This window comes from Vibrio sp. Isolate24 (genome assembly GCF_022398215.1).
Lineage (GTDB): Bacteria > Pseudomonadota > Gammaproteobacteria > Enterobacterales > Vibrionaceae > Vibrio > Vibrio coralliilyticus_A.
The window spans coordinates 55,608-113,278 of the sequence record NZ_JAKEUU010000007.1 but is presented as its reverse complement, the minus strand read 5'-3'; the positions used below and the strand labels follow the sequence as shown (position 1 = coordinate 113,278).

The 57,671-nt window shown below is 46.2% G+C and carries 57 protein-coding genes and 1 pseudogene (2 of these 58 cut by a window edge); 25 read left to right on the top strand and 33 right to left on the bottom strand.

The annotated features are described in order from the left end of the window. Positions 1-817: the 3' portion of a DNA-binding transcriptional regulator OxyR gene (gene oxyR / locus L1D23_RS19260; RefSeq protein WP_239870706.1), read on the top strand. It extends 74 nt beyond the left edge of the window; only the last 817 of its 891 coding nucleotides appear in the window; its start codon lies beyond the left edge, outside the window; the stop codon is at positions 815-817. 54 nt (positions 818-871) lie between these two features. Here oxyR and L1D23_RS19255 read toward each other — a convergent pair whose 3' ends face one another. Then, complete coding sequence (locus L1D23_RS19255) at positions 872-3,385, bottom strand: PBP1A family penicillin-binding protein (RefSeq protein ID WP_239870703.1); 2,514 nt, start codon at positions 3,383-3,385, stop codon at positions 872-874. 139 nt (positions 3,386-3,524) lie between these two features. Here L1D23_RS19255 and pilM point away from each other — a divergent pair, with 139 nt between their 5' ends. The 12 genes from pilM to trpS all read left to right on the top strand — a co-directional run bounded on the left by pilM (position 3,525) and on the right by trpS (position 14,286). Continuing rightward, positions 3,525-4,442: a type IV pilus assembly protein PilM gene (gene pilM / locus L1D23_RS19250; protein WP_239870700.1), complete on the top strand. Its 918-nt coding sequence runs from the start codon at positions 3,525-3,527 to the stop codon at positions 4,440-4,442. Further along, entirely contained in the window at positions 4,432-4,989 is a 558-nt protein-coding gene (locus L1D23_RS19245) for a PilN domain-containing protein (protein WP_239870697.1), read from the top strand. The genes pilM and L1D23_RS19245 overlap by 11 nt, the downstream gene beginning before the upstream one ends. Then, positions 4,982-5,563, top strand: coding sequence for a type 4a pilus biogenesis protein PilO (pilO, locus tag L1D23_RS19240; protein ID WP_239870694.1), 582 nt, complete (start codon positions 4,982-4,984; stop codon positions 5,561-5,563). Before L1D23_RS19245 ends, pilO begins: the two co-directional genes overlap by 8 nt. Then, a complete protein-coding gene (locus L1D23_RS22310; protein WP_239870691.1) occupies positions 5,553-6,047 on the top strand; it encodes a pilus assembly protein PilP in 495 nt (164 codons plus the stop codon). Before pilO ends, L1D23_RS22310 begins: the two co-directional genes overlap by 11 nt. Before the next feature lie 6 nt (positions 6,048-6,053). Next, positions 6,054-7,430 carry a type IV pilus secretin PilQ family protein gene (locus L1D23_RS19230; RefSeq protein ID WP_239870688.1) on the top strand — a complete coding sequence of 459 codons (1,377 nt, stop codon included), beginning with the start codon at positions 6,054-6,056 and terminating at the stop codon, positions 7,428-7,430. A gap of 161 nt (positions 7,431-7,591) precedes the next feature. Further along, positions 7,592-8,110, top strand: coding sequence for a shikimate kinase AroK (gene aroK, locus L1D23_RS19225; RefSeq protein ID WP_239838680.1), 519 nt, complete (start codon positions 7,592-7,594; stop codon positions 8,108-8,110). A gap of 31 nt (positions 8,111-8,141) precedes the next feature. Further along, entirely contained in the window at positions 8,142-9,230 is a 1,089-nt protein-coding gene (gene aroB / locus L1D23_RS19220; protein WP_239870685.1) for a 3-dehydroquinate synthase, read from the top strand. Positions 9,231-9,271: 41 nt separating this feature from the next. Beyond that, a complete protein-coding gene (locus L1D23_RS19215; protein WP_239870682.1) occupies positions 9,272-10,777 on the top strand; it encodes an AAA family ATPase in 1,506 nt (501 codons plus the stop codon). Between the two features lie 69 nt (positions 10,778-10,846). Continuing rightward, a complete protein-coding gene (gene dam, locus L1D23_RS19210; protein WP_239870679.1) occupies positions 10,847-11,674 on the top strand; it encodes an adenine-specific DNA-methyltransferase in 828 nt (275 codons plus the stop codon). A 102-nt stretch (positions 11,675-11,776) separates the two neighbouring features. Further along, positions 11,777-12,448 carry a ribulose-phosphate 3-epimerase gene (gene rpe, locus L1D23_RS19205; protein WP_239870676.1) on the top strand — a complete coding sequence of 224 codons (672 nt, stop codon included), beginning with the start codon at positions 11,777-11,779 and terminating at the stop codon, positions 12,446-12,448. A gap of 4 nt (positions 12,449-12,452) precedes the next feature. Then, a complete protein-coding gene (locus L1D23_RS19200; protein WP_239870673.1) occupies positions 12,453-13,133 on the top strand; it encodes a phosphoglycolate phosphatase in 681 nt (226 codons plus the stop codon). 115 nt (positions 13,134-13,248) lie between these two features. Beyond that, positions 13,249-14,286 (top strand): tryptophan--tRNA ligase, encoded by a 1,038-nt coding sequence (trpS, locus tag L1D23_RS19195; RefSeq protein WP_239870670.1) that lies wholly within the window; start codon positions 13,249-13,251, stop codon positions 14,284-14,286. A 71-nt stretch (positions 14,287-14,357) separates the two neighbouring features. On the opposite strand, the gene trmL is transcribed toward trpS, so the two are convergent. The 4 genes from trmL to L1D23_RS19175 all read right to left on the bottom strand — a co-directional run bounded on the left by trmL (position 14,358) and on the right by L1D23_RS19175 (position 17,682). Further along, entirely contained in the window at positions 14,358-14,834 is a 477-nt protein-coding gene (gene trmL, locus L1D23_RS19190; protein WP_239870668.1) for a tRNA (uridine(34)/cytosine(34)/5-carboxymethylaminomethyluridine(34)-2'-O)-methyltransferase TrmL, read from the bottom strand. Between the two features lie 85 nt (positions 14,835-14,919). Then, positions 14,920-15,537, bottom strand: coding sequence for a superoxide dismutase (locus L1D23_RS19185; RefSeq protein ID WP_239870665.1), 618 nt, complete (start codon positions 15,535-15,537; stop codon positions 14,920-14,922). Between the two features lie 73 nt (positions 15,538-15,610). Then, positions 15,611-16,996: an envelope stress sensor histidine kinase CpxA gene (gene cpxA, locus L1D23_RS19180; RefSeq protein WP_239870662.1), complete on the bottom strand. Its 1,386-nt coding sequence runs from the start codon at positions 16,994-16,996 to the stop codon at positions 15,611-15,613. Next, the gene (locus tag L1D23_RS19175) at positions 16,996-17,682 is read right to left on the bottom strand and encodes a response regulator (protein ID WP_239838613.1); all 687 of its coding nucleotides are present in this window, start codon (positions 17,680-17,682) and stop codon (positions 16,996-16,998) included. Before L1D23_RS19175 ends, cpxA begins: the two co-directional genes overlap by 1 nt. Positions 17,683-17,871: 189 nt before the next feature. Between L1D23_RS19175 and L1D23_RS19170 the strand changes: the two genes are divergently transcribed. From L1D23_RS19170 to pfkA, 3 genes are all read left to right on the top strand, one after another. Beyond that, positions 17,872-18,369, top strand: a complete 498-nt coding sequence (locus L1D23_RS19170; protein WP_239870659.1) for a CpxP family protein — start codon at positions 17,872-17,874, stop codon at positions 18,367-18,369. 107 nt (positions 18,370-18,476) lie between these two features. Then, positions 18,477-19,385 carry a CDF family cation-efflux transporter FieF gene (gene fieF, locus L1D23_RS19165; RefSeq protein ID WP_239838615.1) on the top strand — a complete coding sequence of 303 codons (909 nt, stop codon included), beginning with the start codon at positions 18,477-18,479 and terminating at the stop codon, positions 19,383-19,385. A gap of 288 nt (positions 19,386-19,673) precedes the next feature. Beyond that, positions 19,674-20,636 carry a 6-phosphofructokinase gene (gene pfkA / locus L1D23_RS19160; RefSeq protein ID WP_239838616.1) on the top strand — a complete coding sequence of 321 codons (963 nt, stop codon included), beginning with the start codon at positions 19,674-19,676 and terminating at the stop codon, positions 20,634-20,636. Positions 20,637-20,680: 44 nt separating this feature from the next. Here pfkA and L1D23_RS19155 read toward each other — a convergent pair whose 3' ends face one another. From L1D23_RS19155 to epmB, 3 genes and pseudogenes are all read right to left on the bottom strand, one after another. Beyond that, positions 20,681-21,196 carry an MgtC/SapB family protein gene (locus L1D23_RS19155; RefSeq protein WP_239838617.1) on the bottom strand — a complete coding sequence of 172 codons (516 nt, stop codon included), beginning with the start codon at positions 21,194-21,196 and terminating at the stop codon, positions 20,681-20,683. A 156-nt stretch (positions 21,197-21,352) separates the two neighbouring features. Further along, positions 21,353-21,469, bottom strand: a pseudogene (locus L1D23_RS19150) (prepilin-type N-terminal cleavage/methylation domain-containing protein); the annotation flags it as partial. Between the two features lie 8 nt (positions 21,470-21,477). Then, complete coding sequence (gene epmB / locus L1D23_RS19145; protein ID WP_239870656.1) at positions 21,478-22,500, bottom strand: EF-P beta-lysylation protein EpmB; 1,023 nt, start codon at positions 22,498-22,500, stop codon at positions 21,478-21,480. 33 nt (positions 22,501-22,533) lie between these two features. Between epmB and efp the strand changes: the two genes are divergently transcribed. The 3 genes from efp to rraA all read left to right on the top strand — a co-directional run bounded on the left by efp (position 22,534) and on the right by rraA (position 24,729). Then, the gene (efp, locus tag L1D23_RS19140; protein WP_239838620.1) at positions 22,534-23,100 is read left to right on the top strand and encodes an elongation factor P; all 567 of its coding nucleotides are present in this window, start codon (positions 22,534-22,536) and stop codon (positions 23,098-23,100) included. 113 nt (positions 23,101-23,213) lie between these two features. Continuing rightward, positions 23,214-24,131, top strand: a complete 918-nt coding sequence (locus L1D23_RS19135; RefSeq protein ID WP_239870653.1) for a 1,4-dihydroxy-2-naphthoate polyprenyltransferase — start codon at positions 23,214-23,216, stop codon at positions 24,129-24,131. Between the two features lie 76 nt (positions 24,132-24,207). Next, on the top strand, positions 24,208-24,729 hold the full coding sequence (rraA, locus tag L1D23_RS19130; RefSeq protein ID WP_239870650.1) for a ribonuclease E activity regulator RraA: 522 nt from the start codon (positions 24,208-24,210) through the stop codon (positions 24,727-24,729). A gap of 38 nt (positions 24,730-24,767) precedes the next feature. On the opposite strand, the gene L1D23_RS19125 is transcribed toward rraA, so the two are convergent. After that, complete coding sequence (locus L1D23_RS19125) at positions 24,768-26,111, bottom strand: MATE family efflux transporter (protein ID WP_239870647.1); 1,344 nt, start codon at positions 26,109-26,111, stop codon at positions 24,768-24,770. Between the two features lie 109 nt (positions 26,112-26,220). Continuing rightward, the gene (tpiA, locus tag L1D23_RS19120; RefSeq protein ID WP_239838624.1) at positions 26,221-26,991 is read right to left on the bottom strand and encodes a triose-phosphate isomerase; all 771 of its coding nucleotides are present in this window, start codon (positions 26,989-26,991) and stop codon (positions 26,221-26,223) included. 283 nt (positions 26,992-27,274) lie between these two features. On the opposite strand from tpiA, the gene L1D23_RS19115 reads away from it, so the two are divergent. Together L1D23_RS19115 and L1D23_RS19110 are read left to right on the top strand one after the other, a co-directional pair. Next, positions 27,275-27,622 (top strand): 5-carboxymethyl-2-hydroxymuconate isomerase, encoded by a 348-nt coding sequence (locus L1D23_RS19115; protein ID WP_239870644.1) that lies wholly within the window; start codon positions 27,275-27,277, stop codon positions 27,620-27,622. A 27-nt stretch (positions 27,623-27,649) separates the two neighbouring features. Continuing rightward, a complete protein-coding gene (locus L1D23_RS19110) occupies positions 27,650-28,075 on the top strand; it encodes a DUF805 domain-containing protein (protein WP_239870641.1) in 426 nt (141 codons plus the stop codon). 74 nt (positions 28,076-28,149) lie between these two features. Here the strand turns inward: L1D23_RS19110 and L1D23_RS19105 are convergent, their stop codons facing one another. The 14 genes from L1D23_RS19105 to rsd form a co-directional block, all read right to left on the bottom strand. Continuing rightward, a complete protein-coding gene (locus L1D23_RS19105; RefSeq protein WP_239870639.1) occupies positions 28,150-28,632 on the bottom strand; it encodes a hypothetical protein in 483 nt (160 codons plus the stop codon). A 107-nt stretch (positions 28,633-28,739) separates the two neighbouring features. Continuing rightward, the gene (locus tag L1D23_RS19100; RefSeq protein ID WP_239870636.1) at positions 28,740-30,467 is read right to left on the bottom strand and encodes a sodium:solute symporter family protein; all 1,728 of its coding nucleotides are present in this window, start codon (positions 30,465-30,467) and stop codon (positions 28,740-28,742) included. Positions 30,468-30,479: 12 nt separating this feature from the next. Next, positions 30,480-30,743, bottom strand: coding sequence for a DUF4212 domain-containing protein (locus tag L1D23_RS19095; protein WP_239870633.1), 264 nt, complete (start codon positions 30,741-30,743; stop codon positions 30,480-30,482). A 217-nt stretch (positions 30,744-30,960) separates the two neighbouring features. Continuing rightward, the gene (locus L1D23_RS19090; RefSeq protein WP_239870629.1) at positions 30,961-31,587 is read right to left on the bottom strand and encodes a MarC family protein; all 627 of its coding nucleotides are present in this window, start codon (positions 31,585-31,587) and stop codon (positions 30,961-30,963) included. Positions 31,588-31,687: 100 nt separating this feature from the next. After that, positions 31,688-32,323, bottom strand: a complete 636-nt coding sequence (locus tag L1D23_RS19085) for a response regulator transcription factor (protein WP_239870626.1) — start codon at positions 32,321-32,323, stop codon at positions 31,688-31,690. Positions 32,324-32,500: 177 nt separating this feature from the next. Beyond that, positions 32,501-34,291: a protein-disulfide reductase DsbD gene (locus L1D23_RS19080; protein ID WP_239870624.1), complete on the bottom strand. Its 1,791-nt coding sequence runs from the start codon at positions 34,289-34,291 to the stop codon at positions 32,501-32,503. A gap of 149 nt (positions 34,292-34,440) precedes the next feature. Beyond that, positions 34,441-34,929 (bottom strand): arginine repressor, encoded by a 489-nt coding sequence (locus L1D23_RS19075; RefSeq protein WP_239870621.1) that lies wholly within the window; start codon positions 34,927-34,929, stop codon positions 34,441-34,443. A gap of 288 nt (positions 34,930-35,217) precedes the next feature. Continuing rightward, positions 35,218-35,682 (bottom strand): aspartate carbamoyltransferase regulatory subunit, encoded by a 465-nt coding sequence (gene pyrI / locus L1D23_RS19070; protein WP_239870618.1) that lies wholly within the window; start codon positions 35,680-35,682, stop codon positions 35,218-35,220. 16 nt (positions 35,683-35,698) lie between these two features. Next, positions 35,699-36,628, bottom strand: a complete 930-nt coding sequence (pyrB, locus tag L1D23_RS19065) for an aspartate carbamoyltransferase (protein WP_239870615.1) — start codon at positions 36,626-36,628, stop codon at positions 35,699-35,701. A 487-nt stretch (positions 36,629-37,115) separates the two neighbouring features. Continuing rightward, positions 37,116-38,126 (bottom strand): ornithine carbamoyltransferase, encoded by a 1,011-nt coding sequence (locus L1D23_RS19060; protein ID WP_239870612.1) that lies wholly within the window; start codon positions 38,124-38,126, stop codon positions 37,116-37,118. A gap of 131 nt (positions 38,127-38,257) precedes the next feature. Then, on the bottom strand, positions 38,258-39,169 hold the full coding sequence (arcC, locus tag L1D23_RS19055; protein WP_239870609.1) for a carbamate kinase: 912 nt from the start codon (positions 39,167-39,169) through the stop codon (positions 38,258-38,260). A 59-nt stretch (positions 39,170-39,228) separates the two neighbouring features. Beyond that, positions 39,229-40,449 carry an arginine deiminase gene (gene arcA / locus L1D23_RS19050; RefSeq protein WP_239870586.1) on the bottom strand — a complete coding sequence of 407 codons (1,221 nt, stop codon included), beginning with the start codon at positions 40,447-40,449 and terminating at the stop codon, positions 39,229-39,231. Positions 40,450-41,056: 607 nt separating this feature from the next. Beyond that, positions 41,057-42,505, bottom strand: coding sequence for a YfcC family protein (locus tag L1D23_RS19045; RefSeq protein WP_239870569.1), 1,449 nt, complete (start codon positions 42,503-42,505; stop codon positions 41,057-41,059). Between the two features lie 540 nt (positions 42,506-43,045). Continuing rightward, a complete protein-coding gene (rsd, locus tag L1D23_RS19040; RefSeq protein WP_239870566.1) occupies positions 43,046-43,540 on the bottom strand; it encodes a sigma D regulator in 495 nt (164 codons plus the stop codon). A gap of 178 nt (positions 43,541-43,718) precedes the next feature. Here rsd and nudC point away from each other — a divergent pair, with 178 nt between their 5' ends. The 4 genes from nudC (at position 43,719) to L1D23_RS19020 (ending at position 47,607) form a co-directional block, all read left to right on the top strand. Next, the gene (nudC, locus tag L1D23_RS19035; protein WP_239870547.1) at positions 43,719-44,495 is read left to right on the top strand and encodes an NAD(+) diphosphatase; all 777 of its coding nucleotides are present in this window, start codon (positions 43,719-43,721) and stop codon (positions 44,493-44,495) included. A 272-nt stretch (positions 44,496-44,767) separates the two neighbouring features. Then, positions 44,768-45,835 carry a uroporphyrinogen decarboxylase gene (gene hemE, locus L1D23_RS19030; protein ID WP_239870544.1) on the top strand — a complete coding sequence of 356 codons (1,068 nt, stop codon included), beginning with the start codon at positions 44,768-44,770 and terminating at the stop codon, positions 45,833-45,835. A 105-nt stretch (positions 45,836-45,940) separates the two neighbouring features. After that, entirely contained in the window at positions 45,941-46,576 is a 636-nt protein-coding gene (locus L1D23_RS19025) for a TetR/AcrR family transcriptional regulator (RefSeq protein ID WP_239870510.1), read from the top strand. Positions 46,577-46,650: 74 nt separating this feature from the next. Continuing rightward, complete coding sequence (locus L1D23_RS19020) at positions 46,651-47,607, top strand: DHH family phosphoesterase (protein ID WP_239870507.1); 957 nt, start codon at positions 46,651-46,653, stop codon at positions 47,605-47,607. 28 nt (positions 47,608-47,635) lie between these two features. Here L1D23_RS19020 and L1D23_RS19015 read toward each other — a convergent pair whose 3' ends face one another. The 9 genes from L1D23_RS19015 to L1D23_RS18975 all read right to left on the bottom strand — a co-directional run. Further along, a complete protein-coding gene (locus tag L1D23_RS19015; protein WP_239838642.1) occupies positions 47,636-48,781 on the bottom strand; it encodes a peptidoglycan DD-metalloendopeptidase family protein in 1,146 nt (381 codons plus the stop codon). A 155-nt stretch (positions 48,782-48,936) separates the two neighbouring features. Further along, the gene (gene gpmM, locus L1D23_RS19010; RefSeq protein WP_239870488.1) at positions 48,937-50,469 is read right to left on the bottom strand and encodes a 2,3-bisphosphoglycerate-independent phosphoglycerate mutase; all 1,533 of its coding nucleotides are present in this window, start codon (positions 50,467-50,469) and stop codon (positions 48,937-48,939) included. Positions 50,470-50,706: 237 nt separating this feature from the next. Then, entirely contained in the window at positions 50,707-51,594 is an 888-nt protein-coding gene (locus tag L1D23_RS19005) for a DMT family transporter (protein WP_239870470.1), read from the bottom strand. A gap of 71 nt (positions 51,595-51,665) precedes the next feature. Further along, the gene (locus L1D23_RS19000; RefSeq protein WP_239870468.1) at positions 51,666-53,546 is read right to left on the bottom strand and encodes a methyl-accepting chemotaxis protein; all 1,881 of its coding nucleotides are present in this window, start codon (positions 53,544-53,546) and stop codon (positions 51,666-51,668) included. A gap of 267 nt (positions 53,547-53,813) precedes the next feature. Continuing rightward, a complete protein-coding gene (locus L1D23_RS18995) occupies positions 53,814-55,229 on the bottom strand; it encodes an SLC13 family permease (protein ID WP_239870465.1) in 1,416 nt (471 codons plus the stop codon). A 180-nt stretch (positions 55,230-55,409) separates the two neighbouring features. Next, a complete protein-coding gene (gene crp / locus L1D23_RS18990; protein WP_004410522.1) occupies positions 55,410-56,042 on the bottom strand; it encodes a cAMP-activated global transcriptional regulator CRP in 633 nt (210 codons plus the stop codon). Between the two features lie 242 nt (positions 56,043-56,284). Next, positions 56,285-57,154 carry a phosphoribulokinase gene (locus tag L1D23_RS18985; RefSeq protein WP_019276788.1) on the bottom strand — a complete coding sequence of 290 codons (870 nt, stop codon included), beginning with the start codon at positions 57,152-57,154 and terminating at the stop codon, positions 56,285-56,287. 82 nt (positions 57,155-57,236) lie between these two features. Continuing rightward, entirely contained in the window at positions 57,237-57,455 is a 219-nt protein-coding gene (locus tag L1D23_RS18980; protein ID WP_239870462.1) for a YheU family protein, read from the bottom strand. A gap of 39 nt (positions 57,456-57,494) precedes the next feature. Beyond that, positions 57,495-57,671: the final stretch of a hydrolase gene (locus L1D23_RS18975; protein WP_239870459.1), read on the bottom strand. It continues 801 nt past the right edge of the window; only the last 177 of its 978 coding nucleotides appear in the window; the start codon falls outside the window, past its right edge; its stop codon occupies positions 57,495-57,497.

Here is a 57,671-nt window from a genome sequence, read left to right as displayed (position 1 = left end):
TTTTGTTAGTCAGCCAACCTTGAGTGGTCAGATTCGTAAATTGGAAGATGAGCTGGGAACGGCCTTGCTGGAGCGTAGCAGCCGACGTGTCCTTTTTACGGATGCGGGGCTACAGCTGGTGGATCAGGCCAAACGTATCTTGTCTGAAGTAAAAACATTCCGCGATATGGCCAGCGGTCAGGGTGAAGCAATGACAGGGCCAATGCATATTGGCTTTATTCCCACCCTTGGTCCTTACCTTTTACCCAAAATCGTGCCAGCTTTGAAAGAGCAATTTCCCGATTTGGAACTCTATCTCCATGAAGCTCAGACCAATCAATTGGTACGCCAGTTGGAAGACGGAAAGTTGGATTGTTTGGTATTAGCTTCGGTGGCGGAAACTGCACCTTTTAAAGAAATTGCCGTGTACGAGGAGCCTTTGAGTATTGCTGTTCCGTGTAAACATGAGTGGTCAGATCTGGACGAAATTGACATGTTAGAGCTCAATGGTAAAACCGTGTTAGCACTTGGTGATGGGCATTGCTTGCGTGATCAGGCTTTAGGTTTTTGCTTTGCGGCGGGCGCGAAAGATGACGAACGCTTTAAAGCGACCAGCTTAGAAACATTACGTAATATGGTGGCAGCAGGGGCGGGGATTACTCTTTTGCCTGAACTGTCTTTACCAAAAGAAAAACAGAAAGATGGTGTGTGTTACGTCAAAGCGACCAATCCGGTGCCTTCTCGAAGTATTGTGCTCGCTTATCGCCCGGGCTCGCCGCTGCGGTCTCGCTTTGAGCAACTCGCGTTGGCTATTAAGCACCAGCTTGAATCTCAGTAGTTCGGCAAAGTTAGAAAGGGCGGAGACCATGGTCTCCGCCCTTATAGTTACGATTTAGAACAGCTCTTCACTCTCGGCAGTGGTATATATGCTGTCAGTGATTTCATCAGTGGCATATTCCGTTGGCTCTGTCCCTTGAAGAAAGTATTCAAACATCGAGCTGGAGTCGAATTTGTTGGTTAACAGACCCGAGTTGCGGTCAATGCGGACACGAACAATATTCGCAGGTATTTCCTTTTGCTGAACTGGGATATCGGCTAGGGCGGTATGCATGAAATCGACCCAAGCTGGCTGTGCGGTTTTCGCCCCTGACTCTGCTCCAGTGATAGGGTTGTTACTTAAGTTTGGATTTGACTTTGTTCTCCCTAACATCCTAGTGTGATCATCGAAGCCAACCCAGACTGTAGCCACTATACCCGGCGCATAGCCGCTGTACCAAGTGTCTTTAGAGTCGTTAGTAGTACCAGTTTTACCACCGATATCGCGGCGTTTTAGTTCTTGTGCGCGCCATCCCGTACCATTCCAGCCTGTACCTTCACGCCAGTTACCGCCGCCCCAAGTATTGCTGTACATCATTTCACGTACCAAGAAAGCCGTTTGTTCTGATATCACTTGTGGAGCATATTGTGGCTGTTGATCCTCAGGCTCCACATCCTGCTCTTGGTATTCATTGGTTACGGTTTCTGTCTTTTCACAATCTTGGCGACAGATAGTTTTAGGTGTTGCCGTAAACTCAAGATCACCAAAGGGTCCTTCTACCTTACTGATGTAATAAGGCTCGACATAGTAGCCGCCATTGGCAAAAACAGAGTATCCCTGAGCGACTTTTACTGGCGTTAAACTGCCAGCACCTAATGCAATGGTCTCTGACCGAGGAACTTGATTAATATCGAATCCAAATCGAGACAGATATTGACGTGTCTCATCTAAACCCACTTCACGCAGAACACGTATTGCCATCACGTTTTTAGACTGGGCTAAACCTATGCGTAAGCGGGTCGGGCCAATGTAGGTCGGCGGCGAATTTTTTGGCCGCCACGCAGTACCTTGGCTTTTATCCCAGTGGTTAATCGGCGCATCATTGATCAGTGTGGCTAGCGTTAGCCCTTTATCAATCGCTGCTGAATAAATAAAGGGTTTGATGCTTGAGCCTACTTGACGAATGGACTGAGTCGCACGGTTAAACTTGCTATGTACGAAGTTAAAGCCGCCTACTAGGGACATCACGGCGCCGTTTTCTGGGTTCATTGCGACGAAGGCTGTATTCGCATTGGGAACCTGACTTAGATGCCAGCTTATTTGAGGCTCACCTTCTTCGACGGGTGTTTCTACCTGGCGTACCCAGATTTGCTCACCCTCAGCGAGAACTTCGGTTGCTGCCTTCGGAGCTGGGCCTTGGCGATCATCGGTCAGAAACTTACGCGCCCATTTGATACCGTCCCAGTTAATGGTTTGTTCACCTCGGTTTTTCACCCACACAGTTGCTTGTTGAGCGCTCACTTTTGTTACTACAGCTGGCAGTAAAGAGCCGTAGGTCGGGACATTGTCTAGAGTGTCGTCAATCTGCTCTTCATCCAATGCTGTCTGTCCGGTTTTCCACAGCACTTTTTCTGCGCCGCGGTATCCATGGCGTTGGTCATAAGCGAGCAAATTGTTGATAGCAGCTTCGTTTGCTGCGACTTGCAGTTTTGAATCTATGGTTGTGTAGATATTCATCCCTGAGGTGTAAGCCTCTTCACCATAACGTGACACCATCCATGCGCGCGCCAGCTCAGCTACGTAGGGAGCACTAAGCTCGATTTCTGCGCCGTGGTAACGTGAGATGATCTCTTCAGCGCGAGCTTGATCGTATTCATCTTGGGTAATGTACTTTTCATCCAACATACGTGCGAGTACAACATTACGTCGATTAGTGGCACGATCGATGGAGTAGATAGGGTTCATGGTTGATGGCGCTTTTGGCATACCGGCCAAGGTCGCAAGCTCACTCAGTGTCAGATCTTTAAGATCTTTACCAAAGTAAGTCTGAGCGGCGGCACCAAAGCCGTAAGAGCGATAACCCAAGAAGATCTTGTTGACGTACAGCTCCATGATCTCTTCTTTGCTCAGCAGTTGCTCAATGTGGATCGCGATAAAGATCTCTTTGATTTTACGCATGATTTTCTTCTCATTAGATAAGAAGAAGTTACGCGCAAGCTGCTGAGTGATCGTACTCGCGCCCTGCTTTGCGGAACCAGAAAGAGCTACGACAACGGCTGCACGAGTAATGCCAATAGGATCGATGCCTGGATGATCGTAAAAACGGCTGTCTTCTGTCGCGATCAAGGCTTCAATTAGGTGTTGAGGGATCTCATCGTAAGTGACAGGAATGCGGCGCTTTTCACCAAACTGAGAGATCAGCTTACCGTCTTGACTGAATATCTGCATTGGTGTCTGCAGCTTGACATCTTTTAAAGTTGCTACATCTGGCAACTCTGGTTTTACGTAGAGGTAAAAACCAAAAATGGTTCCGACCCCAAGTACCGTGCAAACCAATACGAAAATAAACAATCGCTTTATGAACTTCACCGGAGAATCCCTGATTAATTAAGCTTACGTTATGCAAACCTAGGTAGTTTAAGCTAAAAGTAGCTCAAATCTGTTTATGTGCTTACTAAATCAACGATTTAAGCCGAGGCGCTAGGCAAACTTTACGGAGCTGAGCTCAATGGTCAAATCATTAATTACAGGCATAGATATCAGCCACCAGAGTATCAAAGCGGTGGTCTTAAAGCCTGGAAAAGACACTTTCACACTTGTTAGTTATCACCAAATGCCAATTGAAGCGAACATTTTCACTGATAACTACAGGTTAAATTATCAGAAAATTGTAAAGAAACTCAAAGAACTAAGAAAGGCTTTGCCACTATTTAGTCGCAAAGTGTGCCTGAGTGTCCCTGACAGTTCAGTAATAAGTAAGCGATTACAAATAGATAGCGATCTGAGCGATGAAGAGTGCCAGTTTGTTATTACTCGGGATTTTGCTCAGCAGTCTCCGGTTGAGGTTGAAGCGCTTTATCTCGATTTTATTGCTCTTTCTCATGAAAAGACGCAGGCGAAAATGGATTATCAGGTGTATGCGATTAGAAAGGAGTGTATCGATACGCGGCGTAAGCCGTTACTGAAGTCGGGTTTTACCCCTATTTTGATCAACCCCCATTCACACAACCTTATTCAGTTGTGGCGACGAGCGTCTAGGCGGTGTGGAAACACAAACTGGCTATTGATGGATGTCCACTCAGATTGTGTAGCTTTGTGCTTTGAACGTGAACATCTGGGAGTGGTCTATAAAGAATTTCCTTTCGAGGAAGAGGATTCATCGCTGGGTAAGGTATTGGAACCCCTGCTCCTAAATATTGAGCTTATAGATGCTGAGCTGGAAGGTGTTTGGCTAAGTGGTGAAGCGAATCTGTTCTCGCAACTAACGTCTCTTTTGTTGCCTAGATTAGGGCTCCCTTGCATGCCACTTGAGCTGTGTGATCTATTCGATGCTAAGCACCAGCCAAAGATTGGTCCTCAATTTGCAATTGCACTCGGTTTGGCTTTAAGCGGTGCTTATTGGCTGGAGAAGCATCATGCAGCCTGAAATCAACTTAATACCTTGGCGTACTGATCAGCGTCAGCAGAGAATCCATCATCTTGTCTTTTCTTTGAGCTCTGTGGTGCTGATTGCTTCACTGGTGGTTGTAACTGGCGAGCACTATCTGCAATCACAGATTCGTCTTCAGCAATCACGTGTCGAGAAACTAAAGAACTGGAGTTCCCACTTAGATCAGAAAGTTAGCCAAGTAAATGCTATTGAGCAGAAAGTAGCAGCGCTAAAGGGGGAAATCATTGAGTTGCAGGAGCTGCACGCACAACGCTATTTCCCATTACAACTCATAGCGCTGCTTCCAGAACTATTGCCTGAAAGTGTGTATCTCGATCACATCAACTTGGTCGGTAGGCAAGTGAGTCTAGCTGGTATAGCTGAAACAGCTGAACAATTAAATGAACTGCTGGCTAACTTGCAACGTTCACCCATGATAGAGGAGGTGAAGTTGCAATCAGTTGTGCATGGTGTGCAGCGCTTTAGCAATATTTACCAATCCTTTTCGCTGACGTTTGAGCTGGTGGAGCGTTCCTATGATTGAAGTGCGTGGTGTTAGTTTAGCGAGTTTATCTAAGTTACAACGGCTTTGGTTGTGTGGTACTTCTCTGTCGGTGCTACTGGCCTTAGGTTATTGGTTGGTGATTAGCCCGTCACTGACTCACTTGGAATCTTTATTAGTCAAAGAGCGGCAACAGAAAAGTATCATTGAGCAAAAACGGCAAACGGTCGCTTTGCTCTCGCAGCGTCGGTCTGAGCTGGAACAACTTGAGCAAAGAAAAGCGCAACAGCGGGTTCACTTTATTCAGACAATAGACGTCACGGGGGCATTGAGCATGATTAATCAAATCGCTCAGCAACATGCGTTGGTACTTTCCCATATGAATCAAACAGGCCATCGGCCCAAAGGTCCTTTTCTGCAGTCATCGCTGCAGTTCGAGCTGTCAGGTAAATATCAGCACATTGCTGCCTTTTTCCAGACGCTGGTCACGCGGCCTTATGCTGTTTATTTTGATGCACTGCGTTGGCGTCGTACGCAAAGTGATAGTCCGCAATTAAATTTGCAAGGTGAGGTGTATCTCCTTCTGCCTCTAAATGAGGTGAGCAGTGAGAGCTAGCCTAATTATCTGTTTGTATCTTGTCTTGAGCGGCTGCAAAGCTAACCGCCAACCATTGGAATTTGTACAAGTAGAACAAAAAGAACCCCATGTTCTGTCTTTGACCAAGTTTAATCCGAAGCGTTTTCACGCCCTGCAAGATGTGAATTTATCTATTCAGCGCGACCCCTTTTTATTGCCAACCGCTTTGTTGGGAGCAGAGGCACCTATCTTAGGCTGTCACAAAGATGCTGTCGCCAACAGCTCACTTAAAACCTATCCATTAGATCAGCTGCGCTTAGCAGGAGTGATGACGGTTCGGGGCAAGCATGCTGCGCTTATTGAGTTGCCTGATGGGGCGCTGATCACCAGAGTACAAGGAGAGTTTATTGCGGCGCATAGTCTCATCACTGATGTGACAGTAGAAGCTGTTGAAATTCGCGAGCCTGTGCAAGATAGCAAGGGTTGCCTTAGCTACAGAACAAGACGACTGGTAATGAATTAGGTGAGAATGATGAAGGTATTTTGCATTGTATTACTTAGTTTGATCGCGATTTTGAAAGACGCTAATGCTCAAATTCACTCTCCGAGTCGTTCTGAGGTGGAGAGTGAAGTCCATAGTCACAGCACCTTATCTGTTAATTTTCAGGATATCCCTGTTCGTAAAGTGTTACAGCAAATAGCAGATCACAATAATTTTAATCTGGTTGTTTCGGATGCCGTTACGGGTAACCTGACATTGAGATTAAAGGATATCCCCTGGCCCCAGTTGTTGGATATTATCCTTCATATGGAAGGGCTTGAAAAACGCATGAAAGGAAATGTTTTACTGGTGGCGCCAGCGACCGAAATCGCGCAGCTTAAGCAGCAACAGTTGGAGCAGGTGAAAGTCTCATCAGAGCGACAGCCACTCACGTCAGAAATTATCTCTATACGCTTTGCTAAAGCGGCAGATATAGCCGAGATGTTAGGTGCACAGGCAAAGACGAACATGCTGTCTGAGCGTGGTTCGATTGCGATTGATACCCGGACCAATAGCCTACTTATTCGAGATGTTGCCAGCCATATTCAAGCAATGAGGTCTATCATCACCGCCTTAGATGTCCCGGTGAAGCAAGTCCAAATAGAAGCGCGTATCGTCAGTTTGAACGAAGGCGATTTACAAGAGTTGGGTGTGCGTTGGGGGTTCAGTTCTACCAACGGGAGCCACTCGGTTGGAGGATCGATCGAAAGCAATGCAGAGAAGCTCAACTTATATGGGGACAGTGGTGTGTCACTGGATGATTTTTTAAACGTCAATTTGGCCGCAACTTCTGCCACTGCGTCGACCATTGCATTTCAAGTGGCCAAATTGGCCAGTGATACTTTGCTTGATCTTGAGTTGTCTGCATTACAAAGAGAGTCGCGTGCAGAGGTGATCTCAAGCCCGCGTTTAATGACGACCAACAAACAGCCCGCTTATATTGAACAAGGAACCGAAATACCGTACTTAGAAGCCGCATCGAGTGGCGCAACTAGTGTTAACTTCAAAAAAGCAGTACTGAGCTTGAAAGTGACGCCGCAGATTACCTCTGATAATCGCTTAATCTTAGATCTGAATGTTACGCAGGACAGGCCGGGCCAAGTTGTAAAAACGGGTACGGGAGAAGCGGTGGCGATAGATACGCAACGCATTGGGACTCAAGTATTGGTGAATAACGGTGAAACGATTGTGTTAGGCGGAATTTACCAACACAGTGTGTCTGATACCGTTGATCAGGTGCCGATTTTAGGTGATATTCCCCTGTTGGGAGCCCTTTTTCGACGAACTTATCAGCAAATGGGTAAAAGTGAATTGCTGATTTTCGTTACTCCAAAAGTGGTCGTTCCGTCATCAATCAACAGATAGATGAAAATAAATTTGCATTAGTGTCACCTTATCTAGATAATTTCGGGTCTTATCACGAATTATCTGTGAGGAATAGGTGCTGCAAGCATATCTTAGACCAGAGAAATCTTGGTTTTCTTGTAGCGATGTCATTGAATTAACGTTGTAAATTAATGCTGAACATGGCTGAAAAACGCAATATTTTTCTTGTTGGACCAATGGGTGCCGGCAAAAGTACAATTGGTAGACACCTGGCTCAACAGCTTCACATGGAGTTTGTTGACTCGGATACAGTGATCGAAGAACGCACTGGCGCGGATATCGCGTGGGTGTTTGACGTGGAAGGCGAAGAAGGCTTTCGTGTCCGTGAAGAAAAGGTGATCAATGACCTAACTGAAGAGCAAGGTATTGTTCTGGCAACAGGCGGTGGCTCTATCAAGAGTAAAGAAAACCGCAATCGCCTTTCTGCTCGCGGCATTGTTGTTTACCTTGAAACCACAATCGAAAAGCAACTTGCACGTACTAACCGTGACAAGAAACGCCCTCTACTTCAAACGGACAACCCTCGTAACGTGTTGGAGTCACTGGCTGGTGAACGCAACCCTCTTTACGAAGAAATTGCGGATTACACCGTGCGTACCGACGATCAAAGTGCAAAAGTGGTAGCCAACCAGATTGTAAAAATGCTAGAAGAACGTTAATACGTCAAATTTTAGCAACTGGAGAATACCCATGGAACGGATTACGGTCAGTTTAGGTGAGCGTAGCTATCCAATCTCAATTGGTGCCGGATTATTTAATGATCCGGCCCACCTTTCTTTTTTATCTGCAAAACAAAAAGTCGTTGTGATTACTAACGTCACGGTTGCTCCTTTGTACGCTGATAAAATCTTATCTCTTCTTGAGCAAGTAGGCTGCGAAGCCTCTGTACTTGAGTTGCCAGACGGCGAACAGTACAAATCGCTGGATACTTTTAATACCGTGATGAGTTACCTTCTTGAAGGCAACTTTGCACGTGATGTCGTCGTGATAGCACTTGGCGGTGGTGTGATTGGTGATCTCGTTGGTTTTTCTGCTGCATGTTACCAACGTGGTGTCGACTTTATTCAGATCCCAACAACGCTATTGTCTCAGGTGGACTCCTCAGTCGGTGGTAAAACTGCTGTGAACCACAAGCTGGGTAAGAACATGATAGGGGCTTTTTATCAGCCTAAATCGGTGATTATCGACACCGATTGCCTCGCAACGCTGCCACCAAGAGAGTTTGCGGCGGGGATTGCTGAGGTGATCAAATATGGCATCATTTACGATCAGGATTTCTTTGTCTGGCTAGAAGAAAACCTCGACAAACTCTACGCACTGGATGAGCAAGCTTTGACTTATGCGATAGCTCGTTGCTGTCAAATCAAAGCAGAAGTGGTGGCTTTGGATGAAAAAGAGTCAGGCATTCGTGCATTGCTGAATCTAGGTCATACATTTGGTCATGCGATCGAAGCTGAGTTAGGTTATGGTAAATGGCTACACGGTGAAGCCGTTTCTTCAGGCACTGTGATGGCAGCAAAAACTGCCGAGCTTCAAGGGCTTATCACGGAGCAGCAAGTAGAGAGAATTCTCTCTATACTGAAGAGAGCGCAATTACCTGTGCATACACCAGAAACTATGACCTTTGACGACTTCATGAAACACATGATGCGCGATAAAAAAGTTCTCGCTGGTGAACTGCGATTAGTGTTACCGACCAGTATCGGTAGCGCTGAAGTAGTGAAAGGTGTGCCTGAATCGGTTATTAAGCAAGCGATCGATTTTTGTCGCGATATCTAAGTTCTTTTCTTTAGACAGTAGGCTGTCATTAGGATGGTTAAATGAGTTTGACGCATGAATCCCGTGTGTTGGAGTTAGCTTCTCAAGTTGAATTGCTTGAACGTATGCAATTGCTGACTAACTTCGGTTCAAACTTAGTCACTGTTGGCGGTGCATCAGGGGCTGGTAAGTCTTGGCTTGCCCAGCGTTATTTAGAAGCGTGGGTGTCAGATAAAAACCAATCACTCCTGATGTGTCATCCAAGTCAGGATGATCAGCAGCGCCGTACTATGATTCTGTCTCAGCTCTTTTCTGACTCAATGTTCAATCCTGCAGATCCTCTAGCTGAGAGTTTTGCCCGCCAGATGCAAGGGGAAAGCTGCGATGCGGTGATTGTTGTGGATGACGCCCATCTTCTACAGGAGACATTTGTATCTGAATTGTGGATGCTGATTTTGGAAGCGCAGGAAAACCCTGCTTGGACAATTAATGTGGTGTTGTTTGCCCAGTCGAATAGTTTGGATGTATTACTGACTCGGCTCAGTTATGGGCAGGATCACAAGCCAATTGATCTGGAGATCGAACCACTAAGTCAGGATGAAGCCGATCGATTTTTTGAACACTTAGTGATTCGTTTTGTCGAAGATGAAAGAGAAAAACGCGTACGTAATGCGTACCGAACTGTGGCCCGTCGACCGGGTGAGATTATGGCTTTAGGGGATCATAAAGTGGAAAAAAGGATTATTATCCGCTCAATTATTGGCTCACCAATTAACATCGCATTATTGGTGGTGACCTTACTGTTATTGATTGGTGGTGGGTACTGGTGGATGATGAGTCAACCCTCGCCTGATGATAAAGCACAGCAAATGGTTGATGCTATTGAGCAGACCGTCATCCCTACTTTAGCTAAAGACCCTGTGCCTGAAGCGGAGCTGAACAACTCGATGGAAGAGGAGTCGATGAGCACCGATCCTATGCTTGCTTCTGCGGAAGATGATTCTGAATCTCTACCGCCGGCAGTAACAGAGCAAACGTCGAGCGTGGGCAATCCAGAAAGTGATCATCAGCGTGTCGTGATTACTTCTGAGGTGGTAGACGCTCTGCTCGAGGGTAAGCCTGAAACCGCGGATACCACCGCTATAGAACAAGTGGTTGAGCAGTCTATTCCTCAATCAGAACCCTCAGCGACTCCAAGTGCTGTGGAAGCCGAGCCAATTGCTCAAACAGAGAACTCCCCTCAACCAGAAAAGACAGTCATTACGTTCTCTTTTACCAAAGAGGAACTAAAGCGCTTTTCTCCCCGTAGCTATACGCTACAGCTGGCCGCCGTACAATCACTGGAAGATGTGCAAGCTTTTCTCGATAAATATAAATTATCTGACAATGTGTATATCTATCCAACGATGCGCAATGATATCGAGTGGTTCATCGTCACATATCAAAACTATCCAACCATTCAGGTGGCAAGGGATGCAGTAGATGCATTGCCCGATGACTTGCAACGACTAGACCCTTGGGCAAAATCGCTCAGTCAGGTTCACCGTGAAATTGAACGAGTGAAATAACGCTGAGCTTAGCGGGAAAATATGTTACATTCCGCAGCCTTAATTTGTGGTTGATAGATAGAGCAGTTGATGAAGAAGCAGCGTGCCTTCCTGAAATGGGCGGGTGGAAAATACGGACTTGTCGAAGATATCCAGCGATACTTGCCTGAAGGCCGTAAGCTGGTAGAGCCGTTCGTTGGTGCTGGTTCTGTATTTCTCAATACTGACTATGAGCAGTATCTGCTTGCTGACATTAATCCTGATCTGATTAATCTCTATAATTTACTTAAAGAAAAGCCAGATGATTATATTTCAGAGGCCAGACGATGGTTTGTCCCTGAAAACAATCGCAAAGATGCCTACTTGTCTATTCGAGCAGAGTTTAATGGCTCCGATGACGTGATGTATCGCTCGCTGGCGTTCCTTTATATGAACCGTTTTGGTTTTAATGGCTTATGCCGTTACAACAAGAAAGGCGGTTTTAACGTCCCGTTCGGTTCGTATAAAAAGCCTTATTTTCCTCAGGCTGAGCTGGAGTTCTTTGCCCAAAAAGCGAAGAAAGCGACATTTGTGTGCGAGAGCTACACCGACACGTTCAAACGTGCTCGCAAGGGCAGTGTAGTGTATTGCGATCCACCCTACGCTCCACTTTCTAATACAGCCAACTTTACCTCTTATGCGGGCAACGGCTTTACTTTGGATGACCAGGCCGCATTGGCGGATGTGGCAGAAAAAGCCGCTAAAGAGCGTAATATTCCAGTGTTGATTTCTAACCATGATACGACGTTAACACGCCGGCTATACCACGGGGCAGAACTCAATGTCGTCAAGGTTAAGCGTACGATCAGCCGCAATGGCGCTGGGCGCAACAAAGTAGATGAACTATTGGCGTTGTTTAAGCCACAAGACAACCGTTAACGACATTTCTCTTCTCTCATCTATCTTCTGACCTTTAGCTTAGGTAGAATTGCGTTCAACTTATATTCAGTCGTTTTGCTCAATTCATTTTAGAGGTCAGGTATGAAAGATTTCCTTATCGCTCCATCGATTCTATCTGCAGATATGGCTCGCTTAGGCGAAGACGTAGAAAAAGTTCTCGCAGCGGGTGCCGATGTGGTTCACTTTGACGTAATGGATAACCACTACGTACCTAACCTAACCTTTGGTGCGCCTATCTGTCAGGCACTGCGTGACTACGGTATTACTGCACCAATCGATGTACACCTAATGGTGAAGCCAGTCGATCGCATTATTCCTGACTTCGCTAAAGCAGGTGCGTCTATGATCACTTTCCATATCGAAGCCTCTGAGCACGTTGATCGCACACTTCAGCTTATCAAAGAGCATGGTTGTAAAGCGGGTGTGGTACTCAACCCAGCGACACCGCTATCTCACCTTGAGTACATCATTGATAAAGTCGACATGATTCTTCTGATGTCAGTAAACCCTGGCTTTGGTGGTCAATCTTTCATTCCTAAAACACTCGATAAGCTACGCGCAGTTCGCAAAATGATTGATGAATCTGGTCGCGATATTCGTCTGGAAATTGATGGCGGTGTGAAGGTTGAAAACATCCGAGAAATTGCTGAAGCGGGCGCGGATATGTTTGTAGCAGGTTCGGCTATCTTCAACCAGCCAGACTACAAAAAAGTGATCGATGAAATGCGCGCTGAACTTGCTAAGGTTAACTAATTCAATGAGCAACATTAAGTTAATCGCATTCGATTTAGACGGTACGTTACTTGATAGCGTGCCTGATTTGGCGGTTGCTGCTGACCAAGCGGTACAAGCATTAGGCTACCCTGCAGTGACAGAAGAGCAAGTGCGTGATTACGTAGGTAACGGCGCTGATGTTCTTATAGGTCGTTCACTGAGTCGAAGCCTAACGGTCTCACCAGATTTAGACCCAGAATTGCATGCTAAAGCGCGTATTCTGTTTGATGACTACTACGAGCAAAGTGGACACAAGCTCAGCCACCTCTACCCAGCAGTAAAGGAAACCTTGGCAGAGCTGCACGAAGCGGGCTTTACCATGGCGCTAGTGACCAACAAGCCATCGAAGTTTGTCCCTGAGGTTCTGGCGAAGCACGGTATTGATAAGTACTTTGTTGATGTGCTCGGGGGCGATACGTTCCCAGAGAAAAAACCTAACCCAATGGCACTAAATTGGCTGCTTGAGAAACATGGCTGTCAGCCACAAGAAATGCTAATGGTGGGTGATTCAAGTAACGATATCAAAGCGGCGAAAAACGCAGGCTGTCATTCGTTTGGTTTGACCTATGGGTACAACCACGGTGAGCCTATTTCTGCCTCTCAACCGGATTATGTCGCAGATACCATCGCAGATTTAGCAGAACTCTTAACGGTTTCAGCTTAATAGCGACAAAAGAGCTTTTAAAATACTCGTTAATGAGTACACTGAGTAAACCGTGTGGATAGAAACCACGCGGTTTTTTCATTATTTAGCATAAGAAGTCAAAGGAATTATTCCCATGAGCAAACCCATCGTATTGAGTGGTGTTCAACCATCAGGTGAACTAAGTATCGGTAACTACTTGGGTGCTCTACGTCAATGGCAGCAGATGCAAGATGATTACGATTGCCAATACTGTGTTGTCGACCTTCACGCAATTACGGTTCGCCAAGATCCGAAAGCGTTGCACGAAGCGACTCTAGACGCACTAGCAATCTGTCTTGCAGTTGGTGTTGATCCGCAAAAGAGCACGCTATTTGTTCAGTCACATGTACCAGAGCATGCTCAACTTGGTTGGCTTCTTAACTGTTACACCCAGATGGGTGAACTGGGCCGAATGACCCAGTTTAAAGACAAGTCTGCGCGTTATTCGAAAGACTCATCTAGCCAATTTGGTGATGTGAACGTGGGCTTGTTCGACTACCCAGTGTTGATGGCAGCAGATATCCTTCTCTACGGTGCGCATCAAGTACCAGTTGGTAGTGACCAGAAGCAGCACCTTGAATTAGCGCGTGATATCGCTAACCGCTTCAACAATATCTACTCGCCAGAGCAGCCAATCTTCCAAGTGCCAGAGCCGTATATTCCAACAGTGAATGCGCGAGTGATGAGCTTGCAAGATGCGACTAAGAAGATGTCTAAGTCGGATGATAACCGTAAGAACGTGATCACTCTGCTTGAAGAGCCTAAGTCAATCATCAAGAAGATTAACAAAGCTCAGACAGATGCAGAAACGCCACCGCGTATTGCTCATGACTGGGATAACAAAGCCGGTATTTCTAACCTAATGGGTCTTTACTCGGCGGCAACAGGTATGAGCTTTGAAGAGATTGAAGCTAAGTACCAAGGCGTGGAGATGTACGGTCCATTTAAGAAAGATGTTGGTGAAGCAATTGTTGCTATGCTTGAGCCTATTCAAGCTGAATACCACCGTATCCGTGCAGATCGCGCATACATGGATCAGGTGATGAAGCAGGGTGCTGAGAAAGCGTCTGCACGCGCCGCGGAGACACTGAAGAAAGCATACGAAGCGGTAGGTTTTGTGGCTCGCCCATAGACCTATCTGCTTTCGAACAATATAAAAAACGGACTCATTTGAGTCCGTTTTTTTATATCCAGTTTATGATGCTATTGAGCACCTTCAAAGCCCATTTGTCGCCATGCTTCAAAAGCGATAATGGCGACTGCGTTAGATAAATTGAGGCTGCGAGCATCAGGCATCATTGGGATGCGAATACGCTGTTCCATTGGCATGCTCTCAATCAGCTCTGCTGGCAGGCCGCGGGTTTCTGGGCCAAACAGTAACACGTCACCTATCTGGAAATGAGCATCAACGTGATGACCAGTTGTTTTTGTCGTACAGGCAAAAATACGGAAGCTTTCGCGCTCTTTTTCTAGGTATTCAACAAACGCTTGATAGTTTTTATGCCGAGTGACACGTGCTAAGTCATGGTAGTCGAGGCCAGCACGGCGAACTTTTTTCTCTTCTAGGTCAAACCCAAGTGGCTCAATTAAATGCAGGTTAGCGCCGCAGTTGGCACACAGGCGAATAATGTTACCCGTGTTGGGGGCAATTTCAGGCTCATAGAGGGCGATATCGAACATAGCGTTAATTTCTTATCATCTGCTTGGAAACACAGCAGTATAAGGCGGCTTTAAGAAGCCGCCAAGCCTGAACTCGAGGATTGGGTTATGCGTTTTGTGCTAGTGCTACTGCATAGTTTTCACTGACGGCATCCCAGTTGACGACATTCCACCAAGCATCAATGTATTCAGGGCGACGGTTTTGATAGCTGATGTAGTAAGCGTGTTCCCATACATCCAGCGCCAAAATAGGCTCACCTTGAACGCTCGCCACATCCATCAATGGATTGTCTTGATTACTTGTGGAAGTGATGTGCAGCTGACCTTCTTTGACGACTAACCACGCAAAACCAGAACCGAAGGTATTGATGGCCGCATCGGCGAACAGAGCCTTAAATTGCTCAAAACTTCCAAAAGTAGCATTAATCGCTTTTGCCAAGTCGCCTTCAGGTTCGCCGAGTGCACCTGGTGTCATGCAGTGCCAATAAAGAATATGATTGTAGTAACCTCCACCGTTGTTGCGAATGGCTGGAGAGTACTGGGAAATATTGGCAAAGATATCTTTCAGTGAGGCATTTTCCAGTTCGGTACCTTTGACTGCAGCAATAAATTTATCGAAGTATGTTCTGTGATGCTTACTGTAATGGACTTCCATGGTTTTAGCGTCGATATACGGCTCTAGTGAATCGTAAGCGTAAGGCAGGTCAGGGAAAGTGTGAGACATAGTAAATCCTCCGTCATTGAAGGATTTACTTTAAATGATAATGAGATCCATTATCAACTGTGTTTTTGTAAGGTTATTGCTTTGGTATCAGCGGTAGGCGAATTTCTACTTTCAGGCCACCAAGCTCGCTACGTAAAGCGCGAATGGTACCGCTATGCTGGCGGATGGCATTTTCGGTAATGGCTAACCCTAATCCAGTACCACCGCTGTGACGATCACGTGCTGTAGAGACGCGGTAGAAAGGGCGGAAGATCGCTTCAAGCTCTTGCTCCGGCACACCTTCCCCATTGTCATCGACAGAGATAGTGAGCTGGTCTGAATGAACGTCGAGTGATACTTGAATAATATCCTTACCGTAGTAGATAGCGTTACGAACAATATTATCGACAGCGCTCATCAGCAATTTCGGGTTGCCCGAAATCATGCGATCAGGGATGTCATTATAGCTCAGTGACTTTTCCATTTGTTCCGCTTCAAATTGCGCATCGGAAAGAATCGCTTCCCAAAGACTTACAATGGGTTGTTGTTCACGCTCGACGTGACTATCGACTTGCATACGGGATAGCTCCAGCAATTCACCGATCATTTGCTCTAGCCGTTGCGCTTCTGTATCTATGCGAGTGAGCTCTGGGCTTTCTCCCTGTTTTCGTGAGGCAAGGGCTGTGGCCATCCGTAAGCGGGTTAAGGGTGAGCGAAGCTCATGTGAGATATCAGACAGCAAGCGCTGTTGACCTGAAATCATTTGATTTACGGCTTCGACCATCTGGTTAAAACTTTTGCCAGCTTGGCGAAACTCTGAGGTGCCTTTTTCTAATTGTGGATCAACAAAAAACTCTCCTTTTGCTACGCGCTTAGCGGCTCGCTCCAGTTTTCTGGCCGGTTGACTGAGCGCCCAGGCAAGCCACAGGAGCAAAGGGGTACTCACCAGCATTACAGCAAACAGCAATTGGAAGGGTTTATCAAACAGTCGAATTAGGAAAGGAGAGGGTTGATTCCATTTGACGCCGATGTACAACAGAAGATCCTTCTGCGCCAGTGTGATTGGCAATGGTCCTGCCACCATATAGTGCCCATAGAGCCTTTGTTTCGGCTTATCTGGATCTTCGATGCCGGTAATAAAATTTTGTACCGCTTTGAGCTTGAAATCCTTGCGATCCCGAGTCGTGAGGATATTGCCTTCAAGATCGGTCAGGACAAAGCGAGGACGAGGATCTCGTGGCGATCGCTTGGGGCCTTCTAACTGAAAAATAATACGCCGTAGATCCGTTTCGTCAGCAAAGCTTTGTTCAATCTTCTGCTTAGTGGCCAACAGCTTTTGGTAATGATCAGCAGGGATATCTCTTGATTTACGTGGATCTAGATGAGGTAGAGACAAAACAGCGATCAGCACCAGAAACATGGTGAACCAGAAGATAGCAAAGATGCGCCCGTAAAGGCTGGTGATTTTGGGCAGACGCATTAATCTTCCTCTACCAACAAATAGCCGCGCCCGCGCAAAGTTTTGATACGTGACTTACCATCTTCACGCTCTGGCAGCTTTTTCCTGAGGTTAGAGACATGCATATCAATCGCACGATCAAAAGCAGCGAGTCGTTTCCCCAGAACATCCAAACTGAGAGTCTCTTTGGTTAAGGTTTCTCCAGGATGCTGAACGAAGTGGCTCAATAGGGCAAACTCTGTTGTGGTGAGTTCAAGATACTGCTCCTGGCAATACGCTTCCTGTTTACCCGGATAAATTTTGATGTCTTGATAGTGGATACAGTCGCTGTTTTTCGTGCCGATTTTGGCCTGTGTGCGGCGCAAAATAGCACGAATACGCGCTAGCAGTTCGCGATCACTGAAGGGTTTAGGTAGGTAATCGTCGGCCCCTAACTCTAATCCAATAACCCTATCTATTTCCTCCCCTTTAGCGGTCAGCATTAATACAGGGGTTTCCCAGTGTTCACGTAGGCGTTTAAGGGTTTCCATACCGTTGAGTTTGGGCATCATGACATCGAGCAGTATTAAATCGATGCTGTCATTAACCGCCTCAAGTCCAGCTTCTCCGTCGTTAGCCTCAGATACACTATAACCTTCGAACGTCAGCACCTCTTTGAGTAAGCTGGTTAGCTCGGTGTCATCATCAATTAATAGGATATTTGCCATGGAATGCATCTCTTCAATATTACCCGTTACACTAATACTACTGATTATTCGTCAAGAGCTTTAGCCAAAAATTTGCTCTTTACGATTCTTTACGCTCTCTAGACGCCACTTTACGTTGCAGTTCGTATTCTACACTCAAGCGCTGTCAAGGCAGCTTGATTCCTCACTCTGGATACGAAAGGTACGATTATGAAAACGGCAAAGAAATTGATATTAGCGGCGGTGATTCTTCCTTTGACTCTGGGCACGGCAAGTGCATTCGCTTTTGGTGGCAAAGATCATAAAAAAGGCCACCACGGTGAGTTTGGTTTTGATCGTGGTATTATGCGTCAGCTTGATTTAACGGACGCGCAGAAAGAACAGATGAAAGTGCTGCGTGAAACGTCTAAAACCGAAATGAAAGCAGAGTTTAAACAAAACTTTGAAACTCGACATGCTGAAATGCAAACCAATAAAGAAAAACTTCAAGCTCTGGTACTCGCGGATACGTTCGATAAAGTGGCTGCGAATGAGTTAGCCAAACAAATGGTTGAGCAGCAGACTGCACGTAAAGTAAAAATGTTGGAAAAACAACATCAGATGCTGAGCATCCTGACGCCAGAGCAGAAAACCAAATATGTTGAACTGCAAAAAGAGCGTGCTGAGAAGCGCTTCAATAAGATGCAAGAGCGCTTAAGTGACAGTTAAACAGATGTGATTTATTAAGGCGGCCGATTGGCCGCCTTTTTTGTATCATTTTTATTCAATAATTTGCGAGTTATACTTAAGGTAATGTTTTTCAAACGCTTTACTTTATGAAACACGAATATGCACGTTTAGTAACACTGGCTGCTTGGACAGCGACGATTGTTGCAACGTTACTGCTGATGGTTAAGTTGGCAGCGTGGTGGGTGACGGGCTCAGTCAGTTTACTCGCCTCATTGATTGACTCTATGCTCGATATTGCCGCCTCTCTGGTCAACCTTTTTGTCGTCAGATATTCACTGCAACCCGCTGACAGAGAGCATACCTTTGGTCATGGTAAAGCTGAGTCCTTGGCGGCGTTGGCTCAGGCGATGTTTATTTCTGGCTCTGCGGTCTTCTTGATCCTCAATGGTGTAGAGCGCTTTTTCCGCCCTCATGAACTGCAATCTCCCGAATATGGGGTATACGTGAGTCTATTTGCCATTGTGATTACTTTTGCTCTTGTTCAGTTCCAAAAATACGTCGTTAAACAAACGGGCAGTCAGGCCATTGCTGCGGACTCTTTGCACTATCAATCTGATTTATACATGAATGCTGCGATTATGTTAGCGCTGGGCTTAAGTTGGTTTGGCATTACTCAAGCGGATGCGGTGTTTGCCGTCGGGATTGGTTTATACATTTTATATAGTGCTGTGCAGATGGTACGAGAAGCGATTCAGACTCTGCTGGATCGTAAGTTGCCGGATGAAGAGTTGGAAGAAATCAAGGCGTGCTGCTTATCAGTCGATGGAGTTTTAGGGGTGCACCAATTACGAACACGTATGTCGGGCCCAACGCGTTTTATTCAGTTGCACCTTGAGCTTGAAGATCAGATCCCGCTACTTGAAGCGCATCGCATTTCTGACTCAGTAGAAAATCGGTTATTGGAACGCTTCCCGCATGCCGATGTATTGATCCACCAAGACCCGTATTCGGTTGTTTTTGGGCCGGAGAAAGAGCAAAAAGCCCAAGATTGGTAGCAGCGGATGGTAAGCCACAGGTCTGAAGCGACAAAATGTGCCTTATTGACTATCTTTTCATCGAGGGCACAATCCGTTGGTATTCTGATGTGTATCAAATCAGAAAAAGAGTAAAACTGTAATACTCTTACATAAGTAGAAAAGTTACATAATTTAGTTTAAATAACAGTAGTATTCCTTGTGCGTCAAGGTAACATACTGCACAGCTATAAGAATCTTGTCAGTAATTCGGTTGTAAATTGCTGACGTAAAAATTGAAATAAGATTCCCAAAAAATCGAGGGTGAGCATGATTAAGAAGATCGGTGTTTTGACAAGTGGCGGTGACGCACCAGGTATGAACGCAGCCGTTCGCGGTGTGGTACGTACAGCGCTATCGGAAGGTTTAGAAGTGTACGGCGTTTACGACGGATACTTAGGCCTTTATGAAGACCGTATCGAGAAGCTTGATCGTTCAAGCGTATCTGATGTGATCAACAAAGGTGGCACTTTCTTAGGTTCAGCACGTTTTCCTGAATTCAAAGAAGTGGCTGTTCGTGAGAAGGCGATTGAGAACCTTAAGAAGCACGGCATCGAAGCATTGGTTGTGGTCGGTGGTGACGGTTCTTACATGGGCGCAAAGAAGTTAACCGAAATGGGTTACCCATGTGTTGGTCTACCAGGGACTATCGATAACGACATTGCAGGTACTGATTACACGATCGGCTATTTGACGGCTTTGAACACAGTAATCGATGCTATTGACCGTTTGCGTGACACTTCTTCTTCTCACCAGCGCATTTCAATTGTTGAAATCATGGGACGCCACTGTGGTGACTTAACTCTGATGTCGGCGATTGCTGGTGGCTGTGAGTACATCATCACTCCTGAAACAGGCTTGGATAAAGAGAAACTGATTAACAACATTCAGGATGGCATCAAGAAAGGTAAGAAGCATGCGATTATTGCCCTTACTGAGCTAATGATGGACGCTAACGAGCTGGCGAAAGAGATTGAAACGGCCACTGGTCGTGAAACTCGTGCTACTGTTCTTGGCCACATTCAACGCGGTGGTCGACCAACGGCATTTGACCGCGTTCTCGCTTCTCGCATGGGTAACTACGCGGTTCACCTTCTTATGGATGGCCATGGTGGTCGTTGTGTCGGTATCCAGAAAGAGCAACTGGTTCATCACGACATCATCGACGCGATTGAGAATATGAAACGCCCTGTTCGTGAAGACCTATACAAAGTGGCTGAAGAGTTATTCTAAGTCGCGATGAATCAAACCAGCCACCCAATCGATGGGTGGCTTTTTTATATCTCGTTTGAGTGCAGTTGGTTATCCATGGCAGAGGCTTTACGCTGTTGTCTCTTTTGGTGGACACCACGCCTCAAAGCTTGAATACGATTTTCCGCCTTATCGACACCCAAAAGAACCATCAGTGTGAGCAAAGTAATGATGACCGATTGGTGCCAGTAACCCAGACCAATCATCATCCCTAATGCTGCGAGTACCCATATCACCGCAGCTGAAGTGACACCATGTATTTTGCCATCTTGTGTCATCATCACCCCTGCACCGAGAAAGCCGACTCCAGTAATGATCTGCCCTAGCACCCTAGCTTGATCTAAAGTGTTGGGAGAAAGAGAAACCGCCATAGACATAAATAAGTAAGTTCCAGCGATGATTAAGATGGATGTTCGGATACCAACAGGCTTGCCACGAGTTTGACGTTCAACGCCAATCAAAATACCGTTGATCGCGCAACATAGCAGTGCAGCCCAGCTAAATGGGCCAAGATGCAGTAAAGGGTCGGGTGTTATATTCATAGTGCTCTCCTAAACTGCGGAGTATGCCGAGCATACTTGGTTTAGGCGAACAAAAGATATTTATCTTGAGGATAAAGCGAATTTAACAACCCGTCGTGGTCAAAACAAAGTTAGGCTCCGCGGCTGAAGTGGCTTCACGGTATTGCAGGTAGCAATTTTGCGTGCATTGGATTGCAAATTAAGTAGGCGAGGCAGGGCCGTGATGGCCAGAATACCCAATACCACAATGACGATAACCAGTTCAATTAGAGTGAAACCTTGTTTGCTTTTCATGACTATTTTTATTCTAAATGGAGATCCAGAGGGGTTTTGCTGGCTCGGCCACCGATTTCGCGCGTTAACTTAGGAACCAGGTAGCCAGACACTCGCTCAATCACACCCGCCATAATTTGCTTCGCTTGCTGATCTGAAATAAAAAAGTGGGCTGCGCCTTGTACTTTATCTAATACATGAATGTAGTAGGGCAGTACACCTGCATCAAATAATGCTTCGCTGAGCGCCACCTGTACATCAACGCTGTCATTGACGCCTTTGAGCATCACTCCTTGATTAAGTAGGGTAACACCTGAACGTCGTAGTGTACTTAAGGCATCTCTTAGTTGCTGATTGATTTCATTGGCGTGATTGATGTGAGTAACCATAATCACTTGCAAACGGGTTGCTGCTAACAGCTCGATCAACGTAGGCGTGATTCGATCTGGAATCACAACGGGCAGGCGAGAGTGAATTCTCAACCGTTTAATGTGTGGAATATCCGCGATCTGATCAACCAACCATTGCAGCTCTTCATCCTTTGCCATCAGAGGATCCCCACCTGAAAGAATGATTTCATTCAGTTCAGGGTGCTGGCGTACATAATCTAGGCTCTGCAACCAGACGGATTTACTGCCTTTATTCTCGTTATATGGAAAGTGGCGACGGAAGCAGTATCGACAGTTGATCGCGCAGCCTCCTTTAACGATCATCAAAGCGCGATTGCGGTATTTATGCAGTAATCCGGGGACTTGGTTATCTTGCTCTTCCAAGGGATCGGTTGAGTAGCCGGGGTGTACCTCAAACTCTTCTGAGAGAGGCAAAACCTGACGCAATAAAGGATCCCACGGATTGCCTTTTTCCATTCGGTCAATAAAACTTTGCGGTACACGCTGGGCGAACAACTTGCGAGCGTCGAAACCACTTCGCCATGGAGAGGGATCGATTTCCAACTGCTCAAGCAGTTTTTCAGGATCAGAGATCCCATTCGCCAGCTGTTTGAGCCAGTTTTGCTCAACAGAATCGACTTTTCGGGTTATGATGTGCGGCATTAAATTTAACTCGAAGAATGGTAAGAGGAAAAAATGGCTACTGTTAGCACGAATGAATTCAAAGGCGGTCTTAAAATTATGCTTGATAATGAGCCTTGTGTCATTCTCGAAAACGAGTATGTAAAACCAGGCAAAGGTCAGGCATTCAACCGTGTTAAAATCCGTAAACTGCTTTCAGGTAAAGTTTTAGAGAAGACATTTAAGTCTGGCGACACAGTTGAAGTGGCAGACGTAATGGATATCGATCTTGACTACCTGTACAACGACGGTGAATTCTACCACTTCATGAACAATGAAACATTCGAACAAATCGCTGCTGACACGAAAGCGGTGGGTGAAAATGCGAAATGGTTGGTTGAAAACGATACTTGTATGCTGACACTATGGAATGGTAACCCAATCGTAGTGACGCCACCAAACTTCGTTGAGTTAGAAGTGACAGAAACCGATCCTGGCCTGAAAGGTGATACTCAAGGAACTGGCGGTAAGCCAGCAACACTGACAACAGGTGCTGTGGTTCGTGTTCCTTTGTTCATCGCTATCGGTGAAGTGATCAAGGTAGATACGCGTACTGGTGAGTACGTTGGTCGAGTGAAGTAAGTTTGGTTTACTGAATAATTTGAAAAAGGTCACTTCGGTGGCCTTTTTTGTTTCTGAGCTAACTTTGATGTGCCACAATTCCTGCCATGTACACAGGGACTAAACTGGTAAGCATGAAACAGTCTTTACGTATTTGGCTAGATGCCGCTCGCCCTAAAACGCTACCATTGGCTCTGGTTTCCATTTTAACAGGTAGTGTTCTCGCGTATTCCACCCATCAGTTTTCTTTAATGATTACTGTGTTGGCGTTTGTGACAGCAACGTTATTGCAAATCTTGTCCAATTTAGCCAATGACTATGGTGATGCTGTTAAAGGCACCGACAACGACAATCGACTTGGGCCAATGCGCGCTATTCAGTCGGGGGCAGTGACACAGACGGATATGAAGCACGCTATTGTGATTAATATCGTCCTAACCATGGTGGCTGGACTGTCTCTGGTCTTTTATGCGCTCGATAGTTTACAAAGTATTCTGGCTTTTATTGGCTTAGGCGTGCTGGCAATTGTTGCTGCTATCGCGTACACGATGGGGAATAAACCTTACGGCTATGTAGGACTTGGTGATGTATCGGTATTTATTTTCTTTGGTCTGCTCGGTGTAGCCGGGACTTTCTTCCTTCACACTGGAATTGTCGCGCCTTTGTTAATCTTACCAGCGGTCGGCTGTGGTTTACTTGCTGTTGCCGTTTTGAACATCAACAACATGCGAGACATAGAAAATGACCAAGAGTGCGGTAAGCGTACCGTTGCGGTTCGTCTCGGTCAGAAAAATGCCAAGCATTATCACAGCGCGTTGTTGGTTGGTGCTTTGGTTGCATTTATTGGTTACCTTATCGTTCAGCCTGTACCTGTCTGGTTGAGTTTGCCCTTTTTATTGAGTGTACTGGTGATTTACAAACATGGCCGAGCGGTATGGCAAGCCAAGAAGCCTGCTCAGATAGCCCCTATGATGCCAGTGGTTGTGAAGTGCTCTCTGGTAACGAACTTATTGTTTGCTGGTGTGGTTATAGCTCAAACTCTGGTCAGTTAATTGAGCCTTGTCATTGCAATGACTTAATGTGTCTATATACTCGATGGAGATGACGAACCGTATGGGAAGGAACACGATGGAATACAATACATCGGCTTTATGCGACATTTACTCAGAGCAAGTGGATGTAGTAGAACCAATGTTTAGCAACTTTGGTGGCAGTGCCTCGTTTGCTGGACAGATCACGACGGTGAAGTGTTTTGAAGACAACGGTCTGATTCGGGAAGTCCTCGAACAGGATGGTTTAGGCCGCATATTACTCATTGATGGTGGTGGCTCATTGCGCCGTGCATTAATTGATGCTGAGCTAGCTTCACTGGCTGAAGAAAATGAGTGGGAGGGCTTAATCGTCTACGGATGTGTACGTGAAGTCGATGAACTGGAAGATATGAGCATCGGAATCCAAGCCCTAGCTTCAATTCCGGCTGGAGCAACTTCCCAAGCAATTGGAGAAGTGGACGTCGCGGTGAACTTTGGCGGAGTCACTTTCTTGCCCGAAGATTATCTATATGCAGACAATACAGGAGTGATTTTGTCGCAAGAGCCGCTTGATGTGGACCTAGATACCGAAGACGATGAACTCAACGTAGACGAATAACAGAATCCAAAAACACCGACTGTCCCGTCGGTGTTTTGCTATATAGCTTGAGCTAAATATTGACGCCTAAGCTTAAGAGCATAAAGATACCCCAGAATGCCTCCGAGAATGTTCCCCACTGCGATACCCGCAAATAGCCCTTCTATGTCATACCAATGACTACCGAGCCAAGCGCAAGGTAAGGTAAAGATGAATAGACGCATAAAGCTCCATTGGAATGCTTTGAGCGGCTCATGGAGTGCGTTTAGCCCGGACACCAGCATCATTACGATTCCCTGAAACCCGTAACTGAATGGCACAACTAGCAAATAGTGCCATAGCAGATCACTCACCGCTTGCTCTTGAGAAAACAGTGCTGCCAGTGGGATGCTCAGTGGAACCATCATAATAAAAATACCGAACTGGAATAGCAGTGAGAAACGCATGCTGAGGAATAGCCCGGCAAAACTACGTTGAGGGTTATTTGCGCCAACGTTTTGAGCGATGAATGGGGTTAAGGTTGAGGTTAATGACATCAATACTATGATGAGAATGGACTCCACTCGTTGAGCTGCACCGTAAGCGGCCACTGCAGCAGTGCCATGACGAGAAAGCAACATCATTAGGATAGCGCCTGAGAGTGGATTCATTGCATTCGATAAAGCGGCAGGTGTGCCTATTTTTAAAATTTGCTGCCAATCTACCCCAAGGGTTTTAAAACATGGCCACGCTAGGAGTTTCTCTCTTTTTATCAGTACATATAGGGATCCGATTAACGCGCCAAACCAGCTCATCGCACTGGCAATGGCCGCTCCCTGAATACCTAACTCGGGGAATGGACCATAACCAAAGATGAGTAAGGGGTCGAGCACACCATTAATTAGACCCGCTAGCATCATGATTTTAGCTGGTGTCTTAGTGTCACCTGTGGCTCGAATCGCACTGTTTCCTGCCATGGGAACGACCAAAAGAGGGATGGTCAGATACCAGATATCCATATACTGATGAATTAAAGGCAGTAGGGTTTGCTGTGCACCAAGAAAAAGGAAGAGTGGTTCGATGGTAAACAGCCCAAGTGTGGAGGCGAGGGCGACAAGTAACACGGCTAACAATAACCCATGAGAAGAAAATCGTGCCGCGATAATAGACTGACCTTGGCCCAGCAAGCGGCCGATATTGGTCGATAATCCCATTCCTATTCCCATAGTGATACAGTTAACAGCGAATGTGACTGGGAAAGTGTAGCTGATGGCGGCTAGCGCTTCTGTCCCCAAAAGAGAAATAAAGAAGGTATCCACCAAGTTGAACATCAGAATGGCCACCATGCCGAAAGTCATCGGAATGGTCATCTGACGAAGCACGAGAGGGATGGGGCCAGTTAAAAGGCCATGTTTATCCTGCATTCGGTACAGCGACTCTTAGGGGAGAAAAGCTGTAGGATACTTGATTGATGTGTGAGACACAAAAAAGGCCAGCTTGCGCTGACCTCTTCGAATTTTTCCTAAAGGAAAATTACGCTTTAGCTGCTGCTGCCGCTTTCGCGATGGCTGCGAAGCTCTTCGCATCTAGAGATGCACCGCCCACTAGAGCACCGTCGATGTCTGGTTGTGAGAAGTATGCTTCAGCGTTCTCTGGCTTAACAGAACCACCGTATTGAATTATTACTTGCTCAGCCACTGCAGCGTCTTTTTCTGCGATTAGAGCGCGGATAGAAGCGTGGATGCGCTGTGCATCTTCAGCTGTTGCTGCTTTACCAGTACCGATAGCCCAGATTGGCTCGTATGCGATGATCGCGTCGTTTAGCGCTTCAACACCGTATGCGTCGATTACTGCGTTGATTTGACGTGCACAAACTGCTTCAGTTTCGCCCGCTTCGTTTTGAGCTTCAGATTCACCGATACAGAAAACTGGCTTCAGGCCGTTCTCTTTTAGGAAAGCAAATTTCTTCGCGATGAACTCGTCAGATTCGTTGTGGTATTCACGACGCTCAGAGTGGCCGATGATGATGTGAGAAGCACCGAAATCCTTCAGCATTTCTGGAGACATATCGCCAGTGAATGCACCGCTGTTGTTTAGGTCAGTGTTTTGAGCACCTAGGATGATCTTGTTACCGCCTTCAGCGATAACACGTTCAGCTAGATCGATGTAAAGCGCTGGTGGAGCTACTGCTACGTCAACACCTTCCACACCTTCAAGTTCTGCGTTCAGGCCAGTTAGCAACTCTTTTACCATTGCTTTACTGCCGTTAAGTTTCCAGTTACCCATCACTACAGGACGACGCATAGGAATATCTCCCTTTGTATTTAATGTAAGTTCATTAATGTAAAAAATCTTCGTAGGAATATAACAGATTACACCAACCAAATCATGACTAGTATCATGTCTTGTTCGGTTCTGGATGATTGGATGCCGCTGTGACAACTCATAATTGGTATAAGCTTTGCTGTACTGAGTGATCCATAAAGCATTATGCTGGTTTTACGCTCGGAAACAGCAGCGGAAATTGGTAATAGTGTCTGAGTATTTTTAATGATTATTTGAAACTCTCTTACATTTGAGGACAGCTATGCCAAATCTAGTGATGGAATACTCTAACTCTGTTGATGAACGAGTTAACGTACAGGGATTATTGGAAGATCTACATCAGGTCGCCCTTCACAGTGGGTTGTTCGATGCCTCTTCGGTGAAGTCTCGAGCTTTGCGATGTCATCATTGGCTAGTGGGAGAGGCTGGTGATAATGTCGACTTCATACATATCAGCTTTGATTTACTTGGTGGACGAACGGCGGAGCAAAAGCGTGAGCTATCACGTCAGCTGATGGGAGTTCTGCAAGATCAAGCAAGCCATGTGCATAGTTTGACAGTCAATATCCGGGATATGGATAAAGAATGTTTTCAAAAAGTGGTCAATTAATAGTTTTGGCGGTTTAGGTAAGTCATCATGTCAATGAAAGAGTTGCTGCTTTCGTTTCAAGGTCGAGTAGGGCGCAAAACCTACTGGATATGGAATATCATATATTACGTGTTAATTGTTGGCTTTGCTGCCGGAGTGAATGCGTTGTTGCCAAGTATGGCGCATTTGCTGTTGCCGTTATTTTTGATTGTAGTCTTGCTCCCAGATCTCGCTATTACTGCCAAACGCTGGCATGACAGAGGCAAATCCAGTTGGTGGTTATTACTGAATGTGCCATTAATCATTGGCCGCATGACAGTCCCAGCAGGAGACCCGGCTCAGATGACGCAACCAACCACATTACAAGCCGTGAGTTCTTTAGCGGCCTTAGTGTGTGGTGTTTGGATTCTTGTGGAGTGCGGTTTCCTCAAGGGAAACCAAGGCAATAACCAGTATGGTGTAGAGCCTAAATAGAACATGAATAAGAGAAAAGGCTAGAATCAGGGATGATGCCATGACATCAACCCTGATCATTATCTCGCGACCCTCTATTCTGTAAACAGTGTTTCGTATTTTACAAATGCGGTTTGTGTTTCCCCATAATATAGCGTGCCGTCAGATTGAATTGCCACTCTCAACCAGCTGTCTGTTGATGTGGGTTTAGGTAACGTAATATACCAATTTTGCCCTGCTTGATCGGCTGGCTCCATATTGATTGGTTGCGCATTCTGCTCTTGGCTGTCGACCAAAGAAAGCTTAACGCCTTCGAGAGCATGAGCTGAATGAAGTGACAATTCAAGATTTTCATCGGTGAGCTTTTCTGAGCGGAACTTGACCTTAAAGTCTCCATTTTCCATATCGCACAAACCACTGGTGTAGCGACAGTTTGATTTGCTGACCAGTTTGTAGCTCTGGCCTTCTTTGGCTGCATGGGGTTTTTCGCTGACTGCCATATCAGTGCCGAAATAGGCAATAATGGACAGAATCGGTGCAATCAAAAGAGCGACAATAAAGTGCTTATTTTTGAACATCTTGGCTTCCTTGCGACAACATTTCGAAACTACGGTAACTGAATTAAGAGCAATAAAAAAGCCCCGGACGGGTCGTCCCGTGAGGGGCTTTAGTCATTAAGTGTAGATTAGTGATCTACCGCATCTCCAGCGCCTGCTGGAACACGAACGTGTTCGACCAAATCTTTCACTTCTTGTGGTGTTTCTGCCGTAACTTTCGATACCGCGAATGCCACTAGGAAGTTGAATAGCGCACCGATAGCACCGAAGGCATTCGGTTCGATACCTAGGAACCAGTTGCTGCCCCAGCTTTCTAGGTATTTCCAGTCAGCGATGAACAGGATGCCTTTGTGTTGGAATACGTAGAATAGAGTGATTGTGATACCTGCAATCATGCCGGCAATCGCGCCTTCCTTGTTGATGTTCTTACTGAAAATACCCATCATCAAGGCAGGGAAGATGGACGAGGCAGCCAGACCGAAGGCCAGTGCCACCGTACCTGCGGCAAAGCCAGGCGGATTGAGCCCCAGATAACCGGCGACAGCAATCGCGACTGCCATGGATATCCGGCTGGCCAGTAACTCTTTCTTCTCAGAGATGTTCGGATTTATCACACCTTTGATTAAGTCATGAGATATTGCTGACGATATCGCGAGTAGCAGACCTGCAGCGGTAGACAGAGCGGCGGCTAAACCACCCGCAGCAACCAGTGCAATAACCCAGTTAGGTAGCTTGGCTATTTCTGGGTTCGCCAGAACCATGATGTCACGGTCGACTTTCAGTTCATTGGTTTCAGCATTTGAGGTGTATTGGATGTTGCCATCGCCGTTCTTATCATCAAAGCCAAGTAGGCCAGTTTTTTCCCAGTTTTTGAACCAGTCAGGGCGCTCATCATAAGCAAGGTTCTGACCTGGAGCTGGGTTAACTGTATCCATTAGGTTTAGACGTGCCATTGCAGATACCGCAGGTGCAGTGGTGTACAGAATCGCGATAAAGACGAGCGCCCAGCCTGCTGAAGTGCGTGCATCACGTACTTTCGGTACTGTGAAGAAACGGATGATAACGTGCGGTAGACCCGCAGTACCAATCATCAGAGACATGGTGTAAACAAACATGTTCAAGGTATCGCCGCGCACCTGAGTCGTATACTCGCTAAATCCGAGCTCAGTCACCACCTGATCAAGCCGATCGAGCAGATAGACGTCCGTTCCAGCCATGGTACTACCTAGGCCCATTTGTGGAATTGGGTTTCCTGTTAGCTGTAGCGAGATAAAGATAGCAGGAATGGTGTACGCCAGAATAAGTACACAGTACTGAGCAATCTGCGTGTAGGTAATGCCTTTCATGCCGCCCATTACCGCGTACATGAATACAATACACATACCGATCAGTAGACCTGTTGAGTAATCTACTTCAAGGAATCGACCGAAGGCAACACCCACCCCTTTCATCTGACCGATTACGTAAGTCACTGACGCGATAATCAGACACACAACCGCAACAATACGTGCCGCATTGGAGTAGAAACGCTCACCAACGAACTCAGGTACTGTGAACTTGCCAAATTTACGTAGGTAAGGTGCTAAAAGCAGAGCGAGTAGTACATAGCCGCCTGTCCAGCCCATCAGGAATACGGAACCACCGTAACCCATGAAGGCGATAAGGCCTGCCATTGAAATGAAGGAAGCTGCTGACATCCAGTCCGCAGCGGTTGCCATGCCGTTGGCAATCGGGTTAACCCCACCACCCGCGACATAGAACTCTTTGGTTGACCCCGCACGTGCCCAAATAGCGATACCGATATAAAGGACAAAAGTGGCACCGACAACGAGGTAAGTGATTGTTTTCAAATCCATCTGAACTGCTCCTTACTCGTCCACATTAAATTCGCGATCGATTTGGCGCATTTTCCACGCGTAGTAGAAAATAATGCCTAAAAAGGTATAGATGGAACCTTGTTGTGCAAACCAGAAGCCCAGTTTGTAGCCACCTATCTGAAATTGGTTAAGTACGTCGACAAATAAAATGCCGCAGCCAAAAGAAACGACAAACCAGATCACCATCAAGCTGATCATCAGTTTTACGTTTTTGTCCCAGTAGGCTTTGGCTCGTTCCTGACTTTCAAACGCCATTGCCGCCTCCTTATGATTGGTATTGTTAATAAAATGTTTCACTTTCTACCTTAGCAAGGTGCTGGCAAGAACTCTTTTCAACTTTAGTCGCGTAGGGAAAAACAAAAAGCGCCTATAAATAAGGCGCTTAGTATTTAAGTGATAGATTTTTGTGATGTTAATCTTGTGTTAAATTAGCCAAAGGTCTAATGATTTGTTGATGACTTTATAAAATAATTCAACCTAGGTAGAAATCTTTGATGCCTAGAAGCAGGTTGTTCAAAGCCACTGCGGCAAGGATCAACCCCATGACTCGGCTGATGATCGCAGCGCCGACATTGCCAATCCATTTCTGGATATGTGTCGCGCCAAGTAGCAAGAGTAAGGTGATCAACAGAACACTCACCATCACCGCTGCGGTGATGCCTTGGTCGACCAAAGAATAACGATGATTGTCAGTCAGCATTACGATCGCCATCATTGCTCCTGGAGAGGCAATCGAAGGGATCGCAAGTGGGTAGACGGCTAAGTCAGCTAGATCGGAGTGGCTGACTTCTTCAGAAAGCTTAGTTTCCTGTTCCGGTTTAGATTCACCAAAAATCATTGTTAGAGCGAACAGCAAGAGTACTAAGCCACCTGCTGCTTGAAATGCAGGCAGAGGAATCTGCATGGCTTCCAGTAAGAGCTGACCGGCCATAAGGAAGAACAGAAGTACGCCTGTTGAGATACCTACCGCTTTGAGCGCCACTAAACGGCGTTGTTTGGCTGTGAGGTGCTGAGTTTGAGATAAATAGACCGGAACGGAACCAATCGGATCGATGACGGCCCAGAGAACGACAAATTGAGTGATCAATACGCTAAGCAATGATGTGACTCCCAGAGTTAGTGAAACAGAGGGATAAATAAGTCGATCAGATGACCGACTTGACTATCTTAGCAGAGAAATGATCGAGATAGGATGAAAATTAAGCTTCAGATTCTAGCTGCTGAAGTAAAATTACAGCCTGAGTACGGTTTTTAACACCTAACTTTCTAAAGATCGCGGTCATATGGGCTTTTATCGTGGCTTCAGATACATTTAACTCATAAGCAATCTGCTTGTTTAGCAAACCATCAGATAGCATTCCGAGTACTTTGTATTGTTGTGGCGTTAAAGTGGAAATTTTCTCTGCTAAGTCATTGCAAGCCGCGTTGTTAGTGATGGAACCTTCTGGAAAGAAAGGCTCGCCATTCAAGACCTGATTCAATGCGCTGACCAATTCGCGCATGTCACTCGACTTAGGGATAAAACCAAACGCGCCATGGCTTTTGACCTGAGTGACGACGGAAGGCTCTTCACTGGCCGATACGACCACAATCGGCATATCTGGGTACTCTGCCCGTAGCTGAATCAATCCAGACATTCCATTAGCGCCGGGCATTTTTAGATCAAGCAGCAGAAGATCGGGCTCGTCTTCCTTGGCAAGAACGGCCAAAAGGGCTTCAAGGGAATCCGCTTCCAATAAATTGGCACCACTAACCGCCATGTGCACAGACTGAAACAGTGCATTACGAAATAAGGGGTGATCGTCGGCGATGATAATGGTGTAAGTCGAGTCCATGACGTTAACTGCTTTTGAAAGTTTGCTTAATGGAATTATTGTCACCTTTGAGAGTATGGACAATATTCATACCCTAAAAGTCTGAACTGTATCGGGTTTTATCACCAAATTGCATATATATAAACAACAGACAAAAACGCCAGTCTGATGACTGGCGTAAAGTGAAGCTTAAGTTGGCTATAAGCTATTGGCATTGATATGTTGCAAAAATGGCTCTGCCTGCATAAATCCGGTCACTCTGGCATTGGAGACATGTTGGCCGCTGGCATCCCAAAACTCTATGGTTGGCAGGCCAAGTACATTCATCTCTTTCAGCAGCTCGATATCTTGCGGCAGGTTCTTGGTGACATCTGCTTGTAACAGCACAAAATTACGTAGCTTCGCTTCCACATCAGGCTGGTGGAAGGTGTATTTTTCGAACTCTTTACACGCCACACACCAGTCAGCATAGAAGTCGAGCATCACAGGTTTGCCCGCCAGCTTAGCTTGTTCCAACTGGCTGTTGAGATCATCCACGGTGGTAATGCGTGTAAATTGAATACTAGGCTGCGCTTGTTCTGTATGACCACCAAACCAGTAGTTGAGTGCGGGTTGCGCTGAGGCGAATAAGCCAAGAACCGCAATGATACCGACCGCACTTTGTTTCCAGCCACCAAATGGCAGTGAGTTTTTAACATGGTATAGCCAGCCAAAAGCAGCTAGACCAAGTGCGGACCACAGTCCGGTCGCCCAAGTTTCTGGCAGGATACGCTCAAGTAAGAAGATCGGTGCAGCAAGCAGAATAAAGCCAAACAGAGTCTTTACTCTGTCCATCCAGTTACCGGCTTTTGGCAGCAGTTTGTTGCCAAACACCGCAACCAGCATCAGTGGAATGCCCATGCCCAGCGCGAGAGCGTACAGTGCGACGCCGCCTGTGAGCAAGTCACCGCTTTGTGCGACATAGAGTAGCGCACCTGAAAGTGGCGCTGTGGTACAAGGTGAGCAGACTAATCCAGAAATCGCACCCATGGCAAACACGCCCAGTGAGCTGCCGCCTTGTTGTTTGTTGCTCAAATTATTCAGCCATGTCTGTACCGCACTTGGCAGCTGAATGGTGTAGGCACCAAACATCGACAGCGCTAGGGCGACAAACATGACGCTCAAACCAATCAGGACATAAGGATGTTGCATAGCGGCCTGAAACTGCATACCTGCAGAGGCGACAACCAATCCTAATAAGGTGTAGGTGAGAGCCATCCCTTGAACGTAAATAAACGCTAAGCCTAATGCTCGGCCGTGGCTCAGTTTGCCGCTGCCAAGCACAATACTGGTTAAAATCGGATACATCGGCAGCACGCATGGCGTAAACGCAAGGCCAACACCCAGCGCTAAAAACAGTAATGGTGTCCACCAGCTATCACTTAGACTGGATGCTAGGCTCGACTCCTGAGAAACCGGCTGTGACGGCTTGGCTGGAGTGTCTGTTGGTGCAGAACTTGTGCTGCTTGATGGCGCCGATTGGTCACCAGCGCTGGATTGGAAACTGGTTAAGTCAACCACGCGAGTCTCTGGCGGGTAGCAAAATCCAGCTTTTGCACAGCCCTGATACTGGACAATCAGACGCGCGCCATCCTGATAATCGGCCAAAGGCACTTCGACAAACAAAGGCGTGGTATAAATGTTTACCTCACCGAAAAACTCGTCTTTGTAGGGCTGACCGTCTTCCATTTTCAGCTCGCCTACCGTGACATTTTCGCCGCTGACCGATAAACGGTGCTGGTAGAGGTAGTAATCCTGTTTGACTTGCCAGTCGAGGAAAACCTTATCGCCTTGCTGATAGGCGTTAAACGGGAAAGCTTGATCGACAGGGACAAACGTATTGCTCTGATTTCCGAAGCTTGGTGCAGAGTTAGACTGCTCGAAAAGCGCCATAGCAGGGGCAGAAGCTACAGTCAGACATAATAAAATCAGTGAAAAGACGGCACGCATAGAAAAGTCACTTGAGTTAAATTTTCATCATTTTAACTCAATCAGACAGGGGAAAGGGGGAATAAGTTTCATACTCCGACAAATATCGCCAATTCAAAAGCTTAAGTCAGGCCGATACCTGACTTAAGTTGAGGTGATATAGGAAAGACTTAAGCCACGCCGAGTCGAGCACGAACCACTCGTTCGCAGGCATCAATATGCTCAGTATCTTTCGGGATCACCAAGACGGTGTCGTTACCCCCAACGGTACCTAGGATTTCAGTGTGTGGGTCGATATCGACCAATCGTGCGACGAGCTGAGCGCTGCCCGGGTGAGTTTTGACCACTACCATCGCCTGATTATGAGTAATAAATTCTATCTGCGAGGAAATCGATGACTCAACACGCACAGGAGCGGTTTCAACGGTAATGCAATACACCTTTTTACCACAGGCATTCTGGACTTTGACGACCCCAAGCTGAGACAGCAGACGCGAGACCGTTGATTGGCTGATGCCTTCAAAGCCGATAGTAACCAGAGCTTCGCGCAACTCATTCTGAGTAGTAAAGCTCTGTTGTTGAAGCAGGCGTTTACAGGCTGCAGTCAGAGTTTTGTCTTCAGTGTAATCGACTGAAGTTGGATTTAGAGTTTCACTCATGCGAACTCCTTTAAAACATGACGTAGAGATAATTCGTCCTTGCGACCTTCGACACTTCATTCCCTAGTAGCGTCTTCAGATATTGAGCGGTCACTTCTGTGGTGACTTAAAGGTTTGATTCGTAGATATCTTACCACCAAATAAAGTGTGGCTTTTTGAAAGGGATCACCAATCAAAGACTATTAATTTGCGATTTTATTGGTGAATAATTCTGTTGAAAGTGGATATTTATTCTTGGGTGGGAATAAATATCCACGGTTGTTTTATAAGAGTGACAGGCAGAGCTGATTAACGCGCTTCTGCCATGATTTCACGTGAGAATACTTTTTCACAGTAATGGCATTTGAGCTGAACCTGATACTGTTTCTGTTGCACTTTGAATTGGCTTTCGACCGGTTCACCGTGTGAGATGCAATTGCTGTTCGGGCACTCAAAGACGCTCTGAATATGTTCTGGGAGCGCTAAAGTCAGTTTGTTGACCACCTGATATTCTTCGATCTGGTTCACGGTCGCTTTCGGTGCATACAAAGCCAATTGGTTGGCCTGCTCTTTGGTCAAATAGACATTTTCAATCTTGATGAGGTCTTTTTCACCGAGCGCCGAAGAGGGTAAGTTGAGACCAATAGTAATGCGTTGATTGGTCTTGTGCATTTTAAAAAGTTTGAGCACTTTAATGCCAACGTTCGCAGGAATATGGTCAATCACGCTGCCGTTACGAATGGCTTCTACTTGTAGTTGAGTTTCTTTCACCATGATAATTCTCCTGCAATTAAAGGGTTTCACTAAGAACAAGGGCAAGTAAGGCTTCACGCGCATAGACACCGTTTTCTGCCTGTTCAAAGTAGTAAGCGTGTGGTGTTCTATCGACGTCTGTTGTGATCTCATCGACGCGTGGTAATGGGTGAAGAACCTTCAGATTCTCACGTGCCTCTTTCAGCGTGTCGGCGGTGAGAATAAACGCTGACTTAATGTGGGCGTATTCGGACTCATCAAAGCGTTCTTTCTGTACGCGTGTCATATACAGGACATCAAGTTCCGGTACGACATCTTCGATGTTGTTGTGCATGCTGAATTTGATGCCTGCTTCTTCGAGTTCTTCACAGATGTAATCAGGCATCGCCAATGCTTCAGGTGCGATAAAGAAGAAACGCACGTTATTGAACTTAGCCAGTGCCTGAGTCAGAGAGTGGACAGTACGACCGTATTTAAGGTCACCCACAAACGCGACATTGAGGTTGTCGAGTGTGCCTTGGGTTTCGTAGATAGAAAACAAGTCCAGCAGAGTCTGGGTTGGATGCTGATTCGCGCCATCACCGCCGTTGACCACAGGTACGCCATTTGAAAATTCGGACGCCAAACGCGCTGCGCCTTCTTGTGGGTGACGCATCACAAAGGCATCCACATAAGAAGATATCACCTGGACAGAGTCGGCCAGTGTCTCACCCTTTTTCGCCAGTGACGTGTTGCCACCATTGTCGAAGCCAATAATTGTGCCGCCAAGACGCTGCACAGCGGTTTCAAATGACAACCTGGTGCGAGTGGAAGGTTCAAAGAAGCAGCTGGCCACCACTTTGTTTTTAAGCAGTGTCGGGTTTGGCTCGGCTTTGAGTCTAGCCGCGGTGTCGACGATAAGCTCTAGCTCGCTGCGGCTGAGCTCAGGAATGGAGATAATGTGCTTGTTAAATAACGAATGCGCCATAGCAGTGTTTCCTCGTCTCAATGGGTGAGTTTGTCCAACTGTTGTGGATTGCTAATCCATGGATTGATGTAAATATCAGACAAAAAAAAGCCTCCTAAATAGGAGGCTTGAAAAGGATCGATAGAATAAAATGAAACCACACATGTCCCTGAGTCAGGGCATAAGTTAAGCCAACATTGAGTGGTTGCTGACAGGTTCATTTTGATCCTCCGAAGACAAATTGCGGAGGATTATACGGACAAAAAAAGCCAACGCAAGCGTTTGCGTAAAGTATTCATAAATTGGATTTTTATGCGTATTTCGCCCATTTTAGCCACACGTTTGCAGTGGTTGTGCTGTCTTGCATTGAGAGTGATGATGAGCCATTAAGTGTGAAAAAAAATGCGGGCTTTATTCAGCATGTTTTTGATACTGATGAACGCCGCCCGCATTTCCCTGCAAACAATACTCAGTCTAATTTGAGTATGATTACTTTTAATCGATGATATTAGTCACCTAGTGTAGCTACCATCACCGCTTTGATGGTGTGCATACGGTTTTCAGCTTCGTCGAACACAATAGAGTAGTCAGATTCAACCACCTCATCAGTCACTTCACAGCCGTTTTTAAGCATTGGGTATTCTTCAGCAAGCTGCTTACCTACCGTGGTATCTTCGCCGTGGAAGGCAGGTAGGCAGTGCATGAATTTCACATGAGGATTGCCTGTGGCTTTGATCATTTCCATGTTGACTTGGTAAGGCAGCATGAGGTTGATACGCTCTGCCCATGCTTCTTTTGCTTCGCCCATCGATACCCACACATCAGTGTACAGGTAGTCACAACCTTGAACGCCTTCTTGAACATCTTCAGTCAGGGTAATTTTCGCACCGGTTGTTTCAGCGATCTCACGGCATTGCGCGACAAGTGCTTCTTCAGGCCAGAACTGCTTCGGCGCGACGAGACGAATATCCATGCCCATTTTTGCTGCGCCGACCATCAGGGAGTTGCCCATGTTGTTGCGCGCATCGCCTAGGTAGGCAAACTTCATTTCGTGTAGCTGTTTGCCACGGCCATGTTCCATCATAGTCAGGAAGTCAGCGAGAATTTGCGTCGGGTGGAACTCATCAGTCAGGCCATTCCATACCGGTACACCCGCGTAAGCGCCCAGCTCTTCGACAATTTCCTGACCAAATCCGCGGTACTCGATGCCATCGTACATACGGCCTAGAACGCGAGCTGTATCTTTCATCGATTCTTTGTGACCAATCTGAGAGCCTGTTGGGCCTAAGTATGAAACTTGAGCGCCTTGGTCAAAAGCTGCAACTTCAAAGGCACAACGGGTACGAGTTGACGTTTTCTCGAAGATCAGAGCGATGTTTTTGCCTTTCAGACGAGGTTGCTCATAGCCGTTGTATTTCGCTTTTTTCAACTCCGCGGATAGGTCTAACATGTGTTGAATTTCACGCGGAGTAAAGTCTAATAATTTTAGAAAGTTACGGTTACGTAGGTTGAAAGCCATGGTGTTTTCCTTCTTATCGATGTGCACTTTCTCGTTGCAGGGAAAGAGGTAAGAAAGTGCAGTAATGAATTTGAGTGATTGTTTGTTTCATCGTTCATCGCAGACCTGACATGAGGCAGGACTGCTGGTAATTAACCTTTGGTGATATTGGTGCCTGCCGTGCCCTGAAGAATGCGTAAACCATCTTCCAGTGAGCCGATACCGACCACTTTGCCACCTTGTTTGACGAACTCGCATGATGCTTCAATTTTTGGCCCCATTGAGCCAGCATCAAATTGGTACTGCGCCAATTCAGTTGGGTTAGTGCTGCGCAGCGCATGTTGAGTTGGCTTGCCCCAATCGAGGTAAACCGCATCCGCGTCAGTGAGGATGAGTAGGGCGTCAGCATTTAGCTGTTTGGCAAGGAAAGCGGCAGACATGTCCTTATCAATCACGGCTTCAACACCGACCAGCTTGCCGTTTTCGTGTTTGACCGGAATGCCACCACCGCCAGTACAAATCACTAAGTGGCCTTCGTCGATGAGCTTGGTGATCGCTTCGTGCTCGATAATGCCTGTTGGTTGCGGGCTAGGTACAACGCGGCGGAAGTGCTGGCCGTCTGGTTTGATCGTCCAGTGGTACTTCTCAGCCAGTTCCCGAGCCTCGGCTTCTTCATAAATCGGGCCGATGGGTTTAGTTGGGTCTGCGAATGCCGGATCATTAGGATCCACTGTCATTTGCGTTAACATGCAAGTGGCATTGACGTTTGGCATTTGGTTTTTGAACTCTTGCATCAGCATGTAACCAATCATGCCTTGTGTTTCACTGCCCAGAACATCGAGTGGGTAGGGTGCTACCTTCTTGTACTCCAAGCCTTGTAACGCCAGTAAGCCAACTTGTGGGCCATTACCGTGCACCAGTACGACGTTGTATTCCTGAGCAATTTCCGAAATGGTTTTGACGGCAATTTCGATGTTCTGACGTTGTACTTCGGCTTCCAATGGTTCACCGCGGCGAAGTAGGGCGTTTCCGCCAAGTGCGACAACTACAGTTTGTTTTGTCATTGCTTTTATCTCTCTGCTGAGGGCGAAAGCTAAGTCGCTCTCGCCAACTTATCCGTTACTTAAATGCCATCACGTTCGATTGGGCAGCTCATGCAGCGTGCACCGCCGCGGCCACGACCCAGCTCATCGCCAGGAATCGGCAATACTGTGATGCCCGCTTTGTCGTACTTCTCGTTGGTGTAGGTGTTGCCTTCGTATCCGATCACGACACCAGGCTTAACGGTGAGAACGTTGTTAGCATCGTTCCACTGTTCGCGTTCTGCGTTGAAGTTGTCGCCGCCAGTGGTGATAAGGTTGAGTTGGTCGATGCCGAGTGCTTTCTCGATAGCCGTCACAAAGTAACCTTCTTCTTTGACATTCACTGCGCCAGACGCATCGCCAGTCAGGCTCCAGCACTTGACATCTTTGCGCATGACTTCTGGGTAAACAGAGAAGGTGTCTTCACGCATATGAGTCATGACTGTGTCTAAGTGCATGCAAGAGCGATGTTTTGGCAGCTCCATTGCAATCACTTGTTTCGCTTGACCATGTTTGAACAAGCCAGCAGCAAGGTGTTCAACACCTTGAGCGGTTGTGCGCTCTGACATACCAATCAGCACGGCGTCTTTACCAATGACTAAGACATCACCGCCTTCAATGGTCGAGTTGTCGTAGATTTTCTCTTCATCACCGAAGTATTTGATGAAGTCCTGACCAGCAAAGCTTGGATGCCAGCGGTAGATAGCACGAACGTGGTTGGTTTCACGCTGACGGGCTGGTTTCGCCATTGGGTTGATAGAGACACCGCCATAGACCCAACAAGAAGTGTCGCGGGTAAATAGGTGGTTTGGTAATGGCTCAATGATGAAATCAGTTGGCGCATGAAGTCCTTGCATCATTGATGAAGACTTCATCGGCATTTCTGCGTAAGAAAGGCCGCCGGTAAGGATCTTAGCTAGTTCTATATTAGGTAAGTCACTTAGGTAGCAGCGAACATCATTAGCAAAGGTTTTGCCCAAACGGTAATCCGACACTTGACGGCTGAGCAGCCACTCTTTAGCTTCTGCTACCGCCAGCGTATCTGCAAGCAAGTCCGTCAGAAGTAAGACTTCCACACCTTGGTCGCGCAGAGTTTGAGTGAACACATCGTGTTCTTTACCTGCACGCTCAACAGCAAGGACGTCATCGAATAGCAGATCGTGGCAGTTGGAAGGTGTCAGGTGAGTCAGTGCTCGTCTTGGACGATGAACTAGAACACGACGTAATTGACCGATTTCAGAACCTACGTATAACTTACTCATGATCGTATCTCTCTTATATTTTTAATTAGTTTAAAATTTGAAAACTAATATTTAATTTGTAGGGAATAGAAGAGCGAATTTATTTATTCACTTGTTTTGTTTCTGTAATTCATATTACGCTTGTCTGAGGAGGAATCTTAGAGGTCAGTCACAGTTCATTTTTTATGCCTAAAGCCAGTGTTTTCAAGGGTTTTAACAATATCTATGCAGTTGTTATTTGGATGTGAATGCCCTATTTAATCATTAGAAAGGAAAGTTTATGCATAAAGTTATGCTGAGTGGTTGATATATATTGGTGATAAGGAAAAATATTCAAATTAAAATGACTTAAATATCTTTAACTAGATTGGAATTATGCATTTTAACTTTCTAGATAATTGCTTTTAAGGCTTTCAAATATAGATTGATAACAAAAAAATTGATAATAAGTTTAACCCAGATCACATATTAAATTTTATGAAGTATTTAAGAATGGAAATATTGGATAAATAAAAGTTATAGCTAGAAATAACTTTTCTAATTTTTCGGTGAAGAGTGTAAAGAAAAGCCGCACTAAGGCGGCTTTGGGGGCTCACATCCTGTGAGCGAGTGTAAGGAAAAGAGCAGGCTAGATAAGTGCACCAATGCTTATCATTACAACACAGAATAACGTCAGAATGGCCAACAGTGGTGCCACCCATTTCACCCAGCGCACATAAGGCACTCGGGCAATGGCAAGGCCGCCCATAACGACTGCCGAAGTGGGAGTGATGAGGTTTACTAAACCAGAAGCAGACTGGTAAGCGGTGATCACCAGATCGCGCCCGACCCCCGCAAAGTCCGCGAGTGGGGCCATAATTGGCATGGTCAGTACCGCTAGACCAGAGGTTGAAGGCACAAGGAACGATAACAAAATCTCAAGGAAGAACATGACGTTAATGAATACGACCGACGATAGTCCGGTTACCATCTGTTCTGCTGAGTACAAGATGGTATCAGTGATCATGCCGCGGTCCATAACCACTACAATCCCGCGTGCAATACCAATGATCAGCGCTACACCGAGCAGGTCACGAGCCCCATCAATAAAGCTGTTAGTAAACTCTTCTTCGCTCATACGTGCCACGAGTCCGACTAAAATCGTTGCCGCTAAGAACATGGCTGAGATTTCTGCCATCCACCAGCCAGCGACAGAAACACCGTAGATCATCACGCCGAATGAGCCGCCGAAGATGGTTAAAATGACTTTACGTGTGGTGGTGAACTCAAGAGATTCGCCAGTTTGATTACCAAGGAAATGCGCTTTGTTCTCTTCGTATTTATCGTAAACAATCGATTTGCTCTGGTCTTCACGCACCATACGGGCATAGCGCATCACGTAGGCGACACAAATGACCCAGCCGATCACCAGCATTAAGGCACGTAGCATGATGCCATCAGTAAACGGAATGCCAGATGCGTTAGCAGCAATGACGGTGGCAAATGGGTTGATGGTGGATCCCAATACGCCAATACCAGCGCCGAGCAATACGGTCGCTGCGGCAACCAATGGGTCGAAGCGAGCTGCCATCATCACTGGCACTAACAGGGTGTAGAATGGCAAGGATTCTTCGGCCATGCCGTAGACTGTTCCCCCAGCAGCAAACAGCGCCATTAGGATGGGAATCATCATCTCTTCTCGGCCTTGAAGACGCTGCGTTACGCGTTCAATCCCAGCATCGATGGCACCCGTTTTTGTCACTAGCCCTAGGAAGCCACCAATGACAAGGATAAACAGAGAAACATCAATTGCGGCGGCTTCGTAGCTATTGTGATCATAGAAGCCGTCAATCGGTGCTAGTAGTACGTCAATGACACCTTGAGGGTTGCCCTCAACAGCTTGGTAAGTGCCTGTGACAGGCACTTCTCGCCCTAAATCTTCATTCATTGTTCGTTGATACTGGCCAGCAGGTACGATCCAAGTCAGCATCGCAACCAGTGCAATGAGGATAAACAGAATCGTATAAGCGGAAGGGAATTTAAAGTTGGCAAAGAAGCCGCCTTTTTTTTCTTCGGTAGGTACAGTTTGGGTGGTCATGGTGTTCTCCTTACTTTTACTTGCTGAATAACAAATAAAAGTGAATCCGCGACTAGAGTTATAAAATAAAACTTACAAAGACTAAGTTATTGGAATAGTGATAATTAATTTGAGCTTCTTAATCACAGCTCTTAGTTGTTAGTTTAATTATTGATAGGGCATCTAACTTTGTTGAGCTTCACAAAAATATTCAGTGTTATTTAATTGGATTTTAAATGGCGATGAATAGCTAGGGTAATTGTTTAAATAAAACGGATTTCTATTCTTTCGTGATAGGTAAGAGTAAGTTATTTAGACAGTATTTACTTGTGTGGAAATAAAATAAGGAATTTTATGCATTGATACGGATTTTCATTCAGGTATTTTTTTTGGCAGATCTTTTGATTAAAGTCAAAAATAATATGCTATAGAAGGTTCATTTCCCTTTGGAGGATAAAGAGATACATGATGAGTGTGTCTGGTATAGCCAAGAGTGTTGGTCATTATGAATAGCAAAAAGGCTGATATTCTCACATCAGCCTTTACATTTTCTCGTGTCGGCTAAGCGCCTGGAGGAATTGCCAAGCTATCAGCAATAAGCTGTATCAGGTGGTCTTCGACTTCAAAACGCACTTCGAGTAGTTCGCCAACCTTTGACATATCCACCTCAAAATCGGGGAGTTCATCATCGGCACTTACGTTGACATATTTATCGTTAAACTCAAGCAAAGGCTCTGTGGTTAACACAATTTTTGCGTAAGTAGCATCGATCTCGTTATTTGATTTAAAGCCAGTGGCCTGCCATTTCTCCATTACCATGTCGTAAATTTTGAAATGACCTTCTGAAATGTAATCAACCACATGGTCACAAAAAGAGCGGATTTGTTTCGGGGAAGGAAGTTCAACAACGTTAGCGTGTCCATTCGCTGGCTGAAGTGAGCCCAATCGACAATATTCGACAATCAGTGCCTGTCGAGTCTCTAACCAATGATCGATGACTTCACTGGAGCCACCCCACTGGTCTTGCGTTCGTTTGAATTTATTTAGCATGACCATGCCCTCATGATCGGATCACAGTTCCGGTGATCATTACGCTTTGCAGTGCAAAGCCATTCTAGAGTTTAACCTCTTGTCCTTACTAGAATTTATAGCCAGAAAATTGTTCCACTACAAACTCTGGTATGAAATTAGATTGCCAGTAAAATGGATGAACTGCAAGCAGAGAGGAAGGGGAATGTTTAAGAACAGTGACACAAACCGTACGAGCAATGCTTACTGGTGTGTTGTATCAGGTAGTGAGGTTTGGCTGGAGGAGCATGCGTTACCTTGTGGTTCGGCCCAGGCATTTGCTCTGCCGGAGGAGAATGCGATAAAGATAGGTGATTACAATGGGTTGCCAGTTATGTGGCTCAACGCACATGATGTCGAGCAGACGTTGCCATTGACTTCATTACGAGAATGTTTGGGATTGGCTGAGCCGCTGTTTTTGTTGATCAGCAAGGCGGTGCAATATAGCCACATGACACAGACCCTGCGCTTTTGCCCAATTTGCGGTGGTCGTAACCACCTCAACCACAATCAAGTTGCTATGCAGTGTGGTGATTGTCGTACTTTACATTACCCGAGAATTTTTCCGTGCATCATTGTTGCCGTTCGTCATGGTGAGCAAATTCTATTGGCCCAGCACCCGCGTCATCGTAACGGTATGTACACCGTCATTGCAGGGTTTGTGGAAGTGGGGGAAACGCTTGAGCAGTGTGTAGCTCGTGAGGTCAAAGAAGAGACAGGTATTGATGTGACAAACATTCGTTATTTTGGTAGTCAGCCTTGGGCATTCCCTTCCAGTTTAATGATGGGCTTTTTGGCTGATTATCAAGGCGGGGAGTTAAAACCTGATTACAGCGAACTGAGTGATGCCCAGTGGTTCACTGCGCAGAATATGCCTCCTGTTGCTCCGCAAGGCACGATTGCGAGAGCATTGATCGAATGGACAATCAATGAAATGCAATGAAGCAATATTTTGATTTGATAGATAAAAAAAACCCTCCGAGAGGGAGGGGGTAAGTAAGATGTCGTTATGAGATGCTGAGTCGCGAGTACTCAGGTTATAATTGTTGTTTTCGCTAGCACACAAATTTTTAACACTCTTGTAGTTTGGGTGCAAATTAAGCACTGATTTAAAAGTTAATAACTTGATCTAGGTTGCAAAGCACACCGCTTTTGCATGGAAAACAGTGTTAGAATAGCGCCCTTAAATAGAAGCCGAATAGTTGGAAAGACGGAATGACTGAATTAAAAAATGATCGCTATCTACGTGCGCTTTTAAAGCAGCCTGTAGATTACACGCCAGTATGGATGATGCGTCAGGCAGGGCGTTACCTACCTGAGTATAAAGCGACCCGTGCTGAAGCGGGCGACTTCATGTCTTTGTGTAAGAACGCAGAACTCGCGTCAGAGGTCACGCTACAACCACTTCGTCGTTTCCCTCTAGATGCTGCTATTCTGTTTTCGGATATCTTAACTATCCCTGATGCGATGGGACTTGAGCTTCGTTTTGCAGCAGGTGAAGGTCCGGTTTTCGATAAGCCTATCACATGTAAAGCTGACGTTGAAAAGATTGGTATTCCTGATCCGGAAGGTGAGCTGAAATATGTGATGAATGCCGTGCGCCAGATTCGTAAAGATCTCAATGGTGATGTTCCACTGATTGGTTTCTCTGGTAGCCCGTGGACTCTGGCAACTTACATGGTTGAAGGTAGCAGCTCTAAAGCATTCACTAAGATCAAAAAGATGATGTACGCAGAGCCACAAACACTGCACTTGTTGTTGGATAAGCTTGCAGACAGTGTGATTGAGTACCTAAATGCGCAAATCAAGGCAGGTGCACAATCTGTGATGGTCTTTGATACATGGGGTGGTGTTTTAACGCCACGTGATTACAACCTGTTCTCCTTACAATACATGCACAAAATCGTCGATGGCTTGATCCGTGAGAACGATGGCCGCCGTGTTCCTGTGACTCTGTTTACTAAGAACGGTGGCATGTGGCTAGAGCAAATTGCGGCAACTGGCTGTGATGCTGTTGGTTTGGACTGGACGATCAACATTCAAGATGCCGTTAAGCGTGTAGGTGATAAAGTGGCGCTGCAAGGCAATATGGATCCATCGATGCTTTACGCTTCACCAGAACGTATTCGTGAGGAGGTTGCGACCATCCTAGAAGGTTATGGTGATGCCGGTACAGGTCATGTATTTAACCTTGGCCATGGTATTCACCTTGATGTGCCGCCTGAAAATGCGGGAGTATTTGTTGAAGCGGTTCATGAGTTATCTAAGCCATACCACAAATAACTAAGAAACCAATGAAAGCGCCTGGTCTAATCAGGCGCTTTTTTGTTATTGGTTAATATACTCAGTTATACTGATGATATTAATGGAAGAGGGTACGGAAAACGAATGAAGACACGCGACAAAATAGTGCTTGCCGCATTGGATCTCTTTAATGAACATGGTGAGCGTAATATCACCACCAACCACATTGCTGCACATATAGACATAAGTCCGGGCAACCTTTACTACCACTTCCGCAACAAACAAGAAGTCGTCCGCGAAATCTTTACCCTCTATTCGAATGAGTTATTGGAGAGGTTCTCTCCTATTCATGGTCAGCAAGAGAGCTTGGTATTGCTTAAGCACTACCTTGATTCAATTTTCAATTTGATGTGGAAATACCGCTTTTTCTACGCCAATCTGCCTGAGATTCTTCAACGTGATGAGCAGCTACATGACGATTACATTCAGGTGCAAGAAAAGTTGCAGGCTAACTTGATCAACATTATGCGCGCATTTGTTGATTTGGAGCTGGTGTCTGTCGAAGACAGCGAAATGAAGTCACTGGTCACAACACTACATCTTATCGCATGTAGTTGGCTAGGTTACCAAGCGGCGATGTCGCCAAAAACTCAGATCACCGAGCAGGTCATTCATCAAGGTATGCTGCAGATGATAGCGGTCGTCAAGCCGAAAGCGACGGAGCAGGGGCTAGAACAACTGCAGTTATTGGAAGATGGTGTTAAAGCCATTCATGCTTAGCCATAACTAAACGCGATTGTGAAGTTTTCTCTAACCCCTTAAAGTATCTAAAGATATTTTAAGGGGTTTTGTTTATGCACTACGATGTGTTCAACGGTGATGCGGATGGCATCATCTCTCTCCTTCAGCTTCGCTTAGCCGAACCTAAAGAATCGACATTGATTACGGGTGTGAAACGTGACATCGCACTGTTAACTTCTCTCCAGTGCCAAGCGGATGACTCACTGACCGTATTGGACATCTCGATGGAGAAAAATAAAGCGAGTTTAGAAGCGATTCTTGCCACAGGTGCTCAGGTATTTTATGCCGATCACCACAAGTCAGGTGATATTCCACAGCATTCAAACCTTGATGCTCATATTTGTTTAGACGCCAATACATGCACCGCTTTGATTGTGGATGAGCTGCTGCAAGGTCGTTTTCACTTATGGGCTATTACTGCCGCGTACGGTGATAACTTGATTGCAAAAGCGGATGAGTTGGCTGACAGAGCAGGCCTTACCGATGAACAGAAAGAACAGTTGAAAGAGCTGGGGATACTCATTAACTACAATGGCTATGGGGCAGAGTTGGCGGATTTACATTTTGACCCCGCTCTGCTGTTTGAGCACCTTTTGGCCTATAATGATCCTTTTGCAGTTATTGCTGATCCAAACTCGGCTTATCACACTCTTACATCAGCGTATCAAAGTGATCTGGATAAGGCTCTCGCTATTGAAGCTTCTCATCAAAGTGATGTATTGGCAGTGTTTGAGTTGCCTAATCAAGCTTCTTCACGACGTATCAGTGGTGTTTATGGTAACTGGTTGGCGAACCAATCTCCGGACTGTGCACATGCTGTACTTTCAGAAAATGCGGATGGGAGTTATACCGTCTCACTACGGGCACCGCTGAATAATAAGCAAGGAGCAGGTGATATTTGTTCACAGTTTGCAACAGGCGGAGGACGCGCTGCCGCAGCTGGAATTAATTCACTCGATAAGGCGCAGGTTGGCGTCTTTATTGCGACAGTGGAAGCATATTACGCTTAAATACTAGTCGGCTAATGAGGTAACGAGATTACCTTGTTAGCCAGCGCTTCGGATTTTGTGTTTTGCTGTTTCTACGGATTTCGAAGTACAGGGAAGCTTGAGGTTGACCACCAGTATCGCCTGCGAGTGCAATGGTTTCACCTGCGGCGACTTTATCCCCTTCTTTTTTCAACAGGCTCTGATTAAAACCGTATAAGGTCATATCGCCTTTACCGTGATCGAGCAGGATTACCAAACCATAGCCCCTTAAATAATCAGAAAAAACAACGGTGCCCGAATACACGGCTTTCACTGATTGGCCGTAATTGGCATCAATGACCATACCTTTCCAGTTGATCTGGCCTGTCTGACGTGAGCCATAATTGTGTAAAACTTTACCTTTCAGTGGCCAAGGTAATCGACCTTTGCGTTTGGCTAAGCCATCCATAGGAACGGCATTGAGCTTGGCGGCTTTGGCTGCCTTGGCTATTTCCGCCTTTAAGCGTGTTTCATTGCGCTGTAGCTCAGTCAGGTAAACCTTATCACTGGAAATGCTTTTCTTAATGCTGGTAACGGTACCTTTACGTTTCGATTGTTCTTTACTCAATTGTTGACGCTTTTGGTTCTGTTGAGCGAGGAGCTTAGTGATTTGTTGCTGTTCAAGCTTTAGTTGATTTTCACTTTCTGAAAGCTGTTCTACGGTTGTTTCCAGCTTTTCAATCGTAATGGTACGTTGTTTCGCCAAGTGCTGGAAATATTGGCTGATCCTGTCCTCTTCCACTCCTTGATTAAGAAGGCTCGCGGATGATTTCGCTCGTTGAGTGACGTAATAGGTCTGCAATAGCTCAGCGAGCTTTTCGCTTTGTTGCTGTTTCTGCTGTCGAAGTGAAGTAATGCGCTTTTCTAACGTGGCAATACTGTGGTTGGTTTTATTCAGGGCCTCTTTGGCCTCTTTAATCTCTTTCTCTAAACGGACAATACTCAGTTCTTGCGCCTTGAGTGATTTCTGCAGGGAGTCGAGTTTCTTTTGCTGAGAACTTAATGCCTGCTTTTGACGAGATATCTCACTACTGACCCCTTTTAATTCATTGGGGGAGGCAGACCAACTAGGAAAGGCTAGGGTTGAGGCAACAATCAATACCCATGCTGAGAGCGTAGAGGTGGCGATCAGTCGTCCTTGTTGCTGTGTTGCCATCGAAGAATCAGTCCTAAGTCTTTGAGAGAAAGTCAGTATACCCAAACACATTCCTTCGAAGAAAGAGTAATGTCAAAACTTGTTGATGAGGAAATAAAAAAGCTCAGGTATTCACCTGAGCTTTTCGATATAAGCGATGTCGCCGTCAAGCGTGCCTATTTGACTAGAACTTCACCTGACATTTCTGCTGGAATTTCTAGGCCAGCCAGAGATAGCATGGTTGGCGCAAGATCGGACAGTTTTCCGCCTTCTTTGAATTCCACTGCTTTTTCACCGACATAAATTAGTGGTACTGGCAGATTGGTGTGTGCCGTGTGAGTACCGCCTGTTTCTGGGTCTACCATCATTTCGGCGTTACCGTGGTCTGCTGTGATAAGGAGCTGACCACCCACTTCCTTGATGGCTTCCACTACCTTACCAACGCTTTCGTCGAGTGCTTCGATGGCTTTCTCTGCCGCTTCATAGACACCGGTGTGGCCAACCATGTCGGCATTTGGGTAGTTACAGATGATGGCATCGTATTTACCCGACTTGATCGCCGCAACCATTTTCTCTGTCAACTCAGGGGAGCTCATCTCTGGTTGAAGGTCGTATGTGGCCACTTTTGGTGACGCTACAAGTTGACGCTCCTCGCCTTCAAATTCACTTTCAACTCCACCGTTGAAGAAGAAAGTCACGTGCGCGTATTTCTCTGTTTCAGAGATACGTAGCTGAGTTTGACCTTGTTTAGATAGCCACTCACCGTAAGTGTTTTCTAGAGATGCAGGTGGGAAGGCGATAGCTAGAGGGATATCAGCAGCGTATTGAGTCAGCATCACGAAGTTGATGGCTGGGAATGCAGCACGCTCGAAGCCGTCAAATGCAGGAACGAATGCACGAGTGATTTGACGTGCACGGTCAGCACGGTAGTTCATGAAGATAACCGCATCGCCATCTTGCATGATGGCATCTTCTTGGCCTTCTGCTTGGATTGCTGTCGTTTTAACGAACTCGTCGTTTTCTTCACGCGCGTACGCGGCTTCTAGGCCTGCAACTGCCGTTTCTGCTCTGAACTCAGCTTTGGCTTGAGTGAGAAGATCGTAAGCAACTTGAACGCGATCCCAGTTGTTGTCACGATCCATTGCATAATAACGGCCCACTAAAGAGGCGATACGGCCTTTACCTAATGTCGCAAAGAGATCTTGGAAACGTTGCAGTGAGTTTGCTGCGCTGCGTGGTGGTGTGTCACGACCGTCAAGGAAGCAGTGTAGGTAAATCTTTTCTGCGCCACGTGCTGCTGCCATTTCAACGGCGGCATAGATGTGATCTTCGTGAGAGTGGACGCCACCTGGAGACATTAGGCCCATTAGGTGAACGGCTTTACCTGCTTTAACCGCCGAGTCAATCGCTTCGACAAGTGCTGGTGTCTCAGCAAACTCACCATCGGCGATGGATTTAGTAATACGAGTCAGATCCTGATAGACCACTCGGCCTGCACCAATGTTCGTGTGGCCGACTTCAGAGTTACCCATCTGGCCGTCAGGCAGACCCACATCTAGGCCTGATGCTGAGATGAGAGTGTGTGGATTGTTGGCAAGCAGGCCGTCGATCACGGGCGTTTTCGCATTTGCGATTGCGTTGCTTGCTGTCTCTTCACGGTGACCGTAACCGTCAAGAATAACCAGAGCCAATGGCTTCTTAGCTGACATAGTGATGTCCTCGTCAAATTCAAAGTAACTTTAGAAACAAAATTAGCGTAATTTTACTACACTTTTTACCCAAAACTGTAGGCTAAGATCAAATATTGTTGGCTAAATATCGTTGTTATATTTCACCTCATACTGAGCGTAACGACTGAATGGGGGTAGATTTCCTGTCTCGTTGACTTCATTTTCACTCATACAGAGGAAAGATAAAGCAGGTATTAACTATTGTTCTAATAGCGGTTAACTGACTAACAGCCCAGTACCTACCACCGCCAAAATCGCGCCTAGCCATGCAAATCGATTGGGGCGTTTTTTGGTATAAATCCAAAGTATAGGCAGCAACATGATCGGCGTGGTAGAAGAAAGTAGGGCAACCATACCGACATTCCCTTCTTGAAGTGCATAGAGGATAAGCGTCATACCAACAGCCATCGCGAGAAAGCCGTTGAGAGCGGTGATGGTGAATAAGCGAAGATTCATGGGTAGTGTTGCTTTCGCGAGCTTAGCACCACTTAAGAAAAACAGGCAGTGTGCAGCAAAGGCTGTCATCATACGTATAGCTGATGCTGCCACGGGGTCGATAGCAGTCTGCATTACGGGTTTAGCGATAATGCCACCAAGTGCCTGACACAGCGCCGCAACCAGCCCTAAGGAGATACCAAACCAGATACTGCCTTTCACCGACTCCAAGTGATTAGTGCTTTGCCCTTTACGGCCAAAAAAGATAGCAGTGAGAACGCCAGAGAAAACCAAAGCTGAACCTATAAGCTCAATGCTGGTCATGGTTTCGCTAAACAGGAAGTAGCCCAGTACGGCGGAAAACACAGCATGGCAAGAAAACAGCAAGCCAGCTTGGCGAGGCCCCATCCGATTTAAGCAAGCGAACAGAGCTGTGTCGCCAACAAAAATGCCGATCAAACCAGATAAGGCCATGGCTGAAATGGCGCTGGTTTCAACCGTTGCCCAGCCGCCTGTAAATAATGCCATTGAGGCGAGAATGACAGAGGTGCATCCCATACGCCAGCGACTGTACGCAAAGGTACCAAGGTGCTGTGCAGGTCCAACAGAGAGTAAACTGGCTACCGCCCAGAGAAAAGCTGCAGCCAGTGCCAGCCATTCGAATCCCATAAGCTGTTCTTCCTGTGAACAAAGAAATCAATAGGCTGACAATATGCATGAAATAGCGTTGGAAACAAAGCTTAAACTTTAAAGCGTTCTACCTCAGTACGTACCGTGTTGGCTGAGTTAAACATGTTAGTCGCACTATCACTACTGCGCATCGCCTGTTCTGACAGAATATCTGACGCATCTTTAATACCTTGAGTATTGCGACTGATGTCTTCGCTGACGGCACGTTGCTCTTCCGCAGCACTGGCTATCTGAAGCGCCATATCGTTAATTTCTGTAATCGCAGAGGTGATGGTATTCAGGCTCTGATATGCTTGTTGAGCGTAATCCACACTAGTCCCTGCTAGTGCCGTGCTGCTTTCCATACTGTTGACGGCGAGCTTGGTATTGTTCTGCAGTGTTTCAATCATATTGCGGATCTCTTCGGTTGAGCCATGTGTGCGTTGGCTCAACACTCTGACTTCGTCCGCTACGACGGCAAAACCACGGCCTTGCTCACCCGCTCGAGCAGCTTCGATCGCAGCATTAAGGGCCAGCAAATTGGTTTGCTCTGCAATTTCGCGAATGGTGGAGAGAATTTGATTGATGCTCTGTGTGTTGCTCTCCAGTTCTGAGATCACCCCAGAGGCTGCGGTCACCTGATCGGCTAGCTCAACAATAGCTTGGCGGTTTTTTTCGATCACTTGCTGGCCGTCTTCACACGCGGATGCTGAACCTTGAGAAGCGTTCGCGGTCAACTCAGCGTGACTGGCTACTTCAGCCGCTGTTGCTGACATTTCATGAATCGCAGTCGCTATTTGATTAACATCATTTTGCTGTGCTTCGACTTGCTGGGAAGATTGTTGTGCTAGTAGGTTGGCTTGTTCAGCTTGGACGGCCAGATCTCTACTGTGATGAATGATACCGCTGAGCATAGATTGCATTTGACTGAGGAACTGATTGACGTGCTGCGCCAGTTCTCCGATTTCATCCATACGGCGAATGTCTATTCGTTGAGTTAAATCCCCTTCACCCTGAGAGAGCTGTGAAAGTGCTGCTGATAAGGTTTGTAGAGGCTGAAGTAAGCGAGTAATCACATAAGTGCTGATGGAAGCAATCACAATGTAGAGGAAAATCGATGCGATCGCGGTGAATTGAATTTGTTCGGCTACCGAGGCGTACGCCATGTCTTTATCTACCACAATGCCTAGTGACCAATCGGTATTGGGTACATTAGTCGCAAAGATCAGCTTATCGCCTTGCTGTGGCCAGCTGATAGTGGAAATGAAAGAGGTATTGACCAGCTGATGAACTTTATCGGCTGATAAGACCGGATTGAGCTCAGTCAGAGGTTGCTGGCTCAGCTTCTCATCTTGGTAAGCAACAATGTTGTTATTACCATCAACCAAAAACGAAAAACCCTCGTTGTCTAAGCTGACATTGAGCACCTCTTCGATGATATTCGTCACGGTCAAATCTGCGGCTAAGACGCCATTTTTACTGCCGCTAAATGCTTTAGCAAAGCTGACCACGATACTGCCATCGAAGTCTTGATAGGGCTCGGTGACGATCAGGCCATTGGTTGCCATGGCATCTTTATACCAAGGTCGGGTGCGAGGATCGTAATCTGCAGGCCAATCCTCGCTTTTATCTCCATAAGCGATAGAACCGTCATCAAACCCAGCATAAACTGACAAGAACCCACCGGCTCGTTTAGTGATAAGCATCTCCCTATCGACATTGTCAGTGTTGAGAATGCTTACTTCATTTGCCAGCATCATATCGCTTCGGATGGAGAGCCAGTCACTGATATAACGAGAGGTGGCATGGCTGACGTTAGCCATTTCACTATTCAGTGCGGAAGTGGTTTCTTGTTTTAATTGACTGACAGAGATCCATGCCTGGACTCCTGAGACAATTGCAATAATGATCGCGATGGCGATCTGAATCTTTAACTTAATTGTGTTTCTCATTGCCCTTCCTTAATACTTAGACAACCTATCGAAAATCAGGGTGTGTGAGTTTGAATTAGTGGTTACACCCTGTTAGTGCGGAAGTTCACGTAGGAACTGCTGAAATAGCTATGAATATTGGTTTAACAGGCTGATGTTATAGAAGTTATTAAAATATAGATTTGATCTATATGGATATTCAGGAAGTGGAATATCGATGAAGAGGGACCTTTTGACTGAATTGTGACTTCTTGCCCATTAATGAAACAAGAAGCCACAACCTAATATCTAGGTTAAAAATAGAGCTGCCATATAGACAATCGCTAAACCAACGAGACCGATAATGACCCCTGTTTTTGCCATGTCTTTACTTTCGATAAGCCCAGTTGAGTAGGCGAGGGAGTTAGGGGGAGTAGAAACGGGCAATATCATGCCAAGTGATGCTGAGAAAGCTACCACGACCAGTAAGCCTTGCAATCCTCCGACTGAAGCTAGGCTGTCCATCGATGCCCCAATCGCTGCAGCGATCGGCATCAATAAGTTGGCCGTTGCGGTGTTGGACATGAAGTTCGCCATTAACCAACACACCATAGACAGGGTGAGCACCACCGCAACTGGGGACAAGGCCTCGTAATCAATCGCGTGTGCCAGCGCAGCGGCCAATCCGGTTTTATCTAGGCCAATTCCTATTGCAATGCCCCCAGCGACTAACCACAACACATCCCAGTTGATCTGTTTGAGCTCTGCTTTGCCCATGATACCTGTCAATGTGAAGACCGCGAGAGGGATAATGGATACCACGTAGGTGTTCATTCCATGCAGCTTTGTCGTCATCCATAACAATATGGTAGCCGCGAAGGTGACATAGACTACCATGGCACGCCAGCTACGCTGAAACTGGCCGTCGAGCTTCAGTGTCATAGTTTGATGTGAAGAAGGGAACAGTTTTTGAAGTAGGAACCAAGCAAAGGTGAGCTGGACTATCACAAAAGGCAAACCCATCATCATCCAGCTGAGAAAGTCGATGCTGTTTTCACCCGTTAAGTATTGTAGAGCGATAGCGTTAGGTGGGGTTCCGATCGGAGTGGCTATCCCCCCTGTATTAGCGGCAATGGGAATACACAAAACCAGTGCTTTTATCCCTAAATCGCCTTTGGGGGCTGAGGCGACAATCGGGCCAAGCAGTGCCAGCATCATCACTGTTGTTGCGGTATTAGACATAAACATTGAGAACACTGCAGTAATCAACATTAAGCCGAGCATAATAAATTTTGGCTGGTGGCCGAAAGGGCGCAGCAAAACTCGAGCAAGGTTGTTATCGAGTTCGTATTTTGATGCAGCGATGGCTAGCGCAAACCCACCCATAAATAGAATAATAATGGGTGAGGAGAAGGCGCTGAAGATATCGGTGTATTTCATCAACTCTCCCAGATCATGTCCTGCTGGAGGAGTACGAAAGAGATGCAGACCTTTGTCTGAAATCATGACCAATTCAAGTGCGATGATCAAAATCGAAGTGGCGAAAACGGGAACAGGCTCCAGTACCCATAATAGGGCGGCGAGCAGAAAGATAGCCAGTAAACGATGTTGAATTAAAGTCAGATCATCAATGGGGATGGCATCAATTGGCATAAACAACACGGCAATTGGCAAACCAAAGCAAATCAGTAACTTAATGACTATGGTTCGATCAATGTTGGGCATAAGGGCTTAACCTCAAAGCGAAACTCTGCGGATAAGAATAAAGAATAACTAAATGAAGGTCTTAGACTAAGATGGAAGTTTTTATATGTAATCAAGAAATGTTAAGCAAGGTTGTTTTTGGTCAAAAAAAACCACCAATGTTGCCATTGGTGGTTTGTTCAATCTTTTATGCCGCGGTAATTAACGAGTACCGTAAACAACAATTGTCTTACCGTGGGCAGAAATTAAGTTCTGCTCTTCTAGCATCTTCAAAATACGACCTACTGTCTCACGAGAACAGCCAACAATCTGACCGATTTCCTGACGAGTGATCTTGATCTGCATACCGTCTGGGTGTGTCATTGCATCTGGCTGTTTCGCCAGATTAAGCAGGGTTTGTGCGATGCGGCCGGTTACGTCTAGGAATGCCAAGTCACCCACTTTCTGACTAGTGACCTGTAGACGGCTTGCCATTTGTGCGGACAGACGCATCAGGATGTCAGGGTTAACTTGGATTAGCTGACGGAATTTCTTGAATGAAATTTCTGCTACTTCACAAGGAGATTTGGCACGAACCCATGCCGTACGCTCTTGGTCTTCTTCGAATAAACCAAGTTCACCGATAAAGTCGCCTTGGTTTAGGTAAGAAAGGATCATTTCCTTACCTTCTTCGTCTTTGATAAGTACTGCCACAGAACCTTTAACAATGTAGTAAAGAGTTTCTGCTTTTTCGCCCGCGTGGATCAGCGTGCTTTTTGATGGGTACTTATGAATATGACAGTGTGAAAGGAACCACTCTAATGTTGGATCGGTTTGAGGTTTACCTAGAACCATAATATCTCACTTCCTCTGCAGGGTACGCTTGCTGCTTTCCATGTTTTAGCTAAGCCTTGAATCAAGACCTACTAGGATAAGAGCACTTTTCAAATGCTGCAAGCCATCTTTGTTTCGGTTTCAAATAGTATCTTTTTTTGAAATCGATTTCTTGATTTTAATCGGGTACACCTTACGATTTTGTACGCAAAAATGTGCACATGATCACGGTATGAAAAGTAATCGTGCTTATCAGGTGGTTGTTAACCGATTTTTCCGGTTTCGATCAGTTGTTGCAAAATAGGGCGCACAATTAGCTCGACGGCGAAACTCATTTTACCCCCAGGCACCACGAGCGTGTTATGACGTGACATAAATGAGCCGTCAATCATCGCCAGTAGGTAAGGGAAGTCGACGTTTTTGATACCACGAAGACGAATCACGACAAAGCTTTCATCTAAGCTCGGTATACCTTTGGCATTTAATGGGTTAGAAGTATCGACGGTTGGAACACGCTGGAAGTTAATATGAGTGCGCGAGAACTGGGGAGTAATGTAGTTTAGGTAGTCGTCCATTGAACGGACAATAGAGTCCATCACAGCCTCTCGAGAGTGGCCACGATCTCGGGTATCTCGAACGAACTTTTGGATCCATTCCAAGTTAACAATGGGGACCATGCCAATCAGAAAGTCGACGTGCTGAGCGACGTTAACATCGCCATCAACGACGCCACCATGCAAGCCTTCATAAAACAATACATCAGAGTTCTCAGGCAGTTCTTGCCATGGCGTAAAGGTACCCGGCATCTGATTGTACGGTACGGCTTCATCAAACGTGTGCAGATAACGGCGTACCTGACCTGTTCCTTCATTTCCGTATTTACGGAAAAACTCAGCGAGTGCTGGGAAGTCGTTGGCTTGTGGACCAAAGTAGCTGATGTGTCGCCCCTGTTCGCGAGCTTTGCGAATTTCGACATCCATCTCTGGGCGCGTAAAGCGGTGAAAACTATCACCTTCGACCCAAGCGGGCTTGACGTTCATCATGTTGAACATTTTGCGGAACGCTTCAGATGTCGTTGTGGTGCCTGCACCAGATGAACCAGTGACGGCAATAATCGGATGTTTTGCTGACATGACAAACCTTGTCTGTAAATAACTGTCCCTTGTTGCATGCCACTATAACACGCTTTAATGGGAAGAGACTGTATGCTGTGTTTTAAAAAGAAAACTTTTGTTTGAGCTGAATGTCGACGGTCTCGTGAAGCTCAGAAAAAACCACAACAGCTTCACCTGCTTCGAGCTGGTTTTTGATTTGATCGACTTTGTCTTGCAGGGAAATTTCTAGTTCGCCGTAGTCTGTGCCTTCGCGCAGGACGAATTCACGAATCAGGTTGTCCAGTGTGTCTGGGTCAATTTGTTGCCATGGAACGATCATAAATACCTCTGTCTTTTATGCTCGAAAAGTTGACGGCTATTATCCAGAAACCGCCAGACTTTGGTAGTAGGCTGGTAACGCTTCTTCTAGCCAGAACCTAGGTTTGAGCGCGCTGCCGGTTAAAAAGCCAACATGACCACCTTGTTCGAACAAGCGGTAGTCAATGTTATCTGGTAAAACGAATTTTGGTATAACGGCATCTGTCATAAAAGGGTC

Excerpts from the sequence above, each read along its gene's own strand:
- pilM (WP_239870700.1), top strand. The coding sequence starts at position 3,525 with ATGGTCAAATCATTAATTACAGGCATAGATATCAGCCACCAGAGTATC.
- L1D23_RS19245 (WP_239870697.1), top strand. The coding sequence starts at position 4,432 with ATGCAGCCTGAAATCAACTTAATACCTTGGCGTACTGATCAGCGTCAG.
- pilO (WP_239870694.1), top strand. The coding sequence starts at position 4,982 with ATGATTGAAGTGCGTGGTGTTAGTTTAGCGAGTTTATCTAAGTTACAA.
- L1D23_RS19230 (WP_239870688.1), top strand. The coding sequence starts at position 6,054 with ATGATGAAGGTATTTTGCATTGTATTACTTAGTTTGATCGCGATTTTG.
- aroK (WP_239838680.1), top strand. The coding sequence starts at position 7,592 with ATGGCTGAAAAACGCAATATTTTTCTTGTTGGACCAATGGGTGCCGGC.
- aroB (WP_239870685.1), top strand. The coding sequence starts at position 8,142 with ATGGAACGGATTACGGTCAGTTTAGGTGAGCGTAGCTATCCAATCTCA.
- L1D23_RS19215 (WP_239870682.1), top strand. The coding sequence starts at position 9,272 with ATGAGTTTGACGCATGAATCCCGTGTGTTGGAGTTAGCTTCTCAAGTT.
- dam (WP_239870679.1), top strand. The coding sequence starts at position 10,847 with ATGAAGAAGCAGCGTGCCTTCCTGAAATGGGCGGGTGGAAAATACGGA.
- rpe (WP_239870676.1), top strand. The coding sequence starts at position 11,777 with ATGAAAGATTTCCTTATCGCTCCATCGATTCTATCTGCAGATATGGCT.
- L1D23_RS19200 (WP_239870673.1), top strand. The coding sequence starts at position 12,453 with ATGAGCAACATTAAGTTAATCGCATTCGATTTAGACGGTACGTTACTT.
- trpS (WP_239870670.1), top strand. The coding sequence starts at position 13,249 with ATGAGCAAACCCATCGTATTGAGTGGTGTTCAACCATCAGGTGAACTA.
- trmL (WP_239870668.1), bottom strand. The coding sequence starts at position 14,834 with ATGTTCGATATCGCCCTCTATGAGCCTGAAATTGCCCCCAACACGGGT.
- L1D23_RS19185 (WP_239870665.1), bottom strand. The coding sequence starts at position 15,537 with ATGTCTCACACTTTCCCTGACCTGCCTTACGCTTACGATTCACTAGAG.
- cpxA (WP_239870662.1), bottom strand. The coding sequence starts at position 16,996 with ATGCGTCTGCCCAAAATCACCAGCCTTTACGGGCGCATCTTTGCTATC.
- L1D23_RS19175 (WP_239838613.1), bottom strand. The coding sequence starts at position 17,682 with ATGGCAAATATCCTATTAATTGATGATGACACCGAGCTAACCAGCTTA.
- L1D23_RS19170 (WP_239870659.1), top strand. The coding sequence starts at position 17,872 with ATGAAAACGGCAAAGAAATTGATATTAGCGGCGGTGATTCTTCCTTTG.
- fieF (WP_239838615.1), top strand. The coding sequence starts at position 18,477 with ATGAAACACGAATATGCACGTTTAGTAACACTGGCTGCTTGGACAGCG.
- pfkA (WP_239838616.1), top strand. The coding sequence starts at position 19,674 with ATGATTAAGAAGATCGGTGTTTTGACAAGTGGCGGTGACGCACCAGGT.
- L1D23_RS19155 (WP_239838617.1), bottom strand. The coding sequence starts at position 21,196 with ATGAATATAACACCCGACCCTTTACTGCATCTTGGCCCATTTAGCTGG.
- epmB (WP_239870656.1), bottom strand. The coding sequence starts at position 22,500 with ATGCCGCACATCATAACCCGAAAAGTCGATTCTGTTGAGCAAAACTGG.
- efp (WP_239838620.1), top strand. The coding sequence starts at position 22,534 with ATGGCTACTGTTAGCACGAATGAATTCAAAGGCGGTCTTAAAATTATG.
- L1D23_RS19135 (WP_239870653.1), top strand. The coding sequence starts at position 23,214 with ATGAAACAGTCTTTACGTATTTGGCTAGATGCCGCTCGCCCTAAAACG.
- rraA (WP_239870650.1), top strand. The coding sequence starts at position 24,208 with ATGGAATACAATACATCGGCTTTATGCGACATTTACTCAGAGCAAGTG.
- L1D23_RS19125 (WP_239870647.1), bottom strand. The coding sequence starts at position 26,111 with ATGCAGGATAAACATGGCCTTTTAACTGGCCCCATCCCTCTCGTGCTT.
- tpiA (WP_239838624.1), bottom strand. The coding sequence starts at position 26,991 with ATGCGTCGTCCTGTAGTGATGGGTAACTGGAAACTTAACGGCAGTAAA.
- L1D23_RS19115 (WP_239870644.1), top strand. The coding sequence starts at position 27,275 with ATGCCAAATCTAGTGATGGAATACTCTAACTCTGTTGATGAACGAGTT.
- L1D23_RS19110 (WP_239870641.1), top strand. The coding sequence starts at position 27,650 with ATGTCAATGAAAGAGTTGCTGCTTTCGTTTCAAGGTCGAGTAGGGCGC.
- L1D23_RS19105 (WP_239870639.1), bottom strand. The coding sequence starts at position 28,632 with ATGTTCAAAAATAAGCACTTTATTGTCGCTCTTTTGATTGCACCGATT.
- L1D23_RS19100 (WP_239870636.1), bottom strand. The coding sequence starts at position 30,467 with ATGGATTTGAAAACAATCACTTACCTCGTTGTCGGTGCCACTTTTGTC.
- L1D23_RS19095 (WP_239870633.1), bottom strand. The coding sequence starts at position 30,743 with ATGGCGTTTGAAAGTCAGGAACGAGCCAAAGCCTACTGGGACAAAAAC.
- L1D23_RS19085 (WP_239870626.1), bottom strand. The coding sequence starts at position 32,323 with ATGGACTCGACTTACACCATTATCATCGCCGACGATCACCCCTTATTT.
- L1D23_RS19080 (WP_239870624.1), bottom strand. The coding sequence starts at position 34,291 with ATGCGTGCCGTCTTTTCACTGATTTTATTATGTCTGACTGTAGCTTCT.
- L1D23_RS19075 (WP_239870621.1), bottom strand. The coding sequence starts at position 34,929 with ATGAGTGAAACTCTAAATCCAACTTCAGTCGATTACACTGAAGACAAA.
- pyrI (WP_239870618.1), bottom strand. The coding sequence starts at position 35,682 with ATGGTGAAAGAAACTCAACTACAAGTAGAAGCCATTCGTAACGGCAGC.
- pyrB (WP_239870615.1), bottom strand. The coding sequence starts at position 36,628 with ATGGCGCATTCGTTATTTAACAAGCACATTATCTCCATTCCTGAGCTC.
- L1D23_RS19060 (WP_239870612.1), bottom strand. The coding sequence starts at position 38,126 with ATGGCTTTCAACCTACGTAACCGTAACTTTCTAAAATTATTAGACTTT.
- arcC (WP_239870609.1), bottom strand. The coding sequence starts at position 39,169 with ATGACAAAACAAACTGTAGTTGTCGCACTTGGCGGAAACGCCCTACTT.
- arcA (WP_239870586.1), bottom strand. The coding sequence starts at position 40,449 with ATGAGTAAGTTATACGTAGGTTCTGAAATCGGTCAATTACGTCGTGTT.
- L1D23_RS19045 (WP_239870569.1), bottom strand. The coding sequence starts at position 42,505 with ATGACCACCCAAACTGTACCTACCGAAGAAAAAAAAGGCGGCTTCTTT.
- rsd (WP_239870566.1), bottom strand. The coding sequence starts at position 43,540 with ATGGTCATGCTAAATAAATTCAAACGAACGCAAGACCAGTGGGGTGGC.
- nudC (WP_239870547.1), top strand. The coding sequence starts at position 43,719 with ATGTTTAAGAACAGTGACACAAACCGTACGAGCAATGCTTACTGGTGT.
- hemE (WP_239870544.1), top strand. The coding sequence starts at position 44,768 with ATGACTGAATTAAAAAATGATCGCTATCTACGTGCGCTTTTAAAGCAG.
- L1D23_RS19025 (WP_239870510.1), top strand. The coding sequence starts at position 45,941 with ATGAAGACACGCGACAAAATAGTGCTTGCCGCATTGGATCTCTTTAAT.
- L1D23_RS19020 (WP_239870507.1), top strand. The coding sequence starts at position 46,651 with ATGCACTACGATGTGTTCAACGGTGATGCGGATGGCATCATCTCTCTC.
- L1D23_RS19015 (WP_239838642.1), bottom strand. The coding sequence starts at position 48,781 with ATGGCAACACAGCAACAAGGACGACTGATCGCCACCTCTACGCTCTCA.
- gpmM (WP_239870488.1), bottom strand. The coding sequence starts at position 50,469 with ATGTCAGCTAAGAAGCCATTGGCTCTGGTTATTCTTGACGGTTACGGT.
- L1D23_RS19005 (WP_239870470.1), bottom strand. The coding sequence starts at position 51,594 with ATGGGATTCGAATGGCTGGCACTGGCTGCAGCTTTTCTCTGGGCGGTA.
- L1D23_RS19000 (WP_239870468.1), bottom strand. The coding sequence starts at position 53,546 with ATGAGAAACACAATTAAGTTAAAGATTCAGATCGCCATCGCGATCATT.
- L1D23_RS18995 (WP_239870465.1), bottom strand. The coding sequence starts at position 55,229 with ATGCCCAACATTGATCGAACCATAGTCATTAAGTTACTGATTTGCTTT.
- crp (WP_004410522.1), bottom strand. The coding sequence starts at position 56,042 with ATGGTTCTAGGTAAACCTCAAACCGATCCAACATTAGAGTGGTTCCTT.
- L1D23_RS18985 (WP_019276788.1), bottom strand. The coding sequence starts at position 57,154 with ATGTCAGCAAAACATCCGATTATTGCCGTCACTGGTTCATCTGGTGCA.
- L1D23_RS18980 (WP_239870462.1), bottom strand. The coding sequence starts at position 57,455 with ATGATCGTTCCATGGCAACAAATTGACCCAGACACACTGGACAACCTG.